General features: G+C 66.8%; 50 protein-coding genes (1 of these 50 running past the window's edge). 36 read left to right on the top strand and 14 right to left on the bottom strand.

Going from position 1 to position 57,671, the window contains the following annotated elements; genetic code table 11:
- The 4 genes from ACVK00_RS22765 to ACVK00_RS22750 all read left to right on the top strand — a co-directional run.
- Window positions 1-475, top strand: the 3' portion of a protein-coding gene (locus ACVK00_RS22765) for a universal stress protein (protein WP_284888985.1). 26 nt of this gene lie to the left of the window's left edge; the window shows 475 of its 501 coding nt (coding positions 27-501); its start codon lies beyond the left edge, outside the window; the stop codon is at window positions 473-475.
- 89 nt (window positions 476-564) lie between these two features.
- A complete protein-coding gene (locus ACVK00_RS22760) occupies window positions 565-840 on the top strand; it encodes a DUF1488 family protein (protein WP_228910088.1) in 276 nt (91 codons plus the stop codon).
- Between the two features lie 188 nt (window positions 841-1,028).
- Window positions 1,029-1,679 (top strand): BON domain-containing protein, encoded by a 651-nt coding sequence (locus ACVK00_RS22755; protein ID WP_284889026.1) that lies wholly within the window; start codon window positions 1,029-1,031, stop codon window positions 1,677-1,679.
- A 53-nt stretch (window positions 1,680-1,732) separates the two neighbouring features.
- On the top strand, window positions 1,733-1,972 hold the full coding sequence (locus ACVK00_RS22750; protein WP_284888984.1) for a hypothetical protein: 240 nt from the start codon (window positions 1,733-1,735) through the stop codon (window positions 1,970-1,972).
- A 318-nt stretch (window positions 1,973-2,290) separates the two neighbouring features.
- On the opposite strand, the gene ACVK00_RS22745 is transcribed toward ACVK00_RS22750, so the two are convergent.
- From ACVK00_RS22745 to ACVK00_RS22730, 4 genes are all read right to left on the bottom strand, one after another.
- Window positions 2,291-2,506, bottom strand: a complete 216-nt coding sequence (locus ACVK00_RS22745; protein ID WP_228909931.1) for a hypothetical protein — start codon at window positions 2,504-2,506, stop codon at window positions 2,291-2,293.
- Between the two features lie 81 nt (window positions 2,507-2,587).
- Window positions 2,588-2,761 (bottom strand): hypothetical protein, encoded by a 174-nt coding sequence (locus tag ACVK00_RS22740; RefSeq protein ID WP_228909932.1) that lies wholly within the window; start codon window positions 2,759-2,761, stop codon window positions 2,588-2,590.
- A gap of 31 nt (window positions 2,762-2,792) precedes the next feature.
- Window positions 2,793-3,128, bottom strand: a complete 336-nt coding sequence (locus tag ACVK00_RS22735) for a c-type cytochrome (protein ID WP_284888983.1) — start codon at window positions 3,126-3,128, stop codon at window positions 2,793-2,795.
- 20 nt (window positions 3,129-3,148) lie between these two features.
- Window positions 3,149-4,156, bottom strand: a complete 1,008-nt coding sequence (locus ACVK00_RS22730) for an Acg family FMN-binding oxidoreductase (RefSeq protein WP_284888982.1) — start codon at window positions 4,154-4,156, stop codon at window positions 3,149-3,151.
- 174 nt (window positions 4,157-4,330) lie between these two features.
- On the opposite strand from ACVK00_RS22730, the gene ACVK00_RS22725 reads away from it, so the two are divergent.
- The gene (locus ACVK00_RS22725; RefSeq protein WP_284888981.1) at window positions 4,331-5,320 is read left to right on the top strand and encodes a zinc-dependent alcohol dehydrogenase family protein; all 990 of its coding nucleotides are present in this window, start codon (window positions 4,331-4,333) and stop codon (window positions 5,318-5,320) included.
- 27 nt (window positions 5,321-5,347) lie between these two features.
- Here ACVK00_RS22725 and fnr read toward each other — a convergent pair whose 3' ends face one another.
- Window positions 5,348-6,121 carry a fumarate/nitrate reduction transcriptional regulator Fnr gene (gene fnr, locus ACVK00_RS22720; protein WP_228909936.1) on the bottom strand — a complete coding sequence of 258 codons (774 nt, stop codon included), beginning with the start codon at window positions 6,119-6,121 and terminating at the stop codon, window positions 5,348-5,350.
- Between fnr and ACVK00_RS22715 the strand changes: the two genes are divergently transcribed.
- Window positions 6,110-6,340, top strand: a complete 231-nt coding sequence (locus tag ACVK00_RS22715; protein ID WP_228909937.1) for a hypothetical protein — start codon at window positions 6,110-6,112, stop codon at window positions 6,338-6,340. The genes fnr and ACVK00_RS22715 overlap by 12 nt on opposite strands.
- An 86-nt stretch (window positions 6,341-6,426) precedes the next feature.
- Here ACVK00_RS22715 and ACVK00_RS22710 read toward each other — a convergent pair whose 3' ends face one another.
- Both ACVK00_RS22710 and ACVK00_RS22705 read right to left on the bottom strand, forming a co-directional pair.
- Complete coding sequence (locus ACVK00_RS22710; RefSeq protein WP_284888980.1) at window positions 6,427-7,074, bottom strand: response regulator; 648 nt, start codon at window positions 7,072-7,074, stop codon at window positions 6,427-6,429.
- On the bottom strand, window positions 7,071-9,068 hold the full coding sequence (locus ACVK00_RS22705) for a PAS domain S-box protein (protein ID WP_354123083.1): 1,998 nt from the start codon (window positions 9,066-9,068) through the stop codon (window positions 7,071-7,073). Before ACVK00_RS22705 ends, ACVK00_RS22710 begins: the two co-directional genes overlap by 4 nt.
- Here ACVK00_RS22705 and ACVK00_RS22700 point away from each other — a divergent pair.
- Complete coding sequence (locus ACVK00_RS22700) at window positions 8,995-9,507, top strand: universal stress protein (RefSeq protein WP_354123082.1); 513 nt, start codon at window positions 8,995-8,997, stop codon at window positions 9,505-9,507. The genes ACVK00_RS22705 and ACVK00_RS22700 overlap by 74 nt on opposite strands.
- 51 nt (window positions 9,508-9,558) lie before the next feature.
- Here ACVK00_RS22700 and ACVK00_RS22695 read toward each other — a convergent pair whose 3' ends face one another.
- The 4 genes from ACVK00_RS22695 to ACVK00_RS22680 all read right to left on the bottom strand — a co-directional run bounded on the left by ACVK00_RS22695 (window position 9,559) and on the right by ACVK00_RS22680 (window position 13,009).
- Entirely contained in the window at window positions 9,559-10,392 is an 834-nt protein-coding gene (locus ACVK00_RS22695) for a universal stress protein (RefSeq protein ID WP_354123081.1), read from the bottom strand.
- Window positions 10,389-10,892: a universal stress protein gene (locus ACVK00_RS22690; RefSeq protein ID WP_354123080.1), complete on the bottom strand. Its 504-nt coding sequence runs from the start codon at window positions 10,890-10,892 to the stop codon at window positions 10,389-10,391. Before ACVK00_RS22690 ends, ACVK00_RS22695 begins: the two co-directional genes overlap by 4 nt.
- A gap of 69 nt (window positions 10,893-10,961) precedes the next feature.
- Entirely contained in the window at window positions 10,962-12,161 is a 1,200-nt protein-coding gene (locus tag ACVK00_RS22685; RefSeq protein ID WP_284894767.1) for an acetate/propionate family kinase, read from the bottom strand.
- A gap of 8 nt (window positions 12,162-12,169) precedes the next feature.
- Window positions 12,170-13,009 carry a universal stress protein gene (locus ACVK00_RS22680; RefSeq protein WP_284894768.1) on the bottom strand — a complete coding sequence of 280 codons (840 nt, stop codon included), beginning with the start codon at window positions 13,007-13,009 and terminating at the stop codon, window positions 12,170-12,172.
- 190 nt (window positions 13,010-13,199) lie between these two features.
- Here ACVK00_RS22680 and ACVK00_RS22675 point away from each other — a divergent pair, with 190 nt between their 5' ends.
- From ACVK00_RS22675 to ACVK00_RS22655, 5 genes are read left to right on the top strand one after another with little or no spacing between them, the layout of a single operon-like run.
- Window positions 13,200-13,739 (top strand): hypothetical protein, encoded by a 540-nt coding sequence (locus ACVK00_RS22675; RefSeq protein ID WP_354123079.1) that lies wholly within the window; start codon window positions 13,200-13,202, stop codon window positions 13,737-13,739.
- Window positions 13,729-14,475 carry a beta-ketoacyl-ACP reductase gene (locus ACVK00_RS22670; protein ID WP_228909946.1) on the top strand — a complete coding sequence of 249 codons (747 nt, stop codon included), beginning with the start codon at window positions 13,729-13,731 and terminating at the stop codon, window positions 14,473-14,475. The genes ACVK00_RS22675 and ACVK00_RS22670 overlap by 11 nt, the downstream gene beginning before the upstream one ends.
- Window positions 14,472-16,286: a PHA/PHB synthase family protein gene (locus ACVK00_RS22665; RefSeq protein WP_284894769.1), complete on the top strand. Its 1,815-nt coding sequence runs from the start codon at window positions 14,472-14,474 to the stop codon at window positions 16,284-16,286. Before ACVK00_RS22670 ends, ACVK00_RS22665 begins: the two co-directional genes overlap by 4 nt.
- Window positions 16,283-17,314, top strand: a complete 1,032-nt coding sequence (locus tag ACVK00_RS22660; RefSeq protein WP_354123078.1) for a bifunctional enoyl-CoA hydratase/phosphate acetyltransferase — start codon at window positions 16,283-16,285, stop codon at window positions 17,312-17,314. The genes ACVK00_RS22665 and ACVK00_RS22660 overlap by 4 nt, the downstream gene beginning before the upstream one ends.
- Complete coding sequence (locus ACVK00_RS22655; RefSeq protein ID WP_228909949.1) at window positions 17,311-18,351, top strand: zinc-dependent alcohol dehydrogenase family protein; 1,041 nt, start codon at window positions 17,311-17,313, stop codon at window positions 18,349-18,351. Before ACVK00_RS22660 ends, ACVK00_RS22655 begins: the two co-directional genes overlap by 4 nt.
- A 96-nt stretch (window positions 18,352-18,447) precedes the next feature.
- Here ACVK00_RS22655 and ACVK00_RS22650 read toward each other — a convergent pair whose 3' ends face one another.
- The gene (locus ACVK00_RS22650; RefSeq protein ID WP_284894771.1) at window positions 18,448-18,633 is read right to left on the bottom strand and encodes a DUF2964 family protein; all 186 of its coding nucleotides are present in this window, start codon (window positions 18,631-18,633) and stop codon (window positions 18,448-18,450) included.
- Between the two features lie 358 nt (window positions 18,634-18,991).
- Here ACVK00_RS22650 and ACVK00_RS22645 point away from each other — a divergent pair, with 358 nt between their 5' ends.
- The 7 genes from ACVK00_RS22645 to ACVK00_RS22615 all read left to right on the top strand — a co-directional run bounded on the left by ACVK00_RS22645 (window position 18,992) and on the right by ACVK00_RS22615 (window position 27,005).
- Window positions 18,992-19,612 carry a TetR/AcrR family transcriptional regulator gene (locus ACVK00_RS22645; protein WP_228909951.1) on the top strand — a complete coding sequence of 207 codons (621 nt, stop codon included), beginning with the start codon at window positions 18,992-18,994 and terminating at the stop codon, window positions 19,610-19,612.
- Window positions 19,613-19,814: 202 nt separating this feature from the next.
- On the top strand, window positions 19,815-20,873 hold the full coding sequence (locus ACVK00_RS22640) for an NADP-dependent oxidoreductase (RefSeq protein ID WP_284894772.1): 1,059 nt from the start codon (window positions 19,815-19,817) through the stop codon (window positions 20,871-20,873).
- Window positions 20,874-20,955: 82 nt separating this feature from the next.
- Complete coding sequence (locus tag ACVK00_RS22635; protein ID WP_284894773.1) at window positions 20,956-21,255, top strand: putative quinol monooxygenase; 300 nt, start codon at window positions 20,956-20,958, stop codon at window positions 21,253-21,255.
- 131 nt (window positions 21,256-21,386) lie between these two features.
- Window positions 21,387-21,842, top strand: a complete 456-nt coding sequence (locus tag ACVK00_RS22630; protein WP_228909953.1) for a (2Fe-2S)-binding protein — start codon at window positions 21,387-21,389, stop codon at window positions 21,840-21,842.
- 1 nt (window position 21,843) lies between these two features.
- A complete protein-coding gene (locus ACVK00_RS22625; protein ID WP_284894774.1) occupies window positions 21,844-24,063 on the top strand; it encodes a xanthine dehydrogenase family protein molybdopterin-binding subunit in 2,220 nt (739 codons plus the stop codon).
- Between the two features lie 15 nt (window positions 24,064-24,078).
- Window positions 24,079-25,398, top strand: a complete 1,320-nt coding sequence (locus tag ACVK00_RS22620) for a c-type cytochrome (protein ID WP_284894775.1) — start codon at window positions 24,079-24,081, stop codon at window positions 25,396-25,398.
- A gap of 161 nt (window positions 25,399-25,559) precedes the next feature.
- Window positions 25,560-27,005, top strand: coding sequence for an NAD-dependent succinate-semialdehyde dehydrogenase (locus tag ACVK00_RS22615; RefSeq protein WP_284894776.1), 1,446 nt, complete (start codon window positions 25,560-25,562; stop codon window positions 27,003-27,005).
- Window positions 27,006-27,179: 174 nt separating this feature from the next.
- On the opposite strand, the gene tagH is transcribed toward ACVK00_RS22615, so the two are convergent.
- Together tagH and ACVK00_RS22605 are read right to left on the bottom strand one after the other, a co-directional pair.
- Window positions 27,180-28,607, bottom strand: coding sequence for a type VI secretion system-associated FHA domain protein TagH (gene tagH, locus ACVK00_RS22610; RefSeq protein WP_284894777.1), 1,428 nt, complete (start codon window positions 28,605-28,607; stop codon window positions 27,180-27,182).
- 47 nt (window positions 28,608-28,654) lie between these two features.
- Window positions 28,655-29,041: a TssQ family T6SS-associated lipoprotein gene (locus ACVK00_RS22605; RefSeq protein WP_284894778.1), complete on the bottom strand. Its 387-nt coding sequence runs from the start codon at window positions 29,039-29,041 to the stop codon at window positions 28,655-28,657.
- 629 nt (window positions 29,042-29,670) lie between these two features.
- Here ACVK00_RS22605 and tssJ point away from each other — a divergent pair.
- The 17 genes from tssJ (at window position 29,671) to ACVK00_RS22520 (ending at window position 57,517) form a co-directional block, all read left to right on the top strand.
- The gene (gene tssJ / locus ACVK00_RS22600; RefSeq protein ID WP_284894779.1) at window positions 29,671-30,186 is read left to right on the top strand and encodes a type VI secretion system lipoprotein TssJ; all 516 of its coding nucleotides are present in this window, start codon (window positions 29,671-29,673) and stop codon (window positions 30,184-30,186) included.
- Window positions 30,183-31,565, top strand: coding sequence for a type VI secretion system baseplate subunit TssK (gene tssK, locus ACVK00_RS22595; RefSeq protein ID WP_284894780.1), 1,383 nt, complete (start codon window positions 30,183-30,185; stop codon window positions 31,563-31,565). Before tssJ ends, tssK begins: the two co-directional genes overlap by 4 nt.
- Window positions 31,566-31,580: 15 nt before the next feature.
- Window positions 31,581-32,906: a DotU family type VI secretion system protein gene (locus tag ACVK00_RS22590; RefSeq protein ID WP_284894781.1), complete on the top strand. Its 1,326-nt coding sequence runs from the start codon at window positions 31,581-31,583 to the stop codon at window positions 32,904-32,906.
- A 1-nt stretch (window position 32,907) separates the two neighbouring features.
- Window positions 32,908-36,537: a type VI secretion system membrane subunit TssM gene (tssM, locus tag ACVK00_RS22585; protein WP_284894782.1), complete on the top strand. Its 3,630-nt coding sequence runs from the start codon at window positions 32,908-32,910 to the stop codon at window positions 36,535-36,537.
- Window positions 36,519-37,211, top strand: a complete 693-nt coding sequence (tagF, locus tag ACVK00_RS22580; protein WP_284894783.1) for a type VI secretion system-associated protein TagF — start codon at window positions 36,519-36,521, stop codon at window positions 37,209-37,211. The genes tssM and tagF overlap by 19 nt, the downstream gene beginning before the upstream one ends.
- 59 nt (window positions 37,212-37,270) lie before the next feature.
- Window positions 37,271-39,400: a serine/threonine-protein kinase gene (locus ACVK00_RS22575; RefSeq protein ID WP_354123077.1), complete on the top strand. Its 2,130-nt coding sequence runs from the start codon at window positions 37,271-37,273 to the stop codon at window positions 39,398-39,400.
- Window positions 39,387-40,505: a type VI secretion system protein TssA gene (gene tssA / locus ACVK00_RS22570; protein WP_284894785.1), complete on the top strand. Its 1,119-nt coding sequence runs from the start codon at window positions 39,387-39,389 to the stop codon at window positions 40,503-40,505. Before ACVK00_RS22575 ends, tssA begins: the two co-directional genes overlap by 14 nt.
- Before the next feature lie 63 nt (window positions 40,506-40,568).
- A complete protein-coding gene (gene tssB, locus ACVK00_RS22565) occupies window positions 40,569-41,123 on the top strand; it encodes a type VI secretion system contractile sheath small subunit (RefSeq protein WP_175659221.1) in 555 nt (184 codons plus the stop codon).
- Window positions 41,116-42,633: a type VI secretion system contractile sheath large subunit gene (gene tssC, locus ACVK00_RS22560; protein ID WP_354123076.1), complete on the top strand. Its 1,518-nt coding sequence runs from the start codon at window positions 41,116-41,118 to the stop codon at window positions 42,631-42,633. Before tssB ends, tssC begins: the two co-directional genes overlap by 8 nt.
- A 59-nt stretch (window positions 42,634-42,692) precedes the next feature.
- Window positions 42,693-43,184, top strand: a complete 492-nt coding sequence (locus ACVK00_RS22555; RefSeq protein ID WP_057927224.1) for an Hcp family type VI secretion system effector — start codon at window positions 42,693-42,695, stop codon at window positions 43,182-43,184.
- A gap of 16 nt (window positions 43,185-43,200) precedes the next feature.
- On the top strand, window positions 43,201-43,749 hold the full coding sequence (gene tssE, locus ACVK00_RS22550; protein ID WP_284894787.1) for a type VI secretion system baseplate subunit TssE: 549 nt from the start codon (window positions 43,201-43,203) through the stop codon (window positions 43,747-43,749).
- Window positions 43,750-43,753: 4 nt separating this feature from the next.
- Window positions 43,754-45,625 carry a type VI secretion system baseplate subunit TssF gene (gene tssF, locus ACVK00_RS22545; protein WP_284894788.1) on the top strand — a complete coding sequence of 624 codons (1,872 nt, stop codon included), beginning with the start codon at window positions 43,754-43,756 and terminating at the stop codon, window positions 45,623-45,625.
- Window positions 45,622-46,752, top strand: coding sequence for a type VI secretion system baseplate subunit TssG (gene tssG, locus ACVK00_RS22540; RefSeq protein ID WP_284894789.1), 1,131 nt, complete (start codon window positions 45,622-45,624; stop codon window positions 46,750-46,752). The genes tssF and tssG overlap by 4 nt, the downstream gene beginning before the upstream one ends.
- A 12-nt stretch (window positions 46,753-46,764) precedes the next feature.
- Window positions 46,765-49,437 (top strand): type VI secretion system ATPase TssH, encoded by a 2,673-nt coding sequence (gene tssH, locus ACVK00_RS22535; protein ID WP_284894790.1) that lies wholly within the window; start codon window positions 46,765-46,767, stop codon window positions 49,435-49,437.
- Window positions 49,434-51,638, top strand: coding sequence for a type VI secretion system Vgr family protein (tssI, locus tag ACVK00_RS22530; protein WP_354123075.1), 2,205 nt, complete (start codon window positions 49,434-49,436; stop codon window positions 51,636-51,638). The genes tssH and tssI overlap by 4 nt, the downstream gene beginning before the upstream one ends.
- A 15-nt stretch (window positions 51,639-51,653) precedes the next feature.
- Entirely contained in the window at window positions 51,654-52,919 is a 1,266-nt protein-coding gene (locus ACVK00_RS22525; RefSeq protein WP_284894792.1) for a hypothetical protein, read from the top strand.
- A 14-nt stretch (window positions 52,920-52,933) separates the two neighbouring features.
- Complete coding sequence (locus tag ACVK00_RS22520) at window positions 52,934-57,517, top strand: RHS repeat-associated core domain-containing protein (protein ID WP_284894793.1); 4,584 nt, start codon at window positions 52,934-52,936, stop codon at window positions 57,515-57,517.
- Window positions 57,518-57,671 lie beyond the last annotated feature (154 nt).

Genomic DNA, 57,671 nt, shown 5'->3' with positions numbered 1-57,671 from the left:
AGATGGCAGTCCTTCATCGAAAAAGGCGCTCGACGAAGGTCTGAAAATGGCCAGATCGTGCGGCGCACGACTATTCGCGGTTTTCGTCGTTGATAAATCCATTCTGTTCGCGTACGGCGGACGCATGGAGCCGGAAGCGCTACTCGAAGAGATCCGGCACTATGGCAAGACGCTTCTGCGAAGCGCTGACCGGACGATCTCGCACGCTGGGGTGAACGGCGAGACGGAAATTGTCGAGACCGATATCGGTCAGGATATCGTGGAGCGGCTGCGGTGCTATGTCGACGATCGTTCGATCGATTTGGCCGTGATCGGAACACACGGACGTCGCGGTGTCCGGCGGATGCTCCTCGGCAGCGTCGCCGAACGCTTCCTGCGCGAATCAAGTTGCCCGGTTCTTCTCGTGCGCGACGAAGGCCCCACACCCGCAGCTGTGGCGGCTAGCTACCGCCACAGCGCGAGGATTGTCGATTGAAATAAATGTGCTGGATACCGGACCATACGGGCGACGTGCCGAGCGCTGATTCGTCCCCGGTCAATGCTCTATCTGATCAGGCAGCCATCATGCAAATATCGTTTCCTTTCGAACAACCGGCCTATTGCGGGCTCGATCCTGCGCTGAGCTTTCCCGCGCTTGTCGAGGGCCGTCGCGTGCGATGCGCGATCACCGCAGAGGCGCTGGAAGATCACTTCCGCGCGGCATCTCCTCGCGAGCAGGATCTCGTCGACGCCTTTGCGCGTCATCGTCCCGCCATCGAACGGGCGGCGCGCCGTCTGCTCGAGGAAGTTGGCGGGCGGCCGATTCTGCTTCACAGCGGCTTTTTCCGGTTCTGCACGTAACAGCACGCCGCCTTTGACGCGCATCAAGCACGTGCCGGGGTGTGCGGGTACGTCAAGCGACCTATCAGCCGGCCACGATGCGCGGTGCGACGTGTCCGTTGACCTGCATCAGCGATCCGGGGCCGCGCGTGTGCAAATCTGGCTGCGTGCGGCGAACAGGCGCGCCGCGGCTCACAGGAGTGCAGATGATGAAAACCGACAAGCAGTTGAAGCAGGACGTTCAGGATGAACTGGAGTCCGACCCGTCGATCGATGCGACACGGATCGGTGTCGAGGTGACCGATCGGATCGTGACGCTTTCGGGACATCCGCCGAGCTACGCGGAGAAGCTGACGATCGAGCGCGCGGCGAATCGGGTGGCTGGCGTCAAGGCGCTCGTCGTCGACATGACGGTGCATCTGCCGGACGACGACGTGCGCACCGACGAGGACATCGCGAAAGCGGTGCGTTCGGTGCTGCACTGGACGGTCGGTCTGCCTGACGATGCGGTCAAGGTGCAGGTGGAACGCGGCTGGATCACATTGTCCGGCAACGTCGACTGGGCATACCAGAGCCATCTGGCCGTGCGCTCGATCTCGCAGATGCGCAGCGTGACCGGCGTGACCGACCACATCGCGGTGCAGGGTACGGTCGGTTCGGACGATGTCAGCGGCAACATCAAGCGCGCGATGGTGCGTCACGCGGAGCGCGAGGCGAAGCACATCGTGATCGATGTGCACGACGGTACCGTGCGGCTGTCCGGCAAGGTCGGCTCGTTTTCCGAGCGCAAGGCCGTGCGCGGTGCCGCGTGGTCCGCACGAGGCGTGCGTGCGGTCGTCGACGACCTGGTGGTCGAGTAAATCAGGGGGGCGGCCGGCGGATGTGCGGTCCGCGCGGATCCAGGAGAAGTCAGATGACACTGTCGGGCGAGCTTCACGAAGCGGACTGGTCGGTCGCGATCGAGACGGTCGCAGCCGAAACAGGCGGCTTCCGCTGTCGGATCCACGTCACGCTCAAATCGCCGGATGGCGTATGCGAGCGGACGTTCGCACATAGCAGGATTCATGCAATCGAGCGCGAAGCCGCGATCGACGCGCTGCGAGCCGGGATAACGTGGATCGAGATGAAGAAATCGAAGACCTTCACGGTCTGAACCGGCGGGCGTCGCGGGGCCCGGCGCCCTGACGATGGAGTCGGTCGGTCGCGCGATGCAGCGAATGCCGCATCGATGCGTGCTCCGGTCGTCTACCTCGTCTTGCGACAGATGCGCCGGCAGGCCATTGCGGCATCATCCGCGATCGATCCGGGCGGAACGCGCGGCTCGTCCCGGCAGGCGCGCGTTCATAGGGGCGCAGTCGGTGTGGGCAGACGGACAAGACGGTGCTACGAGCGCGACCATGGCGTCAAATGCCGGCGGCGTTGCCGTCGCACGGAATTTCGGCGCCGAGTCAGGACGCGGCCACGCGCAACTTCATGCGGCCTTGGGCATCGAAAGCTGCAGCGCCTTGGCGAAGCAGGCGAGCGTGGCGATCGATCCCGTCACGCTTTCGTACCGCTCGCGCCCGATCTGTCCGTCGAGTATCACAAGCATGCCGGCATCGCGAGCGAGAGCGACGCGTGCCTGCGTGTCGAGTGCAGCGGCCTCGGACACATTGTCCGGGTCGGTGCGGTAGTCGGCGTGTGACATGACGGCTCTCCTCGTGCCTGCGATCGGTATCTCGTGCAACCGTTCCTGATGCTTTCAGTATCGTTGGGGACCCGGTGCGACTCAATTGGCCTCGCCCGAAGCTGCGGTAGGAATCGCGCGGATGCCGTCGTTGGCGACGATCACTTCCGACCGCGTGGCTAGACGTTTGCCGTGTGCCTTCGCGATTGTCGCGCCGGATGCAGGACGCTGGCGCGCGCTGTCTTGCGCAATGCCGTCGGGAACGCGTTTGGCCATGGTCGACTCGATCGGAATGACCACGCAACGGTCACTGGCTCAACACCCATTGCACGAGCCGATGTGCGTCGTCGGGGGACAGCGGCCCGCCGCGATCGATCGCAGATGGCATCGGCGTGTCGCCCCAGTGCGCGCGGCCGCCGACGCGCAGCTTGCGTTCCGGTGCCGCGCCGGCCTTCGGATCGCCGCGGTACCGGTCCGCGATCTCATGGAATGACGGACCGAGGAACGTCATGTCCGGCGTATGGCAGAACATGCAGTGCTGCGCGTCGACGAGTTCGGTCGGCTCGGGCACGGCCGTCTGCGCGGCCGCCATCCCGGCCGCCGCGGCCATCGCGCAGACGGCGGCGCAACGCATGATGCTCATGTTCGTTTTCCTTGTCGAGATCAGGAGAAGGAGATCACTTCGTCGAGTGGGCGGCGCGGTGAATGCCGCGTATGCGGACCGCGCCCGACACGCAGCAGCAACTGCGGCTCGCTGCGCAGCCCGAGCATGTGGCACAGATGGGCGCGCAGCCCGGCCGTCTCGATCGGTTGGTTCAGGTACGACGCGGTATAACCGGCGCGCGTCGCGACGAGCAGGATCCGCTCGAGCGCCTGGCCCGCGACGAGCCACGCTTCGCGATCGTCCCGCACGGTCGCGATGCACACGATCAGCGGCGATGCGCCGACGAGCTGGTGATGCAGCGCGGCCAACCCGTTGCCGAGATCGAAGGTCCGTACCGCCGTCGTCACGACCGGCGCGGCGAAATCCAGCAGAGCGGGCACGCCGGCCGCAAATGCCGGCATGCCGTCGACGTGCCGGCGCGGATCGATCCAGCTCGCCAGTTCGCGCCGGAAGCGCGGGTCGGCGAACTGCTGACGGTCGGCTTCCGCGACCAGCTCCGCGACGCGTGCGCGATGCGCGATCGAATCGACGCACGCGACGTCGGCCCCTTCCGCGACACCGGCTGCGATCAGCTCTTGCTGGATCTCGTCCGGAACAGCTGTCGATTCGAACGGTGCGCGTGTCGTGACGCGGTCCGGAATCGCATCGAACAGTGCACCGAGGGACGCATCGGAATAGCCATCGTCACAGACGCGGACGAGCGCAAGCAGATCGGGGTCGACTTCGGAAGGAAACGTGCTGATCGTGTGGGCGAGCCCGGCATGATTGAGTGCAACACGCAGATTCAGCAACGCCGCCCCGCAACTGATGATCAGTTCGCGATCAAACGGATCGACCACGGGCAATGCGCGAACGCGGTCCGCACAGACCGAGATCGTGGTGCCGTTGACCAGGAAACGCCACGGCTGGGAATTATGGCTGGACGGAGCCAGCACCGCGTAGCCCAGCAGTGACTTCAGGTGATGGCCGGGATGGGCGCTGGCGGCAAGCGGGGGAACGGATATCATTCGATCATCTCCAGGTCGCCGCTCTGGCGGCAAAACGCTACTTCATCGTGTCAGCAACCGTCCGGTCACCGTTGACTCACATCAAGCGCCTGTCACCGGGCCGTGCGGACGCGATGCGCGACGAGTAGCCTTGGAATGCGAAGCGCGCGAACACGACCGCGCGGGGAGGCAAGGATGCTTGCGATGATTTTTGACGGCACGACACCGCATTTGCGCGAAGCGCGCGTGCCGAACTTGTCGCCTGCAGCGGGTCAGCTACTGATCGACGTGCACGCATGCGGCGTCTGCCGAACCGATCTGCACGTCGTGGACGGCGAACTCGCGCATCCAAAGCTGCCGCTGATTCCAGGGCACGAAATCGTCGGAACGGTACGCGTGCTCGGCGAAGGCGTGACGGGTTTCTCCGTCGGCGACCGGGTGGGCGTACCCTGGCTCGGATCGACGTGCGGACATTGTGCGTATTGCACATCCGGCCGCGAAAACCTGTGCGACAACCCGCGATTCACGGGCTATACAATCGACGGCGGCTATGCCGAATGCGCTGTCGCCGACCATCGGTATTGCGTGCACCTGCCCCAGCGTTATTCCGATCTGGAAGCCGCGCCGTTGTTGTGCGCCGGCCTGATCGGCTATCGAACCTTGCGCATGGCGGACGACGCTCGCCGCATCGGAATCTACGGCTTCGGCGCCGCGGCCCATCTCGTCGCGCAGGTCGCGCATTTCGAAGGACGCAAGGTGTTTGCGCTGACGAAGTCCGGCGATACCGTGGCGCAGCAGCTTGCGCTGTCACTGGGTGCCACGTGGGCCGGCGGCAGCGATGAAACACCGCCGGAGCCACTCGATGCCGCACTGATTTTCGCGCCGGTGGGCGCACTGGTGCCGGCCGCGCTGCGCGCCGTCGACAAAGGCGGGATCGTCGTGTGCGGCGGCATTCACATGAGCGACATCCCGGGTTTTCCGTACGCGTGGCTGTGGGGTGAGCGCCGCATCGCGTCGGTAGCCAACCTGACGCGTGCGGATGCAGTCGAATTCATGCGGATCGCCGACGCGATGCCGCTGCAGGTCGAGGCAGTGCGCTATGCGCTGACGGATGCTAACCGCGCACTCGACGACTTGCGCTGCGGACGCGTGTCGGGCGCCGCCGTGCTGGGCATGCGCGGTTGATCGACTCGATGGATTCGCGCGGCGCGTTCAGATTTGCCGGAGGCCTTCCGAATCGACGATCCGGATCTGCTTGCCCTGCGCCGCGACGAGCCCCTTGTGCTGGAACTTCGACAGCATGCGGCTGACCGTTTCGAGCTTCATCCCGAGATACTCGCCGATCTCGTCGCGCGTCATCCGCAGCACGAACTCGGCGGCTGAGTAGCCGCGTGCTTTGAAGCGTGCGGAGAGATTCAGCAGGAACGCGGCCACGCGCTGCTCGGCGGTCATCGTGCCGAGCAGCAGCATCTGCGCGGATTCGCGGACGATTTCGCCGCTCATCATCTGATACAGATGATGCTGCATCGTCCGCACTTCGCGGCACATCTGCTCGAGCTGGCCGAACGGAATGATGCAGACCGTGCTGTCCTCGAGTGCGACCGCATCACCGTTGTGGTGCCCGGTGTGCACGCCGTCGAGCCCGAGCGATTCGCCGACGATCTGGAAGCCGGTGATCTGTTCGTCGCCGTCGCGATGCATCACGATGGTCTTGAACGATCCGGTCCTCACCGCGTAGATGCTGTTGAACAGATCGCCAGCGCGAAACAGCGTCTCACCGCGTTTGACGTGGCGCGTCGTACAGATCATCGCGTCGACCCGCGCGAAATCGTCAGGTGTCATTTCCTGCGGCAGACAGACGGTGCGCAGCGTGCACGACGAACAGCGGGACGACGTGCGCTTCGGCTGGTCCGTCCGCTCGACGGTGCGCAGCGGAATGAAGGGGCGTAACGGCACGGTCGTCGAGACTTCGGCATGGCTCTGCATGATCTGCTCCGGTTGGTGGGGGCGGCAGCGCGTCGCGTTGGCACGGTTGCGCTGGTCGCCGTACAGGCGGGCTGGGGTGTCGCCACGTTCGTCAAGCGGGCGTCGCCCCGGATCGGCGGGACGACGATGCAGTCGTGGCAGGACGGCAACGTAGGGCAGCCCCGGGAGGCCCACGGGTTTGTTTTTCTTGATGTGGAGTATGGACAGCCGGACGCTTGATTGAAATCAGCGGAAATTGAAGATGTGGTAGGTGATAGGGAAGGTTTGTAGGACGATTCCTACAGCGGTGTGGCGGTTTGTCGCGCTCAGAGTTCGTCCGGATCGTCGAACAGCTTGTGACGCATCGCGTAGCGTACGAGCGCCGTGTCGTTCGGCATCTGCATCTTCTCGAGGATCCGCGTCTTGTACGTGCTGATGGTCTTGACGCTGACGCAGAGCGCCTGGGCGATTTCGGAAATCGACTCGCCGGTGGTAACGCGTCGGAAGACGTCGAACTCACGATCGGACAGGCGCTGGTGCGGCAGGAGATCGGTCGGCTCGTTCAGACTCTGCGCGAACTGTTCGGCCATGGTCAGGCTGACATAGACGCCGCCGGCCGCGATCTTGGTCAGCGCCGCGACCAGTTCGGCGCTGGCGCTTTCCTTGGTCATGTAGCCGGACGCGCCCGCGCGGAACGCACGCACCGCATATTGCTGTTCCGCATGCATCGTCAGCACGAGGATATGCAATGCCGGCTTCTCGTCCCTGATCTGCTTGATCAGCTCGACGCCGTTTCGGCCGGGCATCGACAGGTCGAGCACGAGCACGTTCGCGTCCGTGTCGCGCACGAGCGCGATCGTGGACGCACTGTCGCGCGCTTCGCCCGCGACCTCGAAACCGCTTGCGTTCTGCAGGATGTGCCGCAGGCCGTCCCTGACGAGTGCATGGTCGTCGGCGATGAGTACCCTGATCATGACAGCACGTCTCCTTGCTGGATGGCGTGAAGCGGCAGTGCCACGGTGATCGAGAATCCCGCTCCAGGCCGGTTGTCGATCGTCACCGTACCCTCGAACATGTGCGCGCGCTCGCGGATGCCGATCAGGCCAAACGACGGACGATCCTGTACGTTGCGGGTGTTCTCCGGTGCGCCGTGACCGTTGTCCGCGATGCGCAGCACGCAATAACCCTCTTCCAGTTTCAATGAGAGCTTGACGTTCGTCGCGTCAGAGTGCCGTGCGACGTTGGTCAGCGCCTCCTGCACGATACGGAACAGCGTCGTGGCTCCGACACCGGTGAACGCGGTATCGACGGGAGCGATGTCCCGGTCGACCGTGATCCTGTAGCGGCGCGTGAAATCGTTCGCCAGCCATTCGATCGCCGGGACGAGGCCCAGATCGTCGAGCATGACCGGCCGCAGATCGGCCGCAATGCGCCGAACCGACGCAACGGTCGAATCGATCAGGCCATGCATGCCGCCCAACTGTTCGCGCACGCCGATGTTGGGGGCGACAACGCCCGCGAGCCCCAGTTCGACGGCAGTGAGATCCATCTTGAGCGCGGTCAGTTGCTGACCGAGGTCATCGTGCAGTTCGCGCGCAATCCGCGTTTTCTCCGCCTCTCGCACGTTCTGCAGGTTGGCCGACAGGTCGCGCAGCTCCTCGCGCGACTGATTGAGGGCGGTTTCCGCTCGCACCCGCTCGGTGACGTCGCGCAACATGACCGTGTACAGCTTGCTCGTGCCGTCGCGAATCTGCGAGATCGACGCCTCGATCGGAAACTCGGTGCCGTCGCCGCGCAAGCCGAACAGCACGCGTTGCCGCCCCATCTGTCGCTCCGACACGCCGGTCACGCCGAATTGCTCGACATGTCGTGCATGTGCGGCGCGGAAGCGCTCCGGGATGAAACGGGAGAGTGGCGCACCGATCGCGTCCATCGCGGAGACACCGAACACGCGTTCGGCTGCCGGGTTGAAGATCACGATCGTCTGGTTTTCGTCGACGGTAATGATGGCCTCCATCGATGACCGGATGATGGCCATCATTCGAGCCTCGGTGGGTGGGCTGTCGCCGGGGTGCATACCGGCGAGCGCGCGCTTCGCGACGCATTGCTGCACGAGCGCGGCTAGCGTCAGCGACAGCGCGAGGCCCGCCAGCAGGACGGCCATCGCCGCGCCGGACATGGCGGGGCGCGACGCAGTGTAGTGTAGCGACAGCGGCGTGCCGCCGAACGTCAGCGAATCAATTCGCCTGAACGTATCGCGTACGCTGGAGGAGGCGTCACCGCCGCCGAAGCCGCCCGAATAGACGGGTGCCGCCGGATTGTCGGCCATGATTTCCATGCGCAGCCGGTCGAGTACGGACGAATCGACGAGACGATCCGGGTTCAGCGACGCGTAAACGTACCCGGTCGCGCTCGCGTGTCGTAGCCCGGACAGCGCCTCGTGTTCAGCATCCGCATAAATCGGCAAGTACAGTGTCAGTTCCGTCCGGGCGATCGACGCATCGGTGCTGTCCTGGATCGCGTTCGCGGCCATCGCGACCTTGCCGGTTTCCGCCGCCCGCTGCAGCGCCTGCCGGGTCGCCTGATCGTCGACGGCGGCGCTCGGTTCGATTCTTCCGAGGCTGCGGACGGGGGATTGCAATCCGTCGAGATTGAGACTGTCGAGATAGCCGCGCCACGCAGGTCCGGATTGCGGCGGTGCCAGCGTCGACGCGAAGCCGCGCGCGCCGCGCAATACGGCAGCGGCGCCAAGGAGGCTGCGCCGGAGGTCGGCCGTCGCGAGTGTCGCGGTTTGCTGGAACCTTGCCTGGGCGGCTTGTCGGGCCTCCTCCTGCAGTAACCGGGATGCCGCGAACGATGCAGTCAGACCCAGCGCCAGCGTCAGCAGCGCGGCCATGGCTGCGTATCGGGCGGGCCGGAACCGGTGGGGAGGTGGCCCGGCCTCAAAGGAGGGCGCATTCACTGTCATTGCCGTTCATCCTGACGGATTTCACGCCGGCGGCGGGCTGGCGGCGGGCCGGACGCGAGGCACGAAAAGCGGGGCGGGCCGGAACTGCGATGTCGCCCGAATTGTGCGCGTTTTAGCAACGCTCGCCAATCGGGACCGATGCGTAAGGGCACCACCGTGCGGGCTTGAGATCGCGGTATCGGACGCGGAAGCCGCGTTTCGGCTGTCCGGCGTACGCGGCATCGCGCGAACGATCGATGCGGGCGGAGCGGACATTTCTGACGTGCCGGCGCGAGCCGCTGCCGAATGCGATGCGGACCTGATCGTCATGGGCACGCATGGTCGCCGCGGCGCGCGCCGTGCGTTGCTTGGCAGCGTCGCCGAATCGCTGGTGCGCATCGCGGACCGGCCGGTGCTGGTCGTGCGGGCGGGGCCGGACGCGTGCGCCGGAGTGTTGTGACGATTGTGACAGAAAGCGGGCGGCCGCAAGCGGCGGCCCGCTTTCACGCGCTCAGTGGGACAGCAGGACCGGCACCGTCATCGTTTCGAGGATCGTGCGCGTTGCCCCGCCCAGCACGCGTTCGTGCATGCGGGCATGGCTGTACAGGCCCATCACCAGCAGATCCGCATGCAGGTCGGTCACCCGGTTCAGCAGCGTCGCGCCCACGCTCACCGACCGTTCGCGCGGCGTGGTGGAGAACGACGCGCGAATGCCGTGCCGTTCGAGATACGCGGCGACATCGACGCCCGCCGGCGTCTCGTCCGGATCGGGATGCCCGCGGGTGACCGTCTCGACGTGGACGAAGCGCGCGCGGGCGAGCAGCGGCAGCGCGTCGGCCGTCGCGCGGGCGGCCTCACGTCCGCCGTCCCAGCCGATCAGCACGTTCTCGCCGAGCGTTCGCACGTCGCCCGCGTACGGGACGACGATCGCCGGCCGGCCGCTGCCCATCACGACGTCGTCGACGAAATGGCGCGCCACGTAAGTCATGCGGTCGGCGGGATCTTCCTGGCCCAGCACCAGCAGATCGGCGTGGCGTGCATGCAGGATCGCGGCAGCGGTCACGTCGCCGGCCGGCGCCTGCCATTCGACGCTGCGTCCGGCGCGCTCGGCGGCCATCAGGAATCGTTCTTCCGCATCCTTGCGCCGCTGCTCGCACAGGCGTTCGTAGACGGCCAGCTTGAGCGGCTCGTCAGGCCGCCGCAACGGCTCGAAGAGATCCTGGCAGACCGCGTAGAGGCCAATCAGGTGGGCATTCCAGCGTCCCGCGAGTTCGAGCGCGAGGTCGACGCGCGCGTTGCAGCGCTCGCTGTCGTCGAGATGGACGAGCAGGGTCTTGTAGCTCATGACGGCTCCTTTTCGGTTGATGCGGCGGCAGTCCCGGCGGATGCCCCGGCGGCGCAACGCGCCGGAATCATCAGGACCGGGCACGTGGCATGCCGCAGCACGCGTTCGGCCACGCTGCCCAGCACGAGGCGGCGAAAGCCGCGCCGGCCGTGCGTGCCGAGCACAATCAGGTCGGCATCGATCTCGCCGGCGAAGCCGACGATCCGTTGCGCGACGTCTTCGCCCGCCGGCGCGACATTGCAGATCTGCGGCGTGCCGGCCACGTCGCGCGCCTTCATGCGTGTTGCCGCGTCCGCCGTGACGCGCAGTCCTTCGTCGCGGAATGCATCGATCAGGATCGACGGATCGTATCCGGACGCGTCGTACGCCGGCACCAGGAAATCGACGACGTAGACGGGCGTCAGCCGGGCACGCGTCTCCGACGCGAGAGTCAGCGCGGCGTCGAGTGCGCGGGACGACGTATCGCTGCCGTCGAGCGCAACCAGAATGTTCGAGTACATGACGTTTCCCTTGAGCGGATGCCGATGGAATCATCATCGGCGCGCGTGTGGCGACCGCGCTGATCTGGATCAACCGTCGCGGTTGCCGCGCAGTACGCGCACCGCGGCGCGCGCCGCGATCCATGCTTCGTTGGTCGGCTCGACGACCACCGTGACCGTGCTCGACGCAGACGACACGACATGGGCATGCGCGGCATTCGCGCGTGCGTCGAGCTCGATGCCGAGCCAGCCGAGTGACGTGCAGATCCGCTCGCGCAACACCGCCGAGTGTTCGCCGATGCCGGCGGTGAAGACCAGCATGTCGAGGCCGCCGAGCAGCGCGGTCAGCGCACCTGTTTCACGCACGATGCGATGGACATAGAGTGCCAGTGCATCGCGGGCCAGCGTGTCGCCGGCCGCTTCGCACGCCAGCAGCACACGCGGATCGCCCGAGGCGCCCGACACGCCCTTGAGCCCCGACTCGTGATACAGCAGGTGCCCCAAGTCGTCGCCCGACAGCTTCCCGGCCTCGAGCAGGTGGAGGACGACACCCGGATCGAGCGTCCCGCAGCGGGTGCTCATCATCAAGCCGTCGAGCGCTGAGAAGCCCATGGTCGTCGCGACGCTGCGGCAGTCGCGCAGCGCGCACAGGCTGGCCCCGCTGCCGAGATGGGCAGCGATCACGCGACCGTGCGCGCGCGCGCCGAACGACTCGTCAAGCGCGACGGACAGGTATTCGTACGACAGTCCATGGAACCCGTAGCGACGCACGCCCTGGTCGAACCACGCATGCGGCAATGGCAGCAGTTGCTCGACACGTGGCAGCGTGCAATGAAACGCCGTGTCGAACACCGCGATTTGTGCGACGTCCGGAAACGCGTCGCGCAGCGCGTCGATCGCGTCCAGGCTGTGCGGCTGATGCAGGGGCGCGAGCGGCGTCAGCGTGCGAAGCGCGTCCAGCACGTCGTCGTCGACGACCACCGGATCCACGTACCGCGCGCCGCCGTGCACGACGCGATGCGCGATCGCGCCCAGCGTGACGTGCGGCAACTGCACGCGGATCCACGTCGCGATCCGCGCGAGCACGGCGCGGTACGGATCGCCCGCGACGAGCGGCAGCGAACCGTGCGGCTCCGCATCGAAGCGGATCGACGCGCCGTTGCCGGTTGTGACCGCTTCACCCTCGTGCAGCGGCTGCCGCGCGGGTTCGCCGTGCGGTGGATACGCAAAGACCGCGAACTTCACGCTCGACGAACCGGCATTGACGACGAGCAGCGCGAGCGTACGCATCGGACGGCTCAGTGCGACATCAGCACCGGCAGCGTCATCGACGCCAGCACCGTGCGCGTGGCGCCGCCCATCACCAGCTCGCGCCAGTGCGAGTGGCCGTAGGCGCCCATCACGAGCAGGTCGGAACCCGTTTCATAAGCGCGCGACAGCAACGTGTCGCCGACCGACGAGCCGTCACCGCTATCGATATCGAGCACGTTCACGTCGCGTGCATGACGCGCCAGCATCAGCGCGGCATCGGCGGCCGGAATACGCGTGGTCGCAGCTTCGGAAGCGCCGTCGACCACGGCGACGACAGTCGTGCGCTTCGCATGTTCGAGAAAGGGAATCGCGTCGTGCACGGCGCGGGTCGCTTCCCGGCCACCGTCCCACGCGACGATCACCCGTTCGCCAATCGACGGGAATTCTCCGGTGTACGGCCAGAACAGCACCGGACGCCCCGCCGACAACACGAGGTTTTCCGCAAACTGGTCGTCGATATAGGTCTCGGGGTCGTTGGGGTCGCTCTGGCCGGCAATCACGAGGTCGGCAAGACGTGCGGCGCGCGGCACGGCCAGGTTCGCGCGCTCGTCGGCATGTACCCAGGCTGCCGGCACTTTCGCGCGCGCCGTCTCGGCATGGAACAGCCGCTCCAGCGCGGCGCGCCGTTCGTCGCGCTGTTCGCGATGTTCGCGGAAGTAATCGGCGGACCCGGCCATCACGTAGAACGAATGCGGTTCCGGCGTGTAGACCGCGAACAGGCCGGTCAGATGCGCGCCGAAGCGCCGGGCGAGGCGCAATGCGAACTCGAGGCGCGAATGCGCGCGGGTGCTTGTATCGAGGTGCACGACCATGCTCTTGTAGCTCATCGGAATCGCTCCATCGACGGGTGATCCGCCAGTGCAATCCAGTCTACGAAGCAGGGTTTTCGCGGGCTTGACTCAGATCAACGGCACACGTGCGCCGTGGCCGCACAGTGAAGCGGTCGCGATGCCGATCCCGGGCAGGCGGCATGCGGCGTGATGCCGACCCATTGATTGGATCGAAAGAGAGGAGCCGATGAGCACGTACGCTTTGACGACACCGAACGACGTTTGCCGCGCGGGCTGCGATCTCGCGCTGCGGATGGTCGAGCTGAACAGCGACTGGCAACACGAATGGCATGCGCTGGCAGGGCGGCGCATCGAGCGGGACCGCTCGGCGGTGCACCAGCTGCAGCAGACGCTGGCGGGCACGAACGAGTGGACGGCCTTCGGCGAGGCAACCCGGCAGGTGATGCGCGACTATGCGATCGCGAGCGTCGCGATCTGGCAGGATGCCACCGAGCTGTGCATGCGAGCGCAATACGAGAGCGCGGGCGTATGGCGTACCTGGTTGCGCGAACACGGCGCGGGTGCGCTGTCGCGTTTTCAGACCGACTGGCTGCCCGATCTGGGACGACTGGCGATGGTGAACGAGGCCAGCATGCCGTGGGCAGACTGGATGACGTCATTGGAGCACGGGATCGAGGACGCGGCCGGCGCGAGTGACGGGGAGCGGGTTGGCCCCCGGCGCCTGAACGGCATGACCGGCGCACAGGAGAACGACCATGTGCGCTGAGCGGGTCGCATTCGTCACGGGCGGCATGGGTGGCCTCGGTGCCGCGATCAGCCGTCGCCTGCACGAGGCCGGCATGACGGTGGCGGTGTCGCACACGGAAGGCAACGACCACGTCGCGACGTGGCTCACGCACGAACGCGAAGCGGGGCGGACCTTCCACGCGTTCGCGGTCGACATCGCCGACTACGATTCGTGCCAACACTGCGCGGCACGCGTGCTGGCCGAATTCGGGCACGTCGACGTGCTGGTCAACAACGCCGGCGTCACGCACGACGCCACCTTCGTGAAGATGACCAAGAGCATGTGGGATGCGGTGCTGCGTACCAACCTGGACGGCATCTTCAACATGACGAAACCGTTCGTGCCGGGCATGATCGAAGCCGGTTTCGGGCGAATCGTGAATATCGGCTCGGTGAACGGTTCGCGCGGCGCATACGGACAGGCGAACTACGCGGCCGCGAAGGCCGGCATCCATGGCTTCACGAAGGCGCTGGCGCTCGAGCTCGCGCGCCACGGCGTGACGGTCAACACGGTCGCACCCGGTTACCTGGCGACCGCGATGCTCGAGTCGGTGCCGAAAGAGGTGCTCGACACGAAGATCCTGCCGCAGATTCCGATCGGCCGCCTTGGCGATCCCGACGAAATCGCGGCGCTCGTCGCCTTCCTGTGTTCCGACGCGGGGGCGTTCGCGACCGGCGCGGAATTCGACGTCAATGGCGGGATGCACATGCGATGAAAGCGTCCGTCATCCGCACGCCGTTCGGGCACGAATCGATGCGACCATCCGGCCCGGACGAACCCGCGTCGAGCGCGAACGAATGCGTGCCGGTCCGTACGACGCCTGCCGAACAGTGGAACCGCGCCGCGCATGCGAACGTGGCCGCGATGACCTTCGGGCTGTCGCCCGTGTCGCTCGGGCTGGCCATGCTCGACTGGAGCGCGCATCTGGCGGTGGCGCCCGGGAAATGCTTCGAGCTCGCGACGCAGGCGTGGCTGTCAGCCCTTGCACCGTCGTCGAAGCAAGGCAATGCGGACGATCCAGGGACGACCGGCCTGGCCGTGCACGCGGGCCACGCCGATCCGCGCTTCGCCGCGCCCGCGTGGGCCGGATGGCCGTTTCACGTGTACCGTGACAGCTTCCTGTCGATCCAGCGCTGGTGGCGCGACGCGACGCACGGCGTGCCGGGCGTCGAGCGGCACCATGAGGAGCTGGTCGGATTCGCTGCGCGACAGTGGCTCGACGCGTGCTCGCCAGGCAATTTCCTGGCGACCAATCCGGTCGTGCTCGACGCGACGATGTGCAGCGGCGGGGCGAATCTCGCGGCAGGCGTCCTGAACTGGCTGGAGGATGCGAAGGCGTCGCTCGAGCGTGCCGGCGGCACGCATGCCCATGACGCGCGGACGTATCTGCCGGGGCGCGACGTGGCCATCACGCCGGGCCGCGTCGTCTGGCGCAACGCGTTGTGCGAACTGTTGCAGTACGAGCCGACGACGGCGCGCGTCGCGCACGAGCCGATCCTGATCGTGCCGTCGTGGATCATGAAGTACTACATCCTCGATCTGCAGCCGCACAATTCGCTGATCCGTTTCCTGGTCGATTCGGGCTACACCGTGTTTGCCGTGTCATGGCGCAACCCCGGCGCGGAGGCGCGCGACTTCGGGCTCGACGACTATCTGCGCGACGGATGCATGGCGGCGCTCGATGCCGCCCGGTCGGTCTGCGGCGAAGCCGTTCATGCGGTCGGCTATTGTCTCGGCGGCACGCTGCTGGCGATCGTTGCGGCGGCGCTTGCGCGCGACGGGCGGCAGCACGAAGCACTGCGGTCCATCACGTTGCTGGCGGCGCAGACCGATTTCAGCGAACCGGGCGAACTCGGCCTGTTCATCGACGCGAGCGAATTGTCCGCGCTCGATGCGCTGATGTGGCGGCAGGGGTACCTGGACGGCGCGCAGATGTCCGCCGCATTCCAACTGCTGAATGCGCGAGACCTGATCTGGTCGCGGATGATGAGCGAATACCTGCTCGGCACGCGCACGAAGCCGAACGACCTGATGTCGTGGAATGCGGACACCACGCGCATGCCGTATCGCATGCATTCGGAATACCTGACGCGGCTCTTTCTCGACAACGATCTCGCGGTCGGCCGCTACTGCGTCGACGGGCGGCCGGTCGCGTTGTCGGACATCGATGTGCCGACGTTCGTGGTCGGCACCGAGCGCGATCACGTGTCGCCGTGGGGCTCCGTCTACAAGCTCCATCTGCTCACGCACCACGCGCTGACCTTCGTGCTGACGTCGGGCGGCCACAACGCGGGCATCGTGTCGGAACCCGGTCATCCGGGACGCCACTACCGCCGCGCGACCCGCAAGCCCGGCGCGCCGTACCGCAGCCGGCACGACTTCGTGCGGGAAACGACGGCGATCGACGGATCGTGGTGGACATGCTGGCGCGACTGGCTGCACGAGCGTTCGTCGGGCGACGTGCCGGCCCGCGCGCCGGCCGCCGGGCTCGGCGCGGCGCCCGGCACCTACGTGCTCGAAACATGAACGGGAATCCGTATGCCGATACACCGGACGGCGCGTGCCTGCCCGGCCTGTTACCGCGTGAGGACGGCGCACTGCCGTCGCTGATCGCGCGTGCATGCAACGTGCCGCCGCTCGTCGTTGCCGTCGTGCATCCCTGCGACGCGACCAGTCTCGCGGCGCTTGTCGCGCTCGCCGCTTCGCCGTTGGGGGCATCGATCGAGCCGCTGATCGTCGCGCCGCGCGCAAAGGTGCTGCGCGTCGCGGACGACGCGGGTGTCGATCTTTCGAAATGGACGATCGAAGACGTGCCGCACAGTCATGCGGCAGCCGCCCGCGCGGTGGAACTCGCGGCGGCCGGCCGCGCCGGCTCGCTGATGAAAGGCAGCCTGCATACGGACGAGCTGATGGGCGCGGTTGTCGCCGCGGGTTCGGGGCTGCGCACCGACAAGCGCATGTCGCACTGTTTCCTGATCGAGACGCCGGCGTATCCGAGGCCGTTCATCCTGACCGACGCGGCTGTGAACATCGCGCCGGATCTCGCGCAGAAGGCGGCCATCACGCAGAACGCCGTCGACGTCGCGCATGCGCTGGGCGTTGCCTGCCCGCGCGTGGCCGTGCTGTGCGCGGTCGAGACCGTCAATCCGGCGATGCGTTCGACGCTCGACGCGGCAGCGCTGGCGAAGATGGCCGAGCGCGGGCAGATCACGGGGGCGATCGTCGACGGCCCGCTCGCGTTCGACAACGCGATATCGCTGCGGGCCGCGCGCGACAAGGGGATCGATTCGCCGGTTGCCGGCCGCGCCGACATCCTGGTCGTGCCGGATATCGAAGCGGGCAACATGCTCGCGAAACAGCTCGAATACCTGGGCGGTGCCGCGAACGCGGGCATCGTCGTGGGCGCGCGCGTACCGATCGTGCTGACGAGCCGCGCCGACAGTGTGGCCGTCCGGGTCGCGTCCTGCGCCCTCGCGGCGCTGCTGGCGCAGCATAGGCATGCGCCGGTGTCGATGAACGAACAGGCCACCTTTTCGATGGAGGAACAGCGATGAAAGCACTCGTTTACCACGGGCCGGGGCGCAAGGCGCTCGAACAGCGACCCAAGCCGGAACTGCAGTCGCCCACCGACGCAATCGTGCGCGTGACGCGCACGACGATCTGCGGCACCGACCTGCACATCCTGAAAGGCGACGTGCCGACGTGCGAACCGGGCCGCATTCTCGGCCACGAAGGTGTCGGCATCGTCGAGCAGGTCGGCGCCGCGGTCGACTCGCTGAAGCCGGGCGATCACGTGCTGATTTCATGCATCTCGTCGTGCGGCCGGTGCGAGTATTGCCGGCGCGGGCTGTATTCGCATTGCACGACCGGCGGCTGGATTCTCGGCCACCGGATCGACGGCACGCAGGCCGAGTACGTGCGCATCCCGCATGCGTCGACCAGCCTGTACCGGATTCCGCCAGGTGTGGACGAGGACGCACTCGTGATGCTGTCCGACATCCTGCCGACCGGATTCGAATGCGGCGTGCTGAACGGCAAGGTGCAGCCGGGTTGCTCGGTCGCGATCGTCGGCGCGGGCCCGATCGGGCTGGCGGCATTGCTGACCGCGCAGTTCTACTCACCCGCGCGGATCATCATGATCGATCCGGACAGCAACCGGCTGGAGGTCGCACGGCAGTTCGGCGCGACCGACTGCTTCGATGGCCGCGGCGACGACCCGGTGGCGGAGGTGATGAAGCTGACCGACGGCGTCGGCGTGGATTGCGCGATCGAAGCGGTCGGCATTCCGGCGACGTTCGAGATGTGTACGTCGCTCGTGGCGCCGGGCGGCGTGGTCGCGAACGTCGGCGTACATGGCGTCAAGGCGGACCTGCACCTCGAGAAGCTGTGGGATCGCAACATCGCGATCACGACGCGGCTCGTCGACACCGTCAGCACGCCGATGCTGCTGAAGACCGTGCGTGCGGGGCGGCTCGATCCGAAGCGCCTGATCACGCACCGGTTTTCGCTGGACGACGTCGAGCGTGCGTACGACACGTTCGGGCGCGCCGCGCAAACCCATGCGTTGAAGGTGATCATCGAAGTCGGCTGATTGGCGGGCGGCGCAGGAAAGCCCATGACTGAAGCCGGCGGGCGGGTGCTTTCGCATCACGCGCGGCCGCCATTGGCGCCTGACGCGACAGCGTCGCTATCGCGCCCTCGGCGCCGGATTCAGCTGCGCGACGAACGCGACGATGCCTGAAACCAGCGTGACGATTGCGTACGGGACGATACGCTCGTCGACCAGCATCGCGTGTACGACACCCAGCAGCGACGCGAGTGCGATGAACACGCAGGCCGTCGCAAGCGCGCTTCGGTATGGCGTTCGGATCATGACGTTCTCCCGGGAAGGCGGCCGCCGGTGACCCGGCTTGCCGCAGGCGAAGAGGCCGCTGCTTGCGCAGGACGTGGCGTCATGATCGCCTGCCGGGCTCCTGCCCGCTTGATCTGTATCAACGGACAAATCCTGATCGCGCCCCCGATGCGCCGTGCGCCGGGTCGCCGCCGCCGGCGGCAGTCTGCGCACGGGGAAGCCGGCCGCCCGGAAGCACATTCCGAAGCCCGAGTGACACGGGCGCCACGGTGCGGCGACAACGCACCCGCGACGCGGTGCGATTCGGGTAAAGTGCCGCTGAACTTGCCGGCTCGACGTTACTAGACGACCGGTCTAATCGTTGCTAAGATACGCCATCATGAATGCATCTTCAGGCGCGGAAGTCCGCCACCACATCCTGAATATCGCGAAGCCGATCATGCTCCACAAGGGGTTCTCGGCGGTCGGTCTGAACGAGATACTCGCCGCGGCGGGCATCCCGAAGGGCTCGTTTTACCATTACTTCGGCTCGAAGGAAGCATTCGGCGAGGCGCTGCTCGAGTCGTATTTCGAAGGCTATCTCGCGCATCTCGACAACCTGCTCAAGCATCAGGCCGGCACGGGCGCGCAGCGCCTGATGACGTACTGGGGCAACTGGCTGCACACGCAGTGCGCGGACGATCCGGAAGGCAAGTGCCTCGCGGTGAAGCTGGGCGCGGAGGTGTCCGACTTGTCGGAGGCGATGCGCGCGGTCCTGCGGCGCGGCACCGCCCAGATCATCGAGCGGCTCGCGGGCGGTATCGAGGCCGGGCTGGCAGACGGTTCGCTGAGCGGCGTCGACGATCCCGCCCATGCGGCCGCGATCCTGTACGAGCTGTGGCTTGGCGCCACGTTGCTGGAGAAGATTCACCGCAACCGCCAGCCGCTCGAGCGCGCGATGCTCGAAACACGGCGGATGCTGAACCTGCCGCCCGTCGAGCCAGACGGAGCGCAGTCATAACCCGGGCGCGCATAGGCGCGCCTTGTTTTTACGTGAGCACTAGACGACTGGTCTACTCGCACCGAAGTCCGATTGCTTTACCCGCGAGGCTGCGGCTGCGCCGGCTGATGCGCCGGCACGGCCGCGGCCTCGCGCATCACGGTTGTCGAACGTTGATCCGATCGTGCCCGTGGCACGTCCAATCCTGTTGACGGAGGTTCCCATGCCGCAAAACAAGACAGCAAACCGCAGAATCGTCCTGAACGCGCGCCCGGTCGGCGCACCCACCCCGAACGACTTTCGAACCGAGACCGCCGACGTGCCGGTGCCCGGCGCCGGACAGGTGCTGTTGCGCACGGTCTGGCTGTCGCTCGATCCGTACATGCGCGGCCGGATGAGCGACGCGCCGTCGTATGCGCCGCCGGTCGAACTCGGCGACGTGATGGTCGGCGGCACGGTCAGCCGCGTCGTCGCATCGAACCTGCCCGCGTATCGCGAAGGCGACCTGGTCGTCGCGGGCGGTGGCTGGCAGGACTACGCGTTGTCCGACGGCAGCGATCTCATTGCGCTCGGCCGCGACTTCGCGCATCCGTCGTATGCACTCGGCGTGCTCGGCATGCCAGGGTTCACCGCGTATACCGGATTGCTGAAGATCGGCGAGCCGAAGGCCGGGGAAACCGTGGTCGTCGCCGCCGCGAGCGGGGCGGTCGGATCGGTGGTCGGCCAGATCGCGAAGCTGAAGGGCTGCCGCGTGGTCGGCATCGCGGGCGGCGCCGACAAGGTCGCGTACGTGAAGGACACGCTCGGCTTCGACGCCTGCATCGATCATCGCGATCCACAGTTCGCGGCCAAGCTGAAGGAAGCCTGCCCGAACGGTATCGACGTCTATTTCGAGAACGTCGGCGGCGCCGTGTTCGACGCGGTGTGGCCGCTGCTCAACGATCACGCGCGCGTGCCGGTGTGCGGCATCATCGCGCATTACAACGACGCGGCGTACGACGACACCGCGGTGTCGAGCGGCCGTGACCGCGTGCCGGCGCTGATGGGGACCATCCTGCGCAAGCGCATCCGGATGCAGGGTTTCATCATTCTCGATCATTATGCGACGGGCTATGCGCCGTTCCTGAAGGAGATGAGCGAGTGGGTCGCGCAGGGCAAGGTGAAGACGCTCGAGGACGTGATCCCCGATCTCGCCGATGCGCCGAATGCGCTGATCGGCTTGCTCGCCGGCAAGAACTTCGGCAAGGTCGTCGTGCGCGTCGGCCCGGACGAACTGGCCTGAGGCGACGCGTCCATCTGCACGCTGGCGTCACGCGACGCCGGCTTATGGCATGCTCGATTCCGTTTCCCAAGGAGTGAAAAACATGGCGCTTTATGTGATGGCATCGGTATTTCCGACACCCGAACACGCGCAGGCCGTCGAGGCCGAATTGCGCAGCATGGTCACGGCGACCCGGGCCGAACCCGGCAATCGCCGCTACGACCTGTTCCGCGAACAGGACGGCTCGCCGACGCTGCACCTGTTCGAGATCTACGACGACCAGGCCGCCTTCGACGCCCACCTCGCGAGCCCGCATTTCACCGCGTTTCGCATCAAGTCGGCCGAATGGTTCTCGGCGCCGCCCGTCATCAAGGTGCTGTCGGGCATCGACGCGGCTGAATAACCCGCGCCGAACCACCGCCGCGGCTCGCCCCACCCGGGCCGCGCGGCAGCCGCCGTGCACTGCGCGGCGGCGATGAACAACCCGGCGCGCCGGCCGCGCCGCTTCCCCAATACACCGGCCCCGGAGGCTGAATGGTCACCCTCAATATCAACGGCGAGAGCCGCACGGTCGACGCCCCCGACGACATGCCCCTGCTATGGGTCCTGCGCGACGTCGTCGGCCTGACCGGCACGAAATTCGGCTGCGGGATCGCGCAATGCGGCGCGTGCACCGTGCATCTCGACGGCGTCGCCGCGCGCTCGTGCGTGCTGCCGGTCGCGGCCGTCGCGGGCCGCAAGATCACGACGATCGAAGCCGTCGGCGCGACGCCGGCCGGCCAGAAGGTTCAGGATGCGTGGCGCGAGCTCGACGTCGTCCAGTGCGGCTACTGCCAGTCCGGGCAGGTGATGGCGGCCACGGCGCTGATCGCCGCCAACCCGAGCCCGAGCGATGCCGACATCGACGCGGCGATGGCCGGCAACATCTGTCGCTGCGGCACCTACAACCGGATTCGCGCGGCCGTGAAGCACGCCGCGAAGGGGAGCTGACATGTCGAGAGGACTGATCGAAGCAGGTCGGGCCGGCGCGGGCGTGTCGCGCCGTTCGTTTCTCAAGGTGGGCATGTCGCTCGGCGCGGCGGCGGGCGGCGGCCTGCTGCTCGGCTTCAGCCTGCCGGCGGCCGGCGATGACGCGCGGCGCTCGGTGATCGGCGGCGATGCGGACGAAAACGCGCGTGCCGGCGTATTCGCGCCGAACGCGTTCGTGCAGATCGACCGCGGCGGCAAGGTCACGCTGGTGATGCCGAAAGTGGAAATGGGCCAGGGCGTCTACACGGCGCTGCCGATGCTGATCGCCGAGGAACTCGAGGTGCCGCTGTCGAACGTCACGCTCGATCATGCGCCGCCGAACGAGAAGCTGTTCCTCGATCCGCTGCTCGGCGGCCAGCTGACGGGCGGCTCGACGTCGGTGCGCTACGCGTGGGAACCGCTGCGCCGCGCCGGCGCGACCGCACGCACGCTGCTGGTTGCCGCGGCTGCCAAACAATGGAACGTCGATCCGGCCAGCTGCCGGGCGGAAAACGGCGAAGTGCAGCACCCGCCGAGCGGCCGGCGCGCATCGTACGGCCAGCTCGCCGATGCCGCGTCGAAGCTGCCGGTGCCGAAGGACGTCGCGTTGAAGCAGCCGGCCGATTTCAAGCTGATCGGCAAGCCGGTGAAGCGGCTCGATTCGCCGGAGAAGGTCGACGGCACCGCCCAGTTCGGGCTCGACGTACGCCTGCCCGGCATGCTGTACGCGGTGATCGTGAACAGCCCGGTGTTCGGCGGCACGGTTGCGAGCGTCGACGAGACGGCCGCGCGGAAGATTCCCGGCGTGCGTCAGGTGGTGCGCGTCGACAACGCGGTCGCGGTGGTCGGCGATCACACGTGGGCCGCGAAGCGCGGCGCGTCGGCGCTGGTCGTCAAATGGAACGAAGGCGCGGACGCGAAGGTGTCGATGAAGGACATCGTCGCCGATCTCGCGCAGGCCGCGGCGAACGGCAAGGGCGCCGTCGCGCGCAAGGAAGGCGACGTCGGCCGCGCGTTCGCGAACGCGAAGACGCGCGTCGATGCCGTCTATGAGCAACCGTTCCTCGCGCACGCCACGATGGAACCCGTGAACTGCACGGTGCAGGTGCGCGCCGACGGCTGCGAGATCTGGGTCGGCACGCAGGTGCCGACGCGGGCGCGTGATACGGTGCAGCAACTCACGGGGCTCGCACCCGAGAAGATCGTCGTGCACAACCATTTGCTCGGCGGCGGCTTTGGCCGTCGGCTCGAGACGGACATGATCGGACAGGCCGTGAAGGTCGCCAAGCAGGTCAACGCGCCCGTGAAGGTCGTGTGGACGCGCGAGGAAGACATCCAGCACGACATGTACCGGCCGTACTACTACGACCGGATCTCGGCCGGCCTCGATGCGAACGGCAAGCCGGTCGCATGGCAGCACCGGATCGTCGGCTCGTCGATCATCGCGCGTTTCGCGCCGCCTGCGTTCAAGGACGGCGTCGACCCCGACGCGGTCGAGGTTTCGGCCGAATTGCCGTACGACCTGCCGAACCAGCTCGTCGACTACGTGCGCCAGGAGCCGCGCCACATCCCGACCGCGTTCTGGCGCGGCGTCGGCCCGACGCGCGGCACGTTCGTCGTCGAGAGCTTCATCGACGAACTGGCGGCGCAAACCAAGACTGACCCCGTCCAGTATCGCCGCGCGCTGCTCGACAAGACGCCGCGTGCGCGCAACGTGCTCGACGTCGCGACGAAGGCGGCCGGATGGGGCGCGTCGCTGCCGAAGGGGCAAGGGCGCGGCGTATCGGTGATGCACGCGTTCGGCAGCTTCTTCTCGATCGTCATCGACGTCGCGGTGGAGGAGGGCGAAGTGCAGGTCAAGCGCGTCGTGTGCGCGGTCGACTGCGGGATGGCGGTCAATCCGAGCACGATCGAGGCGCAGGTGCAGGGCGGCATCATCTTCGGGATCACGGGCGCGCTGTATGGCGAGATCACGATCGAGGACGGCCGCGTCGTGCAGAGCAACTTCACCGACTACCGGATGATGCGCATCAACGAGACGCCGCCGATCGAGGTTCATCTCGTGAAGAGCGGCGAGGCGCCGGGCGGAATCGGCGAACCGGGCACCGCTGCCACCGCGGCGGCCCTGTCGAACGCGATCTTCGCGGCGACCGGCAAGCGGCTGCGCAAGCTGCCGGTCGGCAGCCAGCTGAAGACGGCTTGAGAGGAGGGACGAACCATGCGAAACCTCATCCTGAACCGCTCGAATCGCGTCGCTCATACGTTCGGCGCATCGTTGATCGCGCTGTCCGCGCTGATGGCCGGCACCGCGGCGCATGCCGCGCAAACGGCGCCGGCCGACAGCGCGCTGGTCGCACGCGGCGCGTATCTCGCGAAGGCGGGCGACTGCGTGGCGTGCCACACCGCGCCGCGCGGCGCGCCGTTCGCCGGCGGCCTGAAGATGGTCACGCCGATGGGCGCGATCTACACGACCAACATCACGCCCGACCCGGACACGGGCATCGGCGGCTATACGGAAGCCGAGTTCGCGGGCGCGCTGCGCTCGGGTGTCGCGAAGGACGGCCATCACCTGTATCCGGCGATGCCTTATCCGTCGTATGCGAAGCTGCGCGACGACGACGTGAAGGCGCTGTACACGTACTTCATGCACGGCGTCGAGCCGGTGAAGCAGGCGAACCGTGCGTCCGAGATTCCGTGGCCGCTCGGCATGCGCTGGCCGCTGGCACTGTGGAACGCGGTGTTCCTCGACACGAAGCCGTACGCCGACAAGCCGGCCAAGGACGCGACGTGGAACCGCGGCGCGTATCTCGTGCAGGGGCTCGGGCACTGCGGGTCGTGCCATACGCCGCGCGGCGTCGGCTTCCAGGAGAAGGCGCTGGATGAAGGCGGCGCGGCGTTCCTGTCGGGCGCGCCAATCGACAACTGGTTCGCGTCGAACCTGACCGGCGAGCACAATACGGGGCTCGGCCGCTGGAGCGATGCAGAAGTCGCGCAGTTCCTGAAGACCGGCGCGAACCAGCATGCGACCGCGTTCGGCTCGATGGTCAGCGTGATCAACCACAGCACGCAGGAACTGACCGACGACGATCTGACGGCGATGTCCCGTTACCTGAAGTCGCTGCCGGCGGCAGGCGGCACGGGCGCGCCGCCTTACCGTTATGATCCGAAGGCGACGCAGGTCTCGCTTGGCCGGCCGGCGAACGATCCGGGCGCGAAGGTGTATAACGCTTACTGCCTGCATTGCCATGGCGTGGACGGCCGCGGCTACGCGCCGCTGCTCGCGCCGCTCGCCGGCAACCCGAACGTGCTCGAGGCCGATGCATCGTCGCTGATCAACGTGACGCTGAACGGCAGCGAGTCGCTCGTGATCGGCGGCGTGCCGTCCGCGTATCCGATGCCGGCGTTCTCGAACCAGTTGAACGACCGGCAGATCGCCGACGTGCTGACGTTCATGCGCGCCGGCTGGAACAACGGCGCGCCGGCCGTGCAGCCGGCGGACGTCGCGAAACTCCGCAAGGCGACGGCGGCCACGCGCTGAGCGCGGCCGACCGTGGCGGATGACGACGGGCATGCGTGCCGCGTGCTCGCCGTCGAACGTTGCCGGGTGCATCGCGCCCGGCAACGCAGCTCTTTCTGTCAACCGGCGCGCGGCCATTCGCGGCAGCGCGCGTTTTATCGACGCAAAGTAGGGGTGTCTGGATGGCTAACGTGACTTATACGGATACGCAACTGCTGATCGACGGCGAGTGGGTCGACGCCGCGGGCGGCAAGACGATCGACGTCGTGAACCCGGCGACGGGCAAGGCGATCGGCAAGGTGGCCCACGCGGGCATCGCCGATCTCGATCGCGCGCTGGCTGCGGCGCAGCGCGGTTTCGAAGCATGGCGCAAGGTGCCCGCGCACGAGCGCGCGGCGACGATGCGCAAGGCCGCGGCGCTGGTGCGCGAGCGCGCCGACGCGATCGCTCAACTGATGACGCAGGAGCAGGGCAAGCCGCTGACGGAAGCGCGTGTCGAAGTGCTGTCGGCAGCCGACATCATCGAATGGTTCGCGGACGAAGGCCGCCGCGTGTACGGCCGGATCGTGCCGCCGCGCAATCTCGGCGCGCAGCAAATGGTCGTGAAGGAGCCCGTTGGCCCGGTCGCGGCGTTCACGCCGTGGAATTTCCCGGTCAACCAGGTCGTGCGCAAGCTGAGCGCCGCGCTCGCGACCGGCTGCTCGTTCCTCGTGAAGGCGCCGGAAGAAACCCCGGCATCGCCGGCCGCGCTGCTGCGCGCGTTCGTCGATGCGGGCGTGCCGGCCGGCGTGATCGGCCTCGTGTATGGCGATCCGGCGGAAATCTCGTCGTACCTGATCGCGCACCCGGTCATCCGCAAGGTGACGTTCACGGGCTCGACGCCCGTCGGCAAGCAGCTCGCCGCGCTCGCAGGCCAGCACATGAAGCGCGCGACGATGGAATTGGGCGGCCACGCGCCGGTGATCGTCGCCGAGGATGCGGACGTCGCGCTGGCGGTGAAGGCCGCCGGTGGCGCGAAGTTCCGCAACGCGGGCCAGGTGTGCATTTCGCCGACGCGTTTTCTCGTGCACAACAGCATCCGCGACGAATTCACGCGCGCGCTGGTCCAGCACGCCGAAGGGCTGAAGATCGGCAACGGCCTCGAGGAAGGAACGACGCTCGGCGCGCTGGCGAACCCGCGCCGGCTGACCGCGATGGCGTCGGTCGTCGAGAACGCGCGCAAGGTCGGCGCGAGCATCGAGACCGGCGGCGAACGGATCGGCTCGGAAGGCAACTTCTTCGCGCCGACCGTGATCGCGAACGTGCCGCTCGAAGCGGACGTGTTCAACAACGAGCCGTTCGGTCCGGTCGCGGCGATCCGCGGCTTCGACAAGCTCGAGGACGCGATCGCCGAAGCGAACCGTCTGCCGTTCGGGCTGGCCGGCTATGCGTTCACGCGCTCGTTCGCGAACGTGCACCTGCTGACGCAGCGCCTCGAAGTCGGGATGCTGTGGATCAACCAGCCCGCGACGCCGTGGCCGGAAATGCCGTTCGGCGGCGTGAAGGATTCGGGCTACGGGTCGGAAGGCGGACCGGAAGCGCTGGAGCCGTATCTCGTCACGAAGTCGGTGACGGTGATGGCGGTCTGACGACCGTTCGAGCGCGTGCGTGCCGCTGGTTGTGCGGCGCGCATGCTGAGGTGCCGGAGGCCGGGCGTTTTGCTCGGCCTTGTCGTTTCTGATCCTTTCTGCTTCGTTCGCGGTCGGTTTTGCCCGGCAATGGCGGTCGGTCCCGTCGAGCACGGGACATACGGCGCCCGCCGCTCAATGCCGGCTGCTGCCGCGATAGCTTTCCACTTCCGCGTCGTATGCCGCCAGAAACGCCTTGCCGAACACCGACGCGAAATCGTCTTCGATCGCGAACACCGTGTCGCGATGGGTCGCCGCGTAGCGATCCCACATCCTCGCCTTGTACAGCGCCGGCACGCGCTTCTCGTACCAGCGCATCGCATCGTCACGTTCGCGCAGCCGTTGCGGCGAAAAACGCGTCAACAGGTCCATCAGCGCGGCGCGCATGCCGGCGACCATGCCGATCTGGTGCGCGTGCAGATCCTGGAACGCGTCGCTGACCGCGCTCTGCGGCGACATAAAGCCCGGCAGCGGCAGCCCGAACATCTGGCGCAGCACGGCGCCGCCGTCCGGCAGCAGCTTCAGCGGATTGTTCTCGCGATCGAGCAGCATCGTCATGTGCGCTTTCACCTCCCGCTTCAGGATGCTGCGCGACGACAGCAGCTCGACCGTGCCGTGCGCGAACAGCGCCAGCAACTGTCCCGCGATGTAAAGCTGCTCGGCCGACCACTGATGCGATTCGGCGGCCGTATCGAGTCCTGCCCCCTCGAAGAACGCGTTCAGCAATTCATCGGGCGTCGGCACGCGGTTCGCCCGCGTCGCAGGCTCGTCCGCCGGCCGTGGCTCGGTGTGCGTTGCCGCCGGTTGCACGCGCACGTGCTGCGTCCACTCGGGCGCGTGGTCGGCCTGCGTCTCGAACGACGCGCCGCGATCCGCATGGCCGCGTTCGGCCGGTGATGCCGAACCCGGCCGACCGATATCGGGCGACGACTGCGCGAACAGGTCGAGCGGATCGATCGACAGCTGATTCAGGTCGCGCTGCGACGGCACCGATGGCGCGGCCGGCGCGGTGCGGCTTGCCGGCTGCGCAGCGTCCCTGCGCGCCGTGCCGGACCGGTTGCCGGCGTCCGCCGCCTTGCCGCGCGGGGCGAGGCGATCCTGCAGCAGGCTCCATAAGCGGTTGCCGGCGCCTTTCGTCTCGCCGGTTGCACGCGCAGTAGGCTCCGGCGCACGTCGCGGGTCGGCGCTCGCGTTGGCAGCGGAGCGCATGTCGACGACCGGCGCGTCATGTCCGTCGTCATGTCCGTCGTCACGTTCGGCGCGCAGCACGTACGGCCCGATGCGGATGATGTCGCCGCTATTGAGCGGCCGCTCCTGTGCATAGCCGACCGGCTCGCGATTCACCTCGATGGTCGACACGCTGCTCAGGTTCTTCAGCAGGCACGCGTCGTCACCCACCTGCAGCAGGGCCTGCAGCCGGGAAATCTGCCGGCTGTCGTCGCGCAGCACGAGATGATTGTCGGTGGCCCGGCCAATGGTGCCGCCGGGCGGGTGGAACACGACAGCGTCGTAGGAGTCGCTTTCGACCGGCTCGCCGGCATGTTCGATCACGATCAGTTGCATGTCATACGTCGCTCGGTGGTGAAGCGCTCGCGGGGAAACCGGTTCGGTCAGGATGACGCCGCATGTCTGCGGCGCGCGGATTCGAACGCGGGCCCCCAGATCGGATGCCCCTTCTCGGCGGGGGACAAGTCGAAGCGCGGGTTGAGGTCGAGACTCTTCGAGAACTCGGCGCGGCACTGCGCGATGCGGTTCGTCACGCAATAGCTGAACGCAAGCAGCTTGTGCGCGGCGACCTGCGTGTCGGTGTCGGCGCCGTCGATCTCCTTCGCCCGGCTCAGGATCGCGATCGTCCGCCCGTAGTCGCCCGCGCCATAGGCCGCACGCGCGCTGTCGACCGCGGCGCGCGCCGCAGACTGCGTGGGGGACGTGCTGCACGCGCCGATTCCCAGCAACAAGGCGCCGAGAAAAATCACGATCGATGAACGGCCTTTCATTTTGGAATGAAATACTTGCGTAATTGGAAGGTGTCGCACAAGCGCTGTTGGATTCTAGTGCCAATCATGCCGGCCGATACCGCCGTTACGTTTTGTTTCAATTGGAAAATTGCGTTCGAGTTACCACTCAAATCCATTCCCGGTTTTTGACTTGTTAATCCATAAAATCGATTCTATAGTTCGCTATGCTTTTTGGATTCGTCAGTTGTTTGCCCGACACCCGTCAATGGCCGGAAAAACGGGCCGTCCGTTCGGGCAATGCAAACAGCCTGGCACAACCCACAGGGCGGGACCGCCCACCGCCGACGGCCGGCAGGCTTGGGTTCAGCGTCCATCAGCAAGTGTCCATGCAATAGAACCGGGCCGCCGCGGCGAACCGGTCGGATTAACACGTCTTCTCGAAATGACCGAAATCAATTCAATTCATCGTCATCTCCCCAACTTCGATCCAGGCTCGTAATTGGCGATTTGACCCGGCTTCTTGCCAGAATAAATTGCCGCATGAAATTTAAATTGAAGGATATGCAAGCCACATAATTACCGGTCAATTAATTGTCCCTTTTTAATCCGGAGCTCCGATTTCGCTTATGTAAATCGGCGGGGGAATTATTGCGCTGCGAGGGTGAAATATGCGTCGGCGGTCCAGCGGGTTCATCGTATTGGGATGTGCATTGCTGTTGCCCGGATGCGGCGCCACCGAGCGTGCCGCCGCGGTGCCGTATGCGATCACGGTCGACGTGGCGCCCGACGTCAACCCCGATCTCAATCGCAAGCCGTCGCCGATCGTGTTGAAGGTGTTCCAACTGCGCGCGGCGTCTGCGTTCGATGGCGCCGACTTTTTCTCGCTCCAGGACAAGCCCGAGAACATTCTCGGCGCAGACCTGCTCGGCACCGACCGCGTGATCCTGCGGCCGGGCGAGTCGCGCACGCTGCACTACCTCGGCAATGTCGAGGCCGGTGCGATCGGCGTGATCGCCGAATACCGCATGCTCGACAGGAACCGCTGGCGCCTGACGGTGCCGCTGCCGCGCGCCAGGCAGCTCAACGTATACAAGTTCTGGCAGACGTCGCCCGGCGAGCTGAAGCTGTCGATCACGGTCAGGAACGGCGGTCTCGCATTGAATGAGACGCGGGGGCGCCCATGACGGAACCGACGATGTCCGCGACGCCGGTCGCCGCATTGCGCCAGCGGGTGGTGTGGACCGAAGGGATGTTCCTGCGGCCGCAGCATTTCCAGCAACTCGAACGGCACTGGGAACGCTATGTCGCGCTGCGCTGCCTGCCGCTGCAGGGGTTCTACTGGGGTTTCGATACCCTCGAGATCGACCGTGAGCAGCTGGCGCTCGGCAAGGTCGCGCTACGTGCGGCGGCGGGCGTGATGCGCGACGGTACGCCGTTCGACCTGTCGCATCCGGACGATCTGCCCGAACCGCTCGACGTACCGGCCGATGCGAAGGACCGGCTCGTCGTGCTCGCGTTGCCGCTGTGGCGCGGCGGCGGCGAGGAGGTGTCGTTCGGCGTGGACGCGGGCGGCAGCGGCAACGCGGACGTCGCCCGCTACGTCGTGCGCGAATACGAAGTGGCCGATGCGAACGCGGTCGCGCTCGGCCCCGCGCTGCTGCAAACGGGGCGCCTGAACGTCCGGCTGATGCTCGACACCGAGCTGACCGGCGACTGGCACGCGCTCGGCGTCGTGCGGATCGTCGAGCGGCGCACCGACGCGCGGCTGCTCGTCGACGACGGCTACATTCCGCCGCGCCTGGTCGCGCAGCGCGACTCGGCATTGCTCGCGTACACGCGCGAATTGCACGGACTGCTCACGCAGCGCAGCGACGCGCTGGCCGAGCGCCTGTCGGAACCGGGGCGCGGCGGCGTATCGGAGGTCGCGGATTTCCTGCTGCTGCAGCTCGTGAACCGCTATCTGGCGCTGACCTGGCACGCGCAGCAGGACGTCGCGACGCATCCGGAGGCGCTGTTCCGCGACTGGCTGAAACTCGCGTGCGACCTCAGCACGTTCACGGCGGCCGGCCGGCGCCCGCAATCGCTCGCGGTCTACGTGCACGACGACCTGCGCACGAGCTTCGCCGAACTGATGACGGAGCTGCGCCGGTCGTTGTCGACGGTGCTGGAGCAAAACGCGATCCAGATCGAGCTGCGCGACGCGGGCAACGGCATCCGGGTCGCGACGCTCGCCGATCCCGCGCTGCGCGACACGGCCGGTTTCGTGCTCGCGGTGCGCGCCGACATACCGGCCGACAGCCTGCGCGCCCGTTTTCCCGCGCAGGCGAAGCTCGGGCCCGTCGAGCGGATCCGCGATCTCGTGCAGTTGCAGCTGCCGGGCATCACGATGCGCCAGTTGCCGGTCGCGCCGCGGCAGATCCCGTATCACGCGGGACATACGTACTTCGAGATCGACAAGGGCAGCGACCTGTGGAAGCAGCTGGCGCGCTCCGGCGGTCTGGCATTTCATTTCGCAGGCGAATTCCCCGGGCTCTCGATGGAGTTCTGGGCGATACGCGGGTGAGGGCGGAACAGCGCGATGAATTCTTCCTCCGATTCGATCTCCGCCGGCGCAGGCGGATTCGTGCCGCCGAATCCGGGCGGCATGCATCCGGCCGCGGCGTCCGCTGCGGCCGGCCCGACGGCCACGCAACCGCGCCCCGGCCGCTGGGCCGCGAGCGGCACGAACCCGCTTGTCGCGGCCGCGAATCCGCTGCTCAATCTCGTGCCGCAGATCCGTTCGACCGTCCATCATCCGAATCCGGCGTGGCTGCGCGAGCATCTCGTCGTCGAGATCCGCCAGTTCGAGGCGCGCGCGCAGGAAGCCGGTGTGCCGTCGGAGGCGATCATCGGCGCGCGCTACTGCCTGTGCACGGCGCTCGACGAAGCGGCCGCGCTGACGCCGTGGGGCGGCAGCGTGTGGTCGTCGCACAGCCTGCTCGTGTCGTTCCACAACGAAACCTGGGGTGGCGAGAAGTTCTTCCACCTGCTCGAACGACTGTCGCAGCAACCGCGTCAGCACCTCGATCTGCTGGAGCTGCTGTATTTCTGTCTCGCGCTCGGTTTCGAGGGCCGCTATCGCGTGCTCGACAACGGCCATGCGGAGCTCGACGCGCTGCGCTGGCAACTGGCCCACACGATCCGTTCGGTGCGCGGCGAATTCGATCCCGCGCTGTCACCGCACTGGCGCGACGTCGTCACGCGCGACGTGTCGCGCCGCTTCGCCGTGCCGCTGTGGGTCTGCGTGGCGCTCGCGCTGCTGGTCGGCTTCGGCGTGTTCGTCGGGCTGCGCCTCGCGCTGGCCGGGCATTCGGACCGGCTGTTCGCGTCGATCGACGCGCTGCACGTGCCGAGGCTGCAGCCCGCGCAGGCGCCGCCGCGCCCGGCGCCGGCGCCGCGGGTCGCAAAGTTCCTGGCCCCCGAGATCGCGGCCGGCCTCGTGTCGGTGCGCGACGACGCCGATCGCAGCGTGATCGTGCTACGCGGCGATGGGTTGTTCAAGTCAGGTTCGACGTCGGTGATCGACCGTTACGCGCCGGTGCTGGCGCGGGTCGCGGATGCGCTGAACCAGGTTCCCGGCAACGTGCGCGTGACCGGCTATACCGACGACACGCCGGTGCACACGGCACGTTTCGCGTCGAACTGGGACCTGTCGCGCGAACGTGCCGAGGCCGTGCGCGGCATGATCGCCGGGCGCCTCGATCATCCGGAGCGGCTCGCGGCCGAAGGGCGCGGCACGCTCGACCCGGTCGCGCCGAACGATACGCCCGAGAACCGCGCGCTGAATCGGCGCGTCGAGATCACGCTGCTGCCGGCGCCCGGCAGCGCCGCCGTCGGCGCGAGCGCGACGAAGGGGGCCAACTGACATGAACCAGGCTGTCGCGCGTTTCGTCCGGCCGTTGCCGTCGCGGGAGATCTGGACCTTTGCCGGTCTGGTCGTGCTCGCGTGCTTCGTGTGGCTTGCCGGGCCGCTGTTCGCGTTCGCCGAGGTCCGGCCGCTCGAGAGTGGCGGGGCGCGCGCGGTGACGATCGTGGTGCTGTTCGTCGCGTGGGGCGCACGCGTGGCTTGGCGCAGCTGGCACGCAAGCCGCCTTAACGCGCAGTTGCTGAACCAGCTGCGCGAAGCCGCGCCCGGGCCGGCCACCGCCGGCGATCCGGCCAAGGCCCAACTCGACGAGCTACGCAGCCGCTTCGACGAGGCCGCGACGCTGCTGAAGAAAGTCCGCTTCGGCCAGGCGGACACCGCGCGCAAGGGGCTGGCGCGCTGGTTCGACCGGATGTCGCGCCAGTATCTGTACCAGCTGCCGTGGTACGTGTTCATCGGCGCACCGGGCTCGGGCAAGACGACCGCGCTGGTCAATTCCGGGCTCAGTTTTCCGCTCGCCGAGCAGTTCGGCCGCGCGGCGATTCGCGGCGTGGGCGGCACCCGGCACTGCGACTGGTGGTTCACGAACGACGCCGTGCTGATCGACACGGCCGGCCGCTATACGACGCACGAGGGCAACCGCGCACTCGACGAAGCCGAGTGGAAGGGCTTCGTCGAGCTGCTGAAGAAGTACCGCACGCGCCAGCCGCTGAACGGCGCGATGCTGACGATCAGCGTCGCCGACCTGGTCGGTGCGTCGGAGGCCGAGCGCACGCGGCACGCGATGGTGCTGCGCAAGCGGTTGCTCGAGCTGCGCGCCCAGCTCGGCATCCGGTTTCCCGTCTACCTGCTCGTGACGAAGGCCGACCTGCTGGCCGGCTTCGCCGAGTATTTCGGCACCTTCGGCCGCGCGGAATGCGCGCAGGTGTGGGGCTTCACGTTTCCGCTCGCGCAGAGCGAGGCGCCGGGCTTCGACCTGCGCGCCGCATTCGACCGCGAATACCGGCTGCTGCACCAGCGGCTGAACGACGGGCTGCCCGAGCTGCTCGCGACGCAGACGGATGCGCGTCAGCGAGAGATGGCGTACCTGCTGCCGCAGCAGGTCGCCGACCTGCAGGACATGCTCGGCCAGTTCGTCGCCGAGGTGTTTTCCGTGTCGAGCTTCGAGCCGATGCCGATGCTGCGCGGCGTGTACCTGACGAGCGGCACACAGGAGGGCACCGCGTTCGACCGCGTGATGAGCGGCATCAAGCGCTTCCTGAAGATCGACGGCGTGCCGCCCGTTGCCCAGGTCGGCTCGACCGGTCGCAGCTTCTTTTTGAAGTCGCTGCTGCAGGAGCACATCTTCCGCGAAGCCGCGCTCGCCGGCAGCGACCTGCGCTGGCATCAGAAGCGCCGTGTGCTGCAGATCGCCGGCTACGCGCTGCTCGCGATCGTGAGCGTGGTCGTGCTGGCCGCGTGGCTGCGCAGCTACTCGAACAATCGCGCGTATCTCGATCGGATCGCGCAGCGCGTGCCCGCCGTCGATGCGCAGATCGTCGGTGCGAAGTTCTCGGATGCGGCCGACATCGCGCGGCTGCTGCCGGTGCTCGATGCGCTCGGCGGGCTCGCGAATGCCGGCGGCGTCGACCGGTCGCATCCGCCGCTCGCGTACCGCTGGGGGCTCTTTCAGGGCGAGAAAATCGACGAGGCCGTCGACGCCGTGTACCGTCGCGCACTCGACGACGTGCTGCTGCCGATCGCCGCGCGCCGGATGGAGGCCGCGCTGAGCGATGCACGGCCCGACGAAACCGACTACGCGTATGCGGCGCTGAAGGCCTATCTGATGCTGTACGACAGCGCGCACTATGATCCCGCGTTCGTGCAGGCCGTCGTCGACCTGGAAATGGAGCGCGCGTTGCCGCCCGATTTCTCGCCGGCCGAACGCTCGGCGCTGCGCGCGCATCTCGCGGCGTTGTTCGGCAACCGGGTGGCCGTGTCGCCGTATCCGATGAACGAGCGGCTCGTGGCCGACGTGCGCGACCGGCTGCGCCAGGTGCCGTTCTCGCAGCGGCTGTACCGCCAGCTCACGCGCACGCTGCGGCCGGCGACTTCCGCGTTCGATTTCAGCGTCGCGCGCGCGGTCGGGCCCGACGCATCGCTGGTGTTCCGCCGCCAGAGCGGCAAGCCGCTGTCGGAAGGCGTGCCGGGCCTGTATACGCGCAACGGCTATCGCAACGTGTTCTCGCCGCGCGTTGCCGGCGAGGTCGACGCGTACGGGCGCGAGGAGGTGTGGGTGCTGAACCTCGGGCTGTCCGAGATTCCCGGACCGAACGATGCCGCCGCATGGGCGCGCGACATCCGCCAGCTGTACCTGAACGACTACCTGAAGATCTGGGACGACCATCTCGCCGACATCAAGCTGCAGCGCACCGCGACGCTCGCGCAGAGCATCCAGGTCGCGCGTGCGCTGTCGTCGGCGGATTCGCCGCTCACCCGGCTGATGATCGCGCTGGCGCGTGACACGGCGCTCGGCGATACGCCGGGCGGCGCGCGCAATCTCGCGTCGCGCGCACAGGACAAGGTCGACGAGGCGCGCAGCTCGCTGTCGCAGATCTTCGCGGGGCAGGGCGCAAGCGACGCGAATCCGTCCGCGGCGACGCCCGCGAGCCCAGAGCAGGTGGTCGACAGTCATTTCGCGGGGTTGCGTGCGTTCGCGCCGGGCAGCGGCGACCAGGCGCAGGCATTCGATGCGGTACTGAAGTCGATCGACGCGCTTTATACGTACCTGACGGCCACCGACGATGCGCTGAGGAGCGGCGCGCAGCCGCCGCCGTCCGACGCACCCGCGCGGCTGCGCGCGCAGGCCGGCCGGCTGCCGACGCCGTTTCGCGAGGTGCTCGACGATCTGTCGAACGTCGCGAACGGCAGCGTCGCGACCGTCGAGCAGCGCAGCGTCACGACGCGGGCCGGCGCGAACGTCGGCGATTTCTGCCGGCAGGCGATCGCGGGCCGCTATCCGTTCGCGCGCGGATCGTCGCGCGACGTCGCGCCGGCGGACTTCGCGCAGATGTTCGCGCCGGGCGGCCTGATGGACGATTTCTTCCAGAAGAACCTGCAGTCGATCGTCGATACGACGTCGCACCCGTGGCGTTTCGCGAACCGCAACGCGGACGCCGATCCGGCGGCGGCCGCGATGCTTTCGTCGTTCGAGAAGGCCGCGGTGATCCGCGACGTCTATTTCGGCGGCGGCGCGCGCACCGCGCAACTGAAGGTGCAGGTCCAGCCGCTCGAAATGGATCCGTCGATCACGGAGATGGTGCTCGACGTCGACGGTCAGATCGTCCGCTATGCGCACGGCCCGCTCGTGCAGAGCGCGGTGGACTGGCCGGGCCCGCGCGGCAGCAGTCAGGTGCGGCTGCAGGTGTCGGGGCAGGCCGGCGCGACCGACGGCTTCACGACCGGCGGCCCGTGGGCACTGCACCGGCTGTTCGACCGCGCGGCCGTGTCGGCTGGACGCGGCTCGGACCAGATGGTCGCGCGCTTCACCGTCGACGGCAAACCGCTCGTGCTGCAAGTGAACGCGGGCAGCGTCCGCAACCCGTTCAGGCTGCCCCAGATGGAGTCCTTTACATGCCCTCCGAAGCAATGAGTCGCATCCCGCCGCTCACGCGCGCCGATGGCGACGCACCGGCCTGGTACGGAAAGATTCCCGGCGCCGGCGACTTCGTGAACAGCCGGCTGCCGCATGCGCTCGCGCTGTGGTGGGAACGCTGGCTTCAGCAGGGGATGGCCGCGATGCGCCAGCGCGGCCCGGAGGAGTTCGCGCGCCACTACACGGTCGCGCCGGTCTGGAATTTCCTGGTGCCGGCGGGCGCCGGCGCGTCGTGCGTGCAGGCAGGCTGTCTCGCGCCGAGCTGCGATCGCGTCGGGCGTTACTACCCGGTGATCGTCACGCTGCCGATGCCGGCGGCCGATGACTGGAACGGGCTGCCGGACGCGGCCGACGCGTTCTACTGGCAGATCGGCCATGCACTGCTCGACGCGATCCGGCATGCCCGCGCGCCGGACGATCTCGAGCGGACGCTCGACCGCGTGCGGCTCGCGCCGGGCGGCGAGCTGCCTGCCGAAGGCGTCGACGGGATCCCGGCGACGCTGCCGGACCGGCCGGCGCTGGCGGCATGGCCCGGGCTGTCCGGCTATTTCGATCCGCACGGCGGGACGAGCTTCTGGTGGACCAACCGTGCCGACGGCTCGCCGCTGCGCACGCATGCGCATACGGGCGCACCCGACAACGCGCTGTTCCTGACGCTGTTCGGCGGCTAGCGAGCGACGGCCGGCGGCGGGCAACGCAGGCAACACGGATGCGGTATCGCGAGGTAGACATGAAGGACCCATCGACGAGAGACAACGAGCACGACACGGCAACCCGCGGCGACGCGCCCGAATTCACGGTGCGGCCGCTGCCGCTCGGTCATCGCCTGGGCGAGCTGCAGCTCGACGAGGTGCTGGGCATCGGCGGTTTCGGCATCGTCTATCGCGCGTTCGACCGCACGTTACGGCGCGCGGTCGCGATCAAGGAATACATGCCGTCGATGCTCGCGACGCGCGGCGGCGACTACACGGTGTCGCTGCGCTCCGAGCGGTTCGCCCAGGCGTTCGACGCGGGACGCGGTGCGTTCCTCAACGAGGCGCGCCTGCTCGCGCAATTCGACCACCCGGGGCTCGTCAAGGTGCTGCACTTCTGGGAGAGCCACGGCACCGCGTACATGGTGATGCCGTTCTACGAAGGGCGCACGCTCAAGCAGCTGCTCGACGGCGGCATGCGCATGAGCGAGACGCAATTGCGCAACATCGTCGGCGCGCTGCTCGGCGCACTCGACACGCTGCATCGTGCGCAGTGCTTCCATCGCGACGTCGCGCTCGACAACGTGCTGATCCGCCCGAACGGCAGCGCGATCCTGCTCGACTTCGGCGCGGCGCGCAAACGGATCGGCGATCTCGTCGACGACGGCGCGATGATGATCAAGCCCGGCTACGCGCCGATCGAGCAGTACACCGACGATCCCGCGTTCAGCCAGGGGCCGTGGACCGATCTCTATGCGCTCGGCGCAGTGATGCACGCGATGATCACCGGCGAATTGCCGCCAGCGGCCGTCGTGCGCAGCATCAAGGACACGTACCGGCCGCTCGCATCGCGCGAGTTGCCGGCCGGCGAGGTGTACAGCCCGGCATTCCTCGCGGCGGTCGATCATGCGCTGCAGCTGCGGATTCCGGACCGGCCGGAGTCGGTCGCGGCGTTCGCGGCCGAACTCGGGTTGTGGGATGGCGACCGTTCGTATGGCGCGGCCGTTGCGCCACCGGTGGTCTCGCCATCCGGATTGCAAGCATCGTCGCCGTCCGGGAAAACGGAGCGCCCCGAAGGGCGTGAAGGCGATGGCCAGCGCGCGGAGGACATCCAGCAGGCCGCCCCCGCGGCGCCGACGACTGAAGCGCGTGACGACGCCCGCACACGATCGGCAAGCGCCGCGGCGGACATCGGGCAGCACGGTGCGACGGCTACCGGGAACCTGAACGGAACGGCAGAGCCGATTGCTGGTGCTGCTGGTGCTGCTGGTGCTGCTGGTGCTGCTGGTGCTGCTGGTGCTGCTGGTGCTGCTGGTGCTGCTGGTGCTGCGACATCCGCGTCCTCGTCACGCGCATCGCCACCCCCCCGCGCCCCGCGTCGCCTGGCGTTCATCACGGCGGGCAACCGGCGCGTGCCGGCCTACGTGGGTGCCGCGCTGGTCGCGCTGATCGCAGTCGGCATTGCCGCAACGTATCTGTCGCGCCCGGCGCGGATCGCCGGCGAAGCCGAAGCCGGTGCGAGCGCGCCGCTGGCCAACACGGCTTCCTCGGCCAGCGCGCCGGATGCGATGGTCACGCAGCGCGGTCCTACGCCGATCGTCGTGCCGCCGTCGAGCCTGCCGGCCGGCTCGTCCGCACAGGTGCCGCTGCCGGCGCTGGCCGCCGCGCCGGCCAGCGCACCCGCCGACGCGGCCACGGTTCCCGCGCCGCCGGTCGCGACGGCCGCCACGGACGTCGCCGGCGCCACGCCGCCGCGCTCCGGTTCGGGTTTGACGATCGCGCCGGCCGGCAGCCTCGACGCATCGGAGCGCGTCGTCAACGTGCCGCCGTCGGAGGCCGCCGCATCGCCGTCCGCCCACGCGTCCGTTCCGGCGCGGGCGTCGCCGTCGGAAGCCGACATGGCCGTCGCCGCGGTCAGCGCGCCGGCCACCGTCGAGCAGCGTCAGCCGAAGCAGGAAACCGTCCAGGTGCGCTTCAACGTCCGCCCGTGGGGCGACGTGTACGTGAACGGCGCACGGCGCGGCGCGAGCCCGCCGCTGCGCTCGGTGTCGCTGACACCGGGCGTCTATCAGATCGAGATCCGCAACGGCTCGCTGCCGCCGTTGCACCGCACCGTGGCGATCGACTTCGGCAGCAAACCGGTCAACATCGACTATGCATTCGAATGACGTCAGCCAGGCGGCGCTCGCCGCCGCCGCGTTGTCCTCGCCGTCGCCCGGCCTGCCGGCGGCGACGCCGCGCGCCGATCTGATCGTCCGGCTGCTCGCGGAAGCCGCGCCCGATGCGCCGTGCGGCCCGAACCTCGAATACGACGCCGATTTCCTGCAGCTTCAGGAGCGCGCGACGCCGCGCGCCGAGCAGCAGTACGGCGACACGGTGATTCCGGCCGAGACGCCGGACTGGCGCACGGTCGAACGCCTTGCACTGGCGCTGGGCGAGCGGACGAAGGACCTGCGCGTCGCCGCGTATCTCGCGCGCAGCTGGACCGAGCAGCACGGCATTCCCGGCTACGCGGACGGGCTCGCGGTCGTGGAGGGCCTGATCCAGCGCTGGTGGGACGACCTGCATCCGCGTCTCGACGCCGACGGCGAACCGGACCCGACACCGCGGATGAACGCGCTCGCCGATGTCGTCGGCGCGCACGAGTGTGCACGCGCGGCACGGCGCCAGCCGCTGTTCGACGGCGGTCCGAGCGTGCGCGACGCCGAACGCGTGCTCGACGGTCGCGACGAAGCGGGCGGCCCGGCGGCAGGCAGCCGCGACGGCCTGATCGCCGCGCTGTCGACCGCACGCGACGACGGCCGCGTGCCGATCGATGCGGTGCATGCCGCGCTGCGCGCACTGGACACGATCCGTGCGCGCGTGACGGACCGGCTCGGCAGCGAATGGTCGCCGGACGCGAGCGATACGGAGAAGGCGTTGCAACGCATCGCGCGCGCAATGCCGGCGCCGGCTGCACAGCAGTCCGCACCGGACGCCTCGATTCCGGCCACGCCGACCGCATCCGGCGCTGCGCAAGCCGCATCCGCGCCGGCCGTTTTATCCAACGGACAGTCCTGGCGCGATGCCGAGGTGACGAGCCGCGACGACGTGCGGCTCGGCCTCGACAAGATGTGCCGCTATTTCGAATTGCATGAGCCGAGCCACCCGGCGCCGCTGCTGCTGCGGCGCGCGCAGCGGCTGCTCGCGCTCGACTTCTACGAAATCATCCGGGATCTCGCTCCCGAGAGTCTGCCGAAGCTGGACCTGCTGAGCGGCGAGCGGAGCGAATGAAGCGGGCCGCCGTCCACGCGGCGGCAACGTACACGCAACCTGATCGATGTGAAGGAGTGGGCGATGACGGACAGAACCAAGGCGGCAGGCAGCGGACAGAAGTTCATCGCGCGCAATCGGGCGCCGCGCGTGCAGATCGAGTACGACGTCGAGACCTATGGCGCCGAGCGCAAGGTGCAGTTGCCGTTCGTGATGGGCGTCATCGCGGACCTGGCCGGCAAGCGCGCCGAACCGCTGCCGGACCTGCCGGAGCGCAAGTTCCTGGAGATCGACGTCGACAATTTCGACGAGCGGATGAAGTCGGTCGCGCCGCGCGTCGCGTTCCAGGTGCCGAACACGCTGACCGGCGAAGGGATGCTGAGCGTCGACATGACGTTCGAGCAGATCGACGATTTCTCGCCGGCGGCGATCGCGCGCAACGTCGACGCGCTGCGCCGGCTGCTGGATGCGCGCACCGAGCTGTCGAACCTGCTGTCGTACATGGACGGCAAGCACGGCGCCGAACAGCTGATCGAGCGTGCGATCAACGATCCCGATCTGCTGAAGACGCTCGTGCGCGACCCGGGTGCCGACGCGCCGCGCGGCGCCGCGACCCAACCGGAGGCCCGCGATGAATGACCCTGTCCAGTCCCGCGCCGATACCCGCGACGCACGCAACGCCCCGCAACCGTCCGCCGCGCCCGGCGAGTTCGCCGCGCTGCTGCAGAAGGAGTTCAAGCCGAAGACCGCCGAGGCGCGCGAGTCGGTCGAGCGCGCGGTGCGCACGCTCGCGCAGCAGGCGCTCGAACATACGGTCGGCATGACGACCGACGCCTACGGCAGCGTGAAGCAGATCATCGCGGAGATCGACCGGAAGCTGTCCGAGCAGATCAACCAGATCCTGCATCACGACGAATTCCAGGCGCTCGAAGGCGCGTGGCGCGGCCTGCATTACCTCGTCACGCACACCGAGACCGACGAGTTGCTGAAGATCAAGGCCTTGCCGGCGTCGCGCAACGAGGTCGGGCGGATGCTCAAGCGCTACAAGGGCGTCGCGTGGGACCAGAGCCCGCTGTTCCGCAAGATCTACGAGGAGGAATACGGGCAGTTCGGCGGCGAGCCGTTCGGCTGCCTCGTCGGCGACTTCTACTTCAATCACAGCCCGCCGGATGTCGAGATGCTCGGCGAGCTGTCGAAGATCGCGGCGGCCGCGCACGCGCCGTTCATCGCGGGCGCGTCGCCGGAGCTGATGCAGATGGATTCGTGGCAGGAGCTGTCGAACCCGCGCGACCTGACCAAGATCTTCCAGAACACCGAATACGCGGCGTGGCGCAGCCTGCGGCAGTCGGAGGATTCCCGCTACGTCGGCCTCGCGATGCCGCGTTTTCTCGCGCGGCTGCCGTATGGCGCGCGCACCAATCCGGTCGACGAATTCGACTTCGAGGAAGACACCGACGCCGCGAATCACGACCGCTACACGTGGGCGAATTCGGCTTACGCGATGGCCGCCAACATCAACCGTTCGTTCAAGCAGTTCGGCTGGTGCTCGTCGATCCGCGGCGTCGAGTCGGGCGGGGCGGTGGAAGGGCTGCCAAGCCATACGTTCCCGACCGACGACGGCGGCGTCGACCAGAAATGCCCGACCGAGATCGCGATCAGCGACCGCCGCGAGGCCGAGCTCGCGAAGAACGGCTTCATGCCGTTCGTGCACCGGAAGAACTCGGATTTCGCGGCGTTCATCGGCGCGCAGTCGCTGTACCAGCCGGCCGAGTATCACGACCCCGACGCGACCGCGAACGCGCGGCTGTCCGGCCGCCTGCCTTACCTGTTCGCGTGCTGCCGGTTCGCGCACTACCTGAAGTGCATCGTGCGCGACAAGATCGGCTCGTTCCGCGAACGCGACGACATGGAGCGCTGGCTCAACGACTGGATCATGAACTACGTCGACGGCGACCCCGTGAATTCATCCCAGGAAACCAAGGCACGCAAGCCGCTGGCGGCCGCGCAGGTGGTCGTCGACGAGGTCGAGGACAACCCCGGCTACTACACGTCGAAGTTTTTCCTGAGGCCGCACTACCAGCTCGAAGGGCTCACCGTGTCGCTGCGGCTGATTTCGCGACTGCCGTCCGCGAAGGCGGCGAACGAATGAGCGGCAACGGGCATTCAACCCGGCATTCAACCTGATTTCGCACCGAAACGGAGATGGCAATGGGCGTGGCAATGTTTATGAAGGTGGACGGCGTGACCGGCGAATCGGCGGACGCGCAGCACAAGGGCTGGACCGACATCGAATCGTTCACGTGGGGCGCGAGCCAGCCGGGCGCGATGGCAAGCGGCAGCGGCGGCAATGCGGGCAAGGCGAGCTTCAACGATCTCGTCGTGGCCGCATACATGGACAAGGGCGCGCCCGCGATCATCAAGAACTGCGCGAGCGGCAAGCACTTGCCGAAGGTCGAGATCTCCGCGTGCAAGACCGGCGGCTCGCAGATCGAGTTCATGCGCGTGACGCTGCAGGAAGTGCTCGTCACGTCCGCGCAGGTCGCGGGCATCGACCCCGGCGACGCGGCTGACCGGCTGATGATGCACTACGGCTTCCAGGCCGCGAAGGTGAAGAAGCAGTACTGGCAGCAGAACGACAACGGCGGCAAGGGCGCCGAGGTGTCGGTCGGCTGGAACATCAAGGAAAACACCGAGATGTGACCGCGGAGCGATGACGATGGACGACCCGAATGCCCGCGACAGCCGGCACGGCGGCATGCGCGACCGGCTGCAACCCGCACTGCTCGACCGGCTGACCGACGACGCGCCGCAGCGCACGACCGATCTGCCCGGCACGCAATGGATCGGTGCCGAGCGCCTGCGCGCGGCCGTGCTGCGCGATCTCGCGTGGCTGCTCAATACGCGCAACGCCGAGGACGGCTTCGTCGACTGGGCCGCGTTCGCGCACGCGCAGGCATCGGTGCTCAACTACGGGATGCGGCCGTTCGTCGGCAAGCCGATGTCGGGCGTCGAGCGGATGTCGGTCGAGGCGTCGATCCGCGACGCGATTGTCCGCTTCGAGCCGCGCATCGCGCCCGACAGTGTCGAGGTCCGCAGCATCGCCGATGCATCGGACCGGCGCGCCGGCGAACGGCGTCACTACGTGCTGCTGTTCGAGATCCGCGGCACGCTGTGGTCGATCCCGCATCCGGTCGAATTCGTGCTGCGCTCCGACCTCGATCTCGAGACGGGTGCGATGTCGCTGCAGTCGTCAGCGGGAAACTGACACGATGGATACGCGCCTGCTCGACTACTACAACCGCGAACTCGCTTACCTGCGCGAACTCGGCGACGAATTCGCGCAGCAGTTCCCGAAGGTCGCCGCGCGGTTGCGGCTCAACGAATCGGGGCCGCCCGATCCGTACGTCGAACGATTGCTCGAAGGCTTCAGCTTCCTTACCGCGCGTGTGCAGCTGAAGATGGACGCCGAGTTTCCGCGCTTCACCCAGGCGCTGCTCGATGCCGTGTATCCGGGTTACCTCGCGCCGTTGCCGTCGATGGCGATCGTGCGGTTCGCGCCGATGCTGAACGAAGGCAGCCTCGCGCAGGGCTGGCGGCTACCGGCCGGCACCGCGCTGCGCGCGCGGCCGGCCGCGTCCGAGCAGACCGCGTGCGAATTCCGCACCGCGCACGAGCTGACGCTGTGGCCGCTCGAACTGACCGATGCGGCCGTCACCGGTGCGCCGTCGTGGCTGCCGCGCGGCGCCGTGCCGGCGCGCCAGGACGTGCGCGGTGCGTTGCGCATCCGGCTGAAGGCGCGCGGTGGCGCCAAACTCTCGCAACTGCCGCTCGAGCGGCTGACCTTTCATCTCGCGGGCCCCGAGCGCGACGCGCTGCACCTGCTCGAACTGATCGCTGCACATGCGCTCGGCGTCGTCTGCCACGATCCCGGGCAACCGCCGCGCTGGCTGCACGCGCTCGACGCCGATACGATCGTCCACGAGGGTTTCGATCCGGCGCAGGCAATCTTGCCCGACGACGGACGCAGCTTCCACGGCTATCGGCTGTTACGCGAGTATTTCGCGTTTCCGGCGCGCTTCCTGTTCTTCAGCATCGGCGGGCTGCGCGCCGCGCTTGCGCGCGCCACCGGCGACGATTGCGAGCTGACCGTGTTGTTCGACCGGCACGATGCGACGCTCGAGGCGGCCGTCGATGCGCGGCATCTGGCGCTGAACTGCACGCCGGCCGTGAACCTGTTCGCGCGTCGCGGCGATCGCATCCCGGTGCAGCCCGGCGCGCGCGAGCATCATGTCGTCGTCGACCGCAGCCGGCCGCTCGATCACGAGATCTATGCGGTGCAGCGGCTCGCGAGCGAGCAGCGCGACGACGGCCAGTCGCGCGAATTCCGGCCGTTTCACGCGTCGTTCGCGAGCGACGACGGCAACTACGGCGCGTACTACACGGTGCGGCGCGAGCCTCGGCTGGTATCCGCGCAGGCACGCGCGAACGGCACGCGCACGGGTTACGTCGGCAGCGAAACCTACGTGTCGCTCGTCGACAGCCAGTGCGCGCCGTACGACGAGACGATGCGCTACCTGTCGGTCGACACGCTGTGCACGAACCGCGATCTCGCGCTGCTGCTGCCACCGGGCGATGCGAACGCGTTCACGCTGCGCATCTCGGCGCCCGTCGAGCGCGTCGTCGCGATTCGCGGCCCGTCGCGGCCGCGCCCGCCGATCGCCGACTCGCAGACGGCCTGGCGACTGATCCGCCATCTCGGGCTGGCCCGGCAGACACTGACCGATCTCGACGACGAGGAGGGCGCGCATGCGCTTCGTGAGCTGCTCGGCCTGCACGCGGACCCGGCCGATGCCGCGATGCGCCGGCAGATCGACGGCGTGCGACGCGTCGCGTTCTCGCCCGTGTTCCGGCGGCTGCCGGCGCTCGGGCCGCTGATGTTCGGGCGCGGTGTGCAGGTCGACGTGACCGTCGACGACCATGCGTTCTCGGGCGACAGCCCATTCCTGCTCGGCGCCGTGCTCGAACAGTTCTTCGCGCGGCACGTCTCGATCAACGCGTTCGCCGAATGCGTGCTGACCAGCGCGCAGCGTGGCATGCTCGCGCACTGGCCGGCGCGCATCGGCAGGCGGCCCGCGATATGAAACACGGCACGCCGCCCGGCGCTCGGCCGGCCACCGAAGCCGCACGCCGCGATGCGTGGTGGGCGCGATTGCGCGCCGCGCCGCATGGCTACGACCTGTTCCAGGCATTGCGCTGGCTCGACGCGCTGTCCGCCGGCCGCGCACCGCTCGGCCATGCCGCGCGGCCGCGCGACGAGCCGGTGCGGCTCGGGCAGCAGCCGTCGCTCGCATTCGCCGCGTCGATGCTGGCCGGCGTACCCGACGATGGCGGTGATGGCGGCGGCACCGCGCGGCCGCGCATCGCGATCCACGGTTTCGGGTTGTTCGGACCCAACGGACCGCTGCCGACCCACCTGACCGAATACGCACACGAGCGCGCAGCCCAGCACGACGACCCGACCTTCACCGCATTCGCGGACCTGTTCCATCACCGGCTGATCCTGCTGTTCTACCGGGCATGGGCCGACGCGCAGCCGACGGTGAGCCTCGATCGCCCGGGGCGGGCGCGATTCGACGCGTATGTCGCGAGCCTGATCGGGCGCGCCGCGCATGGCGACGGACCGGCGCGGGCCGATGCCGGACCCACGGATGCCGACACGCTCGCGCCGCATGCGCTCTATTTCCATGCGAGTCATCTCGTCCGGCACACGCGCAACCCGGAGGGGCTCGTGCAGATCCTGCGGCGCCATTTCGGTGTCGACGCGCGCATCGTCGAGCATGTGCCGCGCTGGGTCGCCATCGAGCGCTCGCAGCGCTGCGTAATCCGCGCGACGCGGCCAACCCTGCGCGTCGGCGGCGTTGCGCTCGGCATCGCGGTGCGCGATGCGCAATCGCATTTCCGGATCGTGCTCGGGCCGCTGTCCCTCGACGCGTACCGGCGCTTCCTGCCGGGCGGCCCGCACGCGCGGCAACTCGCGCACTGGGTGCGCGAATACGTCGGCATCGAGTTCGACTGGGACGTGCAGCTCGAACTGGCGGCCGACGCGGTGCCGCCGATCGCGCTCGGCGCGCCGCACGGCCTCGGTCGTGCGGCGTGGCTCGGGCAGCGGCTCGAAGCGGGGCCCGCGCGTGATCTCGTCGTCCGTTACGACGCGCGCCGTGGCGGCCCGCCGCGCACCGGCGCCGCCCTTCATCGCGAAACCGCCTAAACGGGGACCGTCATGTCCGATATCGGCCGCGTCAACCTGTTCGGAAAACTCGATCCGCTCCTCTACGAGACGCTCGAGCAGGCAACCGGATTCTGCCGGCTGCGCGGCAATCCTTACGTCGAACTCGCGCACTGGCTCAAGCAGCTCCTGCAGCGGCCCGACGGCGACCTCCAGCGCGTGCTGCGTCGGTTCGAGATCGACGAGGCCGCCATCGAGCGCGGGTTGGTGAGTGCCCTCGACAAGCTGCCGCGGGGCGCGGGATCGGTGTCGGACCTGTCCGTGCACATCGACGACGCGGTCGAGCGTGCGTGGGTCTATGCCACCTTGAAATACGACGCGACGCGGATTCGCGGCGCGGTCCTGCTGCTCGCGATCCTGAAGACGCCGCAGTTGCGCAACGTGCTGTACGCGATCACACGCGAGTTCGAGCGCATCGTGCCCGACGTGCTTGCGGCCGAACTCGCATCGATCGTCGACGGCTCGCCCGAGGCACAACCGGCTGCGCGTGTCGATGCGGGTTCTGGCTCGGGTTCCGGCTGCGCCACGATGCACGGTGTGCCCGCCGCCGAAGGTTCGGCCCTGGCACGCTTTGCCGTCGACCTGACCGCCCGCGCGCGGGCCGGCGAAATCGACCCCGTCGTCGGGCGCGAGGCGGAGATCCGCCAGATTGTCGACATCCTGCTGCGGCGCCGGCAGAACAACCCGCTGCTGGTCGGTGAAGCGGGTGTCGGCAAGACGGCCGTCGCGGAAGGCTTCGCGCTGCGGATCGCCGCAGGCGACGTGCCGCCGTCGCTGCGCGACGTCGCGCTGTACCTGCTCGACATCGGGCTGCTGCAGGCCGGCGCGAGCGTGAAGGGTGAGTTCGAGAGCCGGCTGCGCGGTGTGATTGACGAAGCGATGTCGTCAGAGCGGCCGGCGATCCTGTTCATCGACGAAGTCCATACGCTCGTCGGCGCGGGCGGGGCGGCCGGCACTGGCGACGCTGCGAACCTGTTGAAGCCCGCGCTCGCGCGCGGCCTGCTGCGCACGATCGGCGCGACCACCTGGTCCGAGTACAAGCAGTACATCGAAAAGGATCCCGCGCTGACGCGGCGCTTCCAGCTCGTGCACGTGCTCGAGCCCGAAGAAGCGGCCGCCGTGACGATGCTGCGCGGCCTCGCCGCGAAGCTCGAAGCGCACCATCGCGTGCTCGTGCTCGACGACGCGCTGCAGGCTGCCGTGACGCTGTCGCACCGGTATATCCCCGCGCGGCAGCTGCCGGACAAGGCGATCAGCTTGCTCGATACGGCTTGCGCGCGCGTCGCCGTCAGCCAGCACGCGCTGCCCGCGCCGATCGAGGACGCGCGCCGGCGTATCGACGGCCTGCGCGTCGAGCGTGAACGGATCGGGCGCGAGTGTGCGCTCGGCAGCGGCGACACCGCTCGGCGTGACGCGATCGATGCCGAGCTTGCCGCCGTGCAGACAGAACTCGACCGGCTCGACACGCGCTGGCAAGCCGAGCGCGATGCGTTGACGGCGATTGTCGAGTCGCGCGCCGCGCTCCTCGACGACGAGCCGTCGCATGAGATCACCGCCGCCGCACGCGCCGACATTCAGGCGCGTCTGGCCGCCGCGCAGCAGGCGCTGGCCGAGATGCAGGGCGACGCTCCGCTTGTACTGCCCGCCGTCGACACGCATGCGGTCGCCGCTGTCGTCGCCGACTGGACCGGCATCCCGCTCGGCCGGATGGTGCGCGACGAGACGCAGGCCGTGCTGAAGCTTGCCGAGACGCTAGGCGAACGCGTCGTCGGCCAGCGCCATGCGGTCGAGCTGATCGCCGAACGGATTCAGACCGCGCGCGCGAAGCTCGACGATCCGACCAAGCCGCACGGCGTGTTCCTGCTGTGCGGGCCGTCCGGTGTCGGCAAGACCGAGACCGCGCTCGCGCTGGCCGACACCCTGTACGGCGGCGAGCGCAACGCGATCACGATCAACATGAGCGAGTTCCAGGAGGCGCACACGGTATCGACGCTGAAGGGCGCGCCGCCCGGGTACGTCGGCTACGGACAGGGCGGCGTGCTCACCGAGGCCGTGCGCCGGCGGCCGTACAGCGTCCTGCTGCTCGACGAGATCGAGAAGGCGCATCGCGACGTGCACGAGATTTTCTTCCAGGTGTTCGACAAGGGCTGGATGGAGGATGGCGAAGGGCGCGACATCGACTTCCGGCATACGGTGATCCTGCTGACCTCGAACGTCGGTGCCGATCGCGTGATGCAGCTGTGTCGCGATCCCGAGCGTCTGCCCGACATGCAGGCGCTTGCCGATGCGCTGCGCGCGCCGCTGCTCGACGTGTTCCCGGCCGCGCTGCTCGGCCGGCTGACCGTCGTGCCGTACTACCCGCTGACCGATGCGACACTCGCGCGCATCGTCGAACTGCAGTTGCGGCGCTTCGAGAAGCGGATCGACCTGCATCACGGGATCCGGCTCCGCTGCACCGACGCGGCGACCGCGCTGATCGTCGAGCGCTGTCGGACGATCGAATCCGGCGGCCGGATGGTCGACGCGATTCTCACGCATACCGTGATGCCGCGCATCGGTCGCGCGATTCTCGAGGCCACGCTCGAAGGGCGCGTGCTGGGGGCGATCGAGGTAAGTGCGGCCGGCGGCGAATTCGCATATCGGTTCGACGAGGAGGAGGCGACTTGAATCGCGTATTCACACTCGACAGCCCCCACGGCGACGACCTGAAATTCCATACGCTCGACGGCAGCGACGAACTCGGCCGTCTGTTCGAATTCCGGATCGAGGCGCTGGCGGACAGCCACAGCCTGTCGCTGAAGGACATGCTCGGCAAGCCCGTGACCGTGCGAATCGAGCAGCAGGATCGTTCGACGCGCTACCTGAACGGGATCGTCGCGCGCGCGACGCTGGCTGGCCGGCGCGCCGAACGGCACTACGGTTACGAGCTGATCGTGCGGCCGTGGCTGTGGCTCGCGACGCGCCGCTCGGACTGCCGGATCTTCCAGAACCGCACCGTCCCCGACATCGTGCAGGAAGTGCTGGCGCCCTATGGCTTTCCGATCGAGAACAAGCTGACTGAATCCTATGTACCTCGCGAGTACTGTGTGCAGTACAACGCGACCGATACGGCTTTCGTGTCGAGGCTGATGGAATTCGAGGGCATCTATTTCCATTTCCGGCACTCGGCGGACAATCACACGCTCGTGCTATGCGATGCGATGTCGTCGCACGTCGCGTTGCCCGGCTACGAAACGATCCCGTACATCGCCCAGGATCGCACGGCAATCGCCGACGAGGAGCGCATCGACGTGTGGCTGCCCGCGCAGGAAGTGAGCATCGGCAAGCATCAGACCACCGACTACGACTACACGAAGCCGCGGGCCGATCTATCGACGCAGAAAGTCGCTCCGCGCGGCCACGATCACGACAGCTTCGCGTCGTTCGAATGGCCGGGCGGGTATCGCGACGATACGCCGGGTGCGCATTACAGCCGCGTGCGGCTCGAGGAACAGCAGGCCGAGCACGAGCGCGCGAGTGCCGAGGCGGACGTGCGGGGGGCGGCGCCTGGGTATCTGTTCATGCTCGAGCATTGTCCGCGTGCTGACCAGAATCGCGAGCATTTGATCGTGCGGTGCCAGTACCGCTTTCAGGAGAATGCTTACGCGAGTGATCAGGACGCGGAGGCCGTCGTGCATCAAACGATGATGATCGTGCAGCCGTCGAGCCTGCCGTATCGGTCGCCGCGTCTCACGCCGCGGCCACACACCAATGGGCCGCAAACGGCTACCGTCGTCGGGCCGCCCGGCGAAGAAATCTGGACCGATCAGTATGGGCGCGTGAAGCTGCAGTTCCGGTGGGATCGGTATGGGCAGAGCAACCAGGATTCGTCGTGTTGGGTGCGGGTGTCGAGCCCTTGGGCCGGCGGTGGGTTCGGCGGGGTGCAGATTCCGCGTGTGGGCGATGAAGTTGTGGTCGATTTCCTGAATGGCGATCCGGACGAGCCGATCGTGACGGGGCGGGTTTACAACGGCGAGAAGATGCCACCGTGGGGGCTGCCGGGCAGTGCGACGCAAAGCGGGTTGCTGTCGAGGTCGTCGCCGGGTGGGACGACTGACCATGCGAACGCATTCCGGTTCGAGGACAAGAAGGGCGCCGAGCAGCTGTGGATGCACGCGGAACGGAATTTCGATGCGGAGACGGAGGCCGATCACACGCTTTCTGTCGGGAACAACCATACGCATACGGTCGGAAACGACGAGACGATGCAGGTGAAGAACAACCGGCAACGGAGTGTGGGGCAGAACGAGTCGGTGAATATCGGGCAGAACAGGACGGCACAGATCGGCGGAAACGAGACGCATGGCGTCACGGGAAGCCGCACGCGAACCGTCGGACAGAACGAAACCGTGACGATTTCCGCGAACCGCGATGCAACCATCGGCGGCACGCACAGCGAGACCGTCGCGAAGAGCAAGACGGAAACGATCGGCGAAGGCAAGACATTGAACGTGACGCAGCTATATCACACGACGTCGCAGGACATGAAGACGCAAGTTGCGTCGACGCATACGGAAGAGATCGGCGCACGCACGTCGACGATCGCGAACGCGCACACGCTCACGGTCGGTGCAGACCACACCGTCAACGTCGGCGCGAACCACACGACCAGCGTGCAGCATCAGGTGCTGGTCACGGCCGGCGACCAGCTGGTGCTGATGTGCGGCGCATCGAGCATCGTGATGAAGCGCGACGGCACGATCGCGATCCAGGGGATCAACGTGACCTCGACCGGCAAGGAAAGCCACACCGTGAACGGCAAGACGGTGACGTCGTCGGCGACCGGCGAGCACACGGTGGAAGGCACCGTTTTGAAACTGAATCCGTGACGGAGGTTCGCCCCGATGCAGAACTGGCAGCCGACCAATCCGGTGGAGCGCAGGTTCATGGATGCGCATGCGGACTGGATGAGTTTCGCGCGGGAGCGGGACGCGCGATTGATGATCTGGCAAACCGACGAGACGGATGCGCAACTCGTGCGTCTTTATTTCCAGGTTCAGGATGAAACGTCGTGCGCGGTGCGGACCATGCGCGCGCCGTTCGTCGACGAGTCCGGCTACGCGAAGGCGCTGATCGACGAACTGATCGCGTTCTACGACAGCCGCCGCAACGCGTCCGGCGCGCAGGGGATACAGGCCGACTGGCAGCCGCCATACTTCGACGGTAGCGATCCGGTGCGGTATCTGCTGACGGTAGCCACCAGCCTGATCGAGCATCACCCGGACGTGTTCCCCGCGCTGGTTTTCGTGCTCGAGCCAGACCGCATGGATGACGAAACCGCGTGGGTAAGGTGGATCGATCGCTTGATGTCGACCCTCGTCGCATCGCCGCTATTCGGCGAGCGTCTGCGCTTCGTCGTGCCGCGGACGAACATCGAGTCGATCGCACCACTGGTTCAGCATCATCCGATCCTCGTCCGCATCGTGCACGGTCGATATTCGATGGCCAGCGTGCCGCGCGAACTTCTGGCCGAATCGGGTGAGCGCGGCGCAAGCGGCGAATTCCGTCGGTTGTTCGTCACGATGAGCGAGGCGATCGAAGGTGGCAGTCCCGCCCGGCTCGAGGCACTCCGCACCGCGGCGCTGAAAGTGGCCGAGCGCGAGAAGTGGTTCGACCAATGTGTCGTCGTGCACTTGATCGCAGGCGCGGCCTATTTGAAATGGCGCGATCGCGAGCATGCGATCGACGCGTACCAGCACGCCGCCGGCAGTGGCATGCGCGCGGTCGATGCGGGCCATCCGGCCGGACACAAGCTCGTCGCCAACGGCCTGTTCGGCGAGGCGAGTGTACACCTGACGCATAAGGATCACGCGCGAGCTGCATATTGCTACGAGCGGGCGGCAGCCTCGATGACAGCTGCGCACGATGCACTGATGACTGTTGAGGCGTGGCGTATGAGCGCACTGTGCTGGGAGCGGGCAGGGGAGCGCGAACATGCGCTGAAAGCGGGCTTCAACGCGCTCGACGCCGGGTTGTTGCTCGACGACGCGACCCGCGTCAATAGCAACCTGCAGCTCGTCGTCGAATGGATGGTGTTGCAGGTCGGCGCGTTCGACCGGCGTCGTGCCGAACTCAGCGAGAAAGTCACCGCATTGCGCTGCGGCCGGTGAACGGGGAGGGTGCGATGGGATTACCCGCAGTCAAACATCTCGATCCAGTCGTCGGTGTCGACTTGCATTCGGTGTTGGTCGCACCGAGCCCGACGCCCGTATTTCTGCCGCATCCCCATATCGGGTTCATGCTGGATCTGCGCGAGTACGTGAACGCCGCGCTGGGCGTCATCGGCGCAATCGCCTTCACGATCCTCGAGGAGAAGGCTGTCGAGTATCTCGAAGCGCATCCGGATGACGCGAAGAAACTGGACGACGTGGTCATCGCGATCTCCAACGAAGCCCAAAAGCTGGCAAGCGATCCGACCGTAGCGCAGGCGCTGAAGGGCGCGGCAATGGCCGCCGACATCGCGAATGCGGCGGGCGCTGGCGTCGGGATGGGCGGCATCGCAGGTCGGCCGATATTCGTGAACGGGATGCTGCGAGCGACAGCCGGCACGCACGCGTTTCATGTGCCGTCGCTGCATTTTCCGCTCGGCGAATCGTTTGCGCCGCCCGACCCGGATCCGTCGAACGATGCGGAAGCGTACATGGGCAGCAAAACCGTGCTCGCGAACAACGATCCGATGGCCTTCCTTGCGCTGCCGGCGATGAGCTGCTGGGCGGTCGGCCTAGAACCACCGATGCACTACGGCGCGCATACGAAGCGCGTACATCTGTCGCTGCCGACGTCGTTCATGTTGCCGATTCCGACCGGACGACCCGTGCTGGTGGGCGGGCCGCCGATTGTCAACATGGCGGTGCTTGCGAAGGGCTTGTTCAAGGCGTTCCGCGGGTCGAAATGGGCGAAGACGCTGGCGCACAAGCTGCATTTGAAGCCAGGTTTCTTGCGGTGCAAGGTGCTGGGCGCCGATCCGGTTGATATGACCACTGGAGAAGTCGTCACGCGCCAGCTCGATTTCTCTGTGTCAGGACGTCTGATACTCAAGTGGGAGCGATGCTATGCGAGCAATGATCGATATGTTGGCACGACGGGATTCGGTTGGCAGACTCCGGCCGACATTCGACTGGAACTGATTTGGCACGACGGTGCGATCGGCGTTGTAGCGTACTTTCCCGGCCAAGTCACTGCCTTCGACATGGCACCAGACGGTGAGGGCTGGTCCGCACGTGTATATGATTGGCAGCATGGCCACGCGCTTTACAGACGAAGCGACCGGTTGGTACTGCGCACGCGCGAAGGCATTACATTCGAATTCCCGCTTCCGGCTCGCTGGCAATTTGCGACCGCCACGTTAGACGCCGATACTCGCATCCCGCTGCTTCTCGCTCGCATCGCCGATTGTCACGATAACGCGTGGGAATTCGAGCGTGAACATGATGGTGGTCTACTGCGTATCGTGGAATGCGAAGGTCACAACGCTACGGGACGCACGATCGAATGCGATATATCCAGAGACGGAGCCGATCGGCTGATGACGATGTTGACACTGGTTGACGCGGATCGGCGCACATATCGGCTTGTGACATACGAGCACGACTACCGGAAGAATCTGATTGCGGTAGTCGATGCGATGGCATTCCCGCATCTGTTTTCGTATGACGCCAATCATCGGATGGTGGGTCACGTGAGCCCACGGGGCACCGCTTTCCATTACGACTATCGTCAGGATGATGAGGGAGTATGGCGTGTCGAGCACGCCTGGGGAGATGGTGGGCTGCTCGATTATCGATTTGTCTATGATACGCAGCACATGGAAACGCGTGCGACCAATTCACTGGGCTATACGACCATCTTGCAGCTCAATGAACGTAGCATGCCTGTGGCCGAAATCGACGGCCTTGGCGGCACGACCAGCTATCGATACGACGCCCAAGGGCGAACGAGTTCCGAAACTGACCCGCTGGGACGCGTACTCTCGTGGGAATACGACGGGGTCGCCAATTTGCTTGTCCAGACACAGCAGGACGGCGGCGTGGTACGAACCGAGTATGACGCAGAACACCGGCCAATATGCGTAACCGCTCCAGATGGGCGTCAATGGCGTTACCAATGGAGCGAGCGTGGAAACCTGCTCGCCCAAACATCGCCGGGGCAGGCGACTTCGCGATATGAGTACGACCTTCATGGTCAACTCCGGTCGCACACGAGCCCTCGTGGTGCGGTCAAGCAATTCAGCTTCGATCGCGACGGTAACATTTCATCAATAACGGACGAACGCGGTAATCAAACACGGTATTTTCACGATGGTCGTGGGAATTTGGTACATATCGTCAGTCCGTCGGGACAGGTAAGCGACTACGAATACGACCGTAGCGGTAAGCTGTGTCGTGCAGCCGAGTCATCCGGTCGTGAAATTCGTTGCAGCTACGACGCGAGCGGCAATCTGATTCGGCTGAGCGACTTCGGCGGCAACGTAACCGAGTTCGAATATTCCGCATTGGGGCGACCCGCCAGGCAGTTCATGCCGGACGGCAGCATGATCGAATATCAATACGACCTCGAAGGTCAATTGATTGCGGTCGTTAACGAACTCGGTCAAGAGTATCGCCTGCAACGCGACGCGTTGGGCCGAATCGTACAAGAAATCGACTTCTGGGGGCAGGCACGTCACTACGAATACGATGCGGCTGACCGTTTGATTCGCAATACGGATGCACTGGGACGCTCCATCCACTATGAGGTCGATGTGATCGGGCGCGTAACGCAAAAGCGGGTTCCCGATGCAGGAAATGCTGGCGAATGTCGCGTCGAAACATTCCGGTATGACGCTCGCGGCTGCCTGGTGGCCACCGAATGTGCCGACAGCCGCATCGATTTTCGTTACGACGAGGCCGGACGACTGGTCAGGGAATCGCATGACGACGGCTTCGAAATCGTCCATCGCTATGACGAGGAGGGCAACCGCATCGAACGCCGGACGCGCATGGAAGTAGGTCGTGAAACAGTTTCGCGCTGTGTGCGTTACATCTATGATTCGTCTGGCAATGTCGCATCGATTCAGGTTGACGGCGCGACACCCATCGTATTCGAAAGGAACGAGCGCGGACAGATCGTCGACGAACGCCTGGGTGACACTGCACGACGAGAGTCGACATATACGTCGGATGGAACGCTCGCGAAGCAAGTCTTTTCCACCCATACCGGCGCTTTCTTTGTCGCCGAATACTTCCATGATGCAAAGGGCGAACTGATCGAAAAGCGTGACACGCGCGCCGGCATCGACCGATTTCAATACGATCCAGCGGGAAAAATCACGGCATATCTGGATCCGGCAGGGAGGATTCATCGGTTTTCCCATGACCCGGCAGGCAACCTGCTCGTAACTCAAGTTCGCGAAAGAACTGAGGTTGAGGACACCTGGCAGAGCAACGCCTGGTCTCGATACGGAAATTACGACGGCTGCCACTATGCGTTCGACAGGGCGGGGCATCTCATCACCAAACGGAGTGCAGATCAAACGCTCGTGCTGCGCTGGGATGGGGATGGATTATTAACGGAGACGATCACCACACGCCACCCGATGATCGCCGGGCATGAGGCGATGATCTTCCGCGTCAATTACGAATATGACGTGTTTCACCGGCGTATCCGAAAGTCTACGTCTCTTTCGGGCCGAGGCCATGTGACCTCTCGGAACTGCCGCTTCTTCTGGGACGGGGATACGCTCATTGGTGAATCGGTGTCTGTGGATGATGATGCCAGTTCGATTCGAGAATGGATCTGCTATCCCGGAACGTCCTGGCCCCTTGCATCGACGCATTTGCCAACCGCACAAAACAGTGTGGAATCCGCGAAGGTCGAGCCACAGCAATCCGTTTCGTCCGGTCCGGTCTGGCATTATTTCGACACGGCGCCCAACGGCATGCCGATTCGCGCTATCGATTCGTCCGGGCAGATTGCATGGGAGGGCGATCATGCCAGTGGATGCGGTATCAACGCTGTCGCCTCGCACGACGATGCAATTCAGCCGCTTCGACTGCAGGGACAATACTTCGACTCGGAAACGGGGCTGCACTATAACCGGAACCGCTACTACGATTGTCCCACTCGACAATTCATCAGTCCGGATCCCATCGGGCTTCTGGGGGGACACAATCTTTACGCGTATGCTCCGAATATCGTTCGCTGGTCCGATCCCTCCGGCCTGGTTAATAATTTCGAACTGGTTCAGATACCGGGGTTTCTCTCGCACCCGCTGGGAGAAATGGGAACACAGTGGATGCGCGATGGATGGAACTCTGGAGATCCTCGTATCCGCGAGAGCATTCTCGAGGGCTACCAAAATTTTGGCGGAATATTACGGCCCGACGGCTCCTACGAATTTACGTTCAATGTTCCTGGAGGAGACCACACGGAAAACGCGCTGAACCTGAGTAGCGGCGGAACGCTTCTGTCGGAGCGTCGGCCTTGTTTCCAAAAGGCCAGAGGCGCCCTGGAACCGTGCGATACGCTGGTACGTCGCAGTCCGGTTGAACAGGTCATACATTTGTATCGAGCCAACTACACTCAGAAGAGCTTGGATCAGGCGAAAAACAGATTAACAGTTGCACGTAACCGATTGATAGTAATGTTTCCCGACGAGCAAATTCCCACTCGCTTTTCAGGCACTTTCCTGCGCAAGCTCAAACATTGGACATGCCCCGAAGGCAATTGAGACAGACTACGGAAGCGCCCATCAGATTTTACATAACGTGAATTATCGACATTAAATCGTGTAATGGCTAGATTGAAATGTCCGCTTTTGGCTACATAGAAATGTCCGCTTTCGTGCCGCGTAAGCTGAACGGCCGCCGGGTGTCCGGCGCCGG

It is taken from the genome of Burkholderia sp. PvR073 (assembly GCF_054055695.1).
This window is presented reverse-complemented; position numbering and strand designations above follow the sequence as displayed.

Coding starts and splice junctions, on each gene's coding strand:
- tssG (WP_284894789.1), top strand. CDS start 45,622: ATGAAACACGGCACGCCGCCCGGCGCTCGGCCGGCCACCGAAGCCGCA.
- ACVK00_RS22755 (WP_284889026.1), top strand. CDS start 1,029: ATGAAAACCGACAAGCAGTTGAAGCAGGACGTTCAGGATGAACTGGAG.
- ACVK00_RS22735 (WP_284888983.1), bottom strand. CDS start 3,128: ATGAGCATCATGCGTTGCGCCGCCGTCTGCGCGATGGCCGCGGCGGCC.
- ACVK00_RS22660 (WP_354123078.1), top strand. CDS start 16,283: ATGAACGGGAATCCGTATGCCGATACACCGGACGGCGCGTGCCTGCCC.
- ACVK00_RS22760 (WP_228910088.1), top strand. CDS start 565: ATGCAAATATCGTTTCCTTTCGAACAACCGGCCTATTGCGGGCTCGAT.
- ACVK00_RS22670 (WP_228909946.1), top strand. CDS start 13,729: ATGTGCGCTGAGCGGGTCGCATTCGTCACGGGCGGCATGGGTGGCCTC.
- ACVK00_RS22620 (WP_284894775.1), top strand. CDS start 24,079: ATGCGAAACCTCATCCTGAACCGCTCGAATCGCGTCGCTCATACGTTC.
- tssK (WP_284894780.1), top strand. CDS start 30,183: ATGACGGAACCGACGATGTCCGCGACGCCGGTCGCCGCATTGCGCCAG.
- ACVK00_RS22635 (WP_284894773.1), top strand. CDS start 20,956: ATGGCGCTTTATGTGATGGCATCGGTATTTCCGACACCCGAACACGCG.
- ACVK00_RS22710 (WP_284888980.1), bottom strand. CDS start 7,074: ATGATCAGGGTACTCATCGCCGACGACCATGCACTCGTCAGGGACGGC.
- tagH (WP_284894777.1), bottom strand. CDS start 28,607: ATGCAACTGATCGTGATCGAACATGCCGGCGAGCCGGTCGAAAGCGAC.
- tssC (WP_354123076.1), top strand. CDS start 41,116: ATGAATGACCCTGTCCAGTCCCGCGCCGATACCCGCGACGCACGCAAC.
- ACVK00_RS22725 (WP_284888981.1), top strand. CDS start 4,331: ATGCTTGCGATGATTTTTGACGGCACGACACCGCATTTGCGCGAAGCG.
- ACVK00_RS22640 (WP_284894772.1), top strand. CDS start 19,815: ATGCCGCAAAACAAGACAGCAAACCGCAGAATCGTCCTGAACGCGCGC.
- ACVK00_RS22650 (WP_284894771.1), bottom strand. CDS start 18,633: ATGATCCGAACGCCATACCGAAGCGCGCTTGCGACGGCCTGCGTGTTC.
- ACVK00_RS22525 (WP_284894792.1), top strand. CDS start 51,654: ATGCAGAACTGGCAGCCGACCAATCCGGTGGAGCGCAGGTTCATGGAT.
- tssH (WP_284894790.1), top strand. CDS start 46,765: ATGTCCGATATCGGCCGCGTCAACCTGTTCGGAAAACTCGATCCGCTC.
- tssJ (WP_284894779.1), top strand. CDS start 29,671: ATGCGTCGGCGGTCCAGCGGGTTCATCGTATTGGGATGTGCATTGCTG.
- ACVK00_RS22625 (WP_284894774.1), top strand. CDS start 21,844: ATGTCGAGAGGACTGATCGAAGCAGGTCGGGCCGGCGCGGGCGTGTCG.
- ACVK00_RS22700 (WP_354123082.1), top strand. CDS start 8,995: ATGGCTGCGTATCGGGCGGGCCGGAACCGGTGGGGAGGTGGCCCGGCC.
- tssE (WP_284894787.1), top strand. CDS start 43,201: ATGGACGACCCGAATGCCCGCGACAGCCGGCACGGCGGCATGCGCGAC.
- ACVK00_RS22680 (WP_284894768.1), bottom strand. CDS start 13,009: ATGAGCTACAAGAGCATGGTCGTGCACCTCGATACAAGCACCCGCGCG.
- ACVK00_RS22740 (WP_228909932.1), bottom strand. CDS start 2,761: ATGGCCAAACGCGTTCCCGACGGCATTGCGCAAGACAGCGCGCGCCAG.
- ACVK00_RS22675 (WP_354123079.1), top strand. CDS start 13,200: ATGAGCACGTACGCTTTGACGACACCGAACGACGTTTGCCGCGCGGGC.
- tssM (WP_284894782.1), top strand. CDS start 32,908: ATGAACCAGGCTGTCGCGCGTTTCGTCCGGCCGTTGCCGTCGCGGGAG.
- ACVK00_RS22630 (WP_228909953.1), top strand. CDS start 21,387: ATGGTCACCCTCAATATCAACGGCGAGAGCCGCACGGTCGACGCCCCC.
- ACVK00_RS22655 (WP_228909949.1), top strand. CDS start 17,311: ATGAAAGCACTCGTTTACCACGGGCCGGGGCGCAAGGCGCTCGAACAG.
- ACVK00_RS22695 (WP_354123081.1), bottom strand. CDS start 10,392: ATGAGCTACAAGACCCTGCTCGTCCATCTCGACGACAGCGAGCGCTGC.
- ACVK00_RS22520 (WP_284894793.1), top strand. CDS start 52,934: ATGGGATTACCCGCAGTCAAACATCTCGATCCAGTCGTCGGTGTCGAC.
- ACVK00_RS22690 (WP_354123080.1), bottom strand. CDS start 10,892: ATGTACTCGAACATTCTGGTTGCGCTCGACGGCAGCGATACGTCGTCC.
- ACVK00_RS22575 (WP_354123077.1), top strand. CDS start 37,271: ATGAAGGACCCATCGACGAGAGACAACGAGCACGACACGGCAACCCGC.
- ACVK00_RS22715 (WP_228909937.1), top strand. CDS start 6,110: ATGGCTCTGCATGATCTGCTCCGGTTGGTGGGGGCGGCAGCGCGTCGC.
- ACVK00_RS22685 (WP_284894767.1), bottom strand. CDS start 12,161: ATGCGTACGCTCGCGCTGCTCGTCGTCAATGCCGGTTCGTCGAGCGTG.
- tssF (WP_284894788.1), top strand. CDS start 43,754: ATGGATACGCGCCTGCTCGACTACTACAACCGCGAACTCGCTTACCTG.
- ACVK00_RS22645 (WP_228909951.1), top strand. CDS start 18,992: ATGAATGCATCTTCAGGCGCGGAAGTCCGCCACCACATCCTGAATATC.
- ACVK00_RS22730 (WP_284888982.1), bottom strand. CDS start 4,156: ATGATATCCGTTCCCCCGCTTGCCGCCAGCGCCCATCCCGGCCATCAC.
- ACVK00_RS22615 (WP_284894776.1), top strand. CDS start 25,560: ATGGCTAACGTGACTTATACGGATACGCAACTGCTGATCGACGGCGAG.
- ACVK00_RS22555 (WP_057927224.1), top strand. CDS start 42,693: ATGGGCGTGGCAATGTTTATGAAGGTGGACGGCGTGACCGGCGAATCG.
- ACVK00_RS22705 (WP_354123083.1), bottom strand. CDS start 9,068: ATGACAGTGAATGCGCCCTCCTTTGAGGCCGGGCCACCTCCCCACCGG.
- ACVK00_RS22750 (WP_284888984.1), top strand. CDS start 1,733: ATGACACTGTCGGGCGAGCTTCACGAAGCGGACTGGTCGGTCGCGATC.
- tssA (WP_284894785.1), top strand. CDS start 39,387: ATGCATTCGAATGACGTCAGCCAGGCGGCGCTCGCCGCCGCCGCGTTG.
- ACVK00_RS22590 (WP_284894781.1), top strand. CDS start 31,581: ATGAATTCTTCCTCCGATTCGATCTCCGCCGGCGCAGGCGGATTCGTG.
- ACVK00_RS22665 (WP_284894769.1), top strand. CDS start 14,472: ATGAAAGCGTCCGTCATCCGCACGCCGTTCGGGCACGAATCGATGCGA.
- ACVK00_RS22605 (WP_284894778.1), bottom strand. CDS start 29,041: ATGAAAGGCCGTTCATCGATCGTGATTTTTCTCGGCGCCTTGTTGCTG.
- ACVK00_RS22745 (WP_228909931.1), bottom strand. CDS start 2,506: ATGTCACACGCCGACTACCGCACCGACCCGGACAATGTGTCCGAGGCC.
- tssB (WP_175659221.1), top strand. CDS start 40,569: ATGACGGACAGAACCAAGGCGGCAGGCAGCGGACAGAAGTTCATCGCG.
- tagF (WP_284894783.1), top strand. CDS start 36,519: ATGCCCTCCGAAGCAATGAGTCGCATCCCGCCGCTCACGCGCGCCGAT.
- fnr (WP_228909936.1), bottom strand. CDS start 6,121: ATGCAGAGCCATGCCGAAGTCTCGACGACCGTGCCGTTACGCCCCTTC.